The sequence below is a fragment of the Actinomadura litoris genome (assembly GCF_009733595.1).
Taxonomy (GTDB): Bacteria; Actinomycetota; Actinomycetes; order Streptosporangiales; family Streptosporangiaceae; genus Spirillospora; species Spirillospora litoris.
In genome coordinates, this window is the sequence record NZ_WOFH01000017.1 from 84,833 (window position 1) to 140,138 (window position 55,306).

52 protein-coding genes, 3 tRNA genes and 2 pseudogenes (1 of these 57 only partly in view) are annotated in these 55,306 nt (G+C 73.9%); 9 read left to right on the forward strand and 48 right to left on the reverse strand.

What is annotated here, in order from left to right; all coding sequences use genetic code 11:
- Window positions 1–403 precede the first annotated feature (403 nt).
- From lepB to GNZ18_RS36095, 14 genes are all read right to left on the reverse strand, one after another.
- Window positions 404–1,294, reverse strand: a complete 891-nt coding sequence (lepB, locus tag GNZ18_RS36030) for a signal peptidase I (RefSeq protein WP_308166489.1) — start codon at window positions 1,292–1,294, stop codon at window positions 404–406.
- A gap of 168 nt (window positions 1,295–1,462) precedes the next feature.
- Window positions 1,463–1,813, reverse strand: coding sequence for a 50S ribosomal protein L19 (rplS, locus tag GNZ18_RS36035; protein ID WP_067461562.1), 351 nt, complete (start codon window positions 1,811–1,813; stop codon window positions 1,463–1,465).
- Between the two features lie 120 nt (window positions 1,814–1,933).
- On the reverse strand, window positions 1,934–2,716 hold the full coding sequence (trmD, locus tag GNZ18_RS36040) for a tRNA (guanosine(37)-N1)-methyltransferase TrmD (RefSeq protein WP_156221228.1): 783 nt from the start codon (window positions 2,714–2,716) through the stop codon (window positions 1,934–1,936).
- Entirely contained in the window at window positions 2,713–3,225 is a 513-nt protein-coding gene (gene rimM / locus GNZ18_RS36045) for a ribosome maturation factor RimM (RefSeq protein WP_156221230.1), read from the reverse strand. The genes trmD and rimM overlap by 4 nt, the downstream gene beginning before the upstream one ends.
- Before the next feature lie 1,217 nt (window positions 3,226–4,442).
- Window positions 4,443–4,685 (reverse strand): RNA-binding protein, encoded by a 243-nt coding sequence (locus GNZ18_RS36050; protein ID WP_021598307.1) that lies wholly within the window; start codon window positions 4,683–4,685, stop codon window positions 4,443–4,445.
- A 1-nt stretch (window position 4,686) separates the two neighbouring features.
- Entirely contained in the window at window positions 4,687–5,136 is a 450-nt protein-coding gene (rpsP, locus tag GNZ18_RS36055) for a 30S ribosomal protein S16 (protein WP_214620732.1), read from the reverse strand.
- Window positions 5,137–5,363: 227 nt separating this feature from the next.
- Window positions 5,364–6,935 (reverse strand): signal recognition particle protein, encoded by a 1,572-nt coding sequence (gene ffh / locus GNZ18_RS36060; RefSeq protein WP_312874942.1) that lies wholly within the window; start codon window positions 6,933–6,935, stop codon window positions 5,364–5,366.
- 101 nt (window positions 6,936–7,036) lie between these two features.
- A complete protein-coding gene (locus GNZ18_RS36065) occupies window positions 7,037–9,283 on the reverse strand; it encodes a [protein-PII] uridylyltransferase (protein WP_156221234.1) in 2,247 nt (748 codons plus the stop codon).
- A complete protein-coding gene (locus GNZ18_RS36070) occupies window positions 9,283–9,621 on the reverse strand; it encodes a P-II family nitrogen regulator (RefSeq protein ID WP_214620729.1) in 339 nt (112 codons plus the stop codon). The genes GNZ18_RS36065 and GNZ18_RS36070 overlap by 1 nt, the downstream gene beginning before the upstream one ends.
- Window positions 9,618–11,015, reverse strand: coding sequence for an ammonium transporter (locus tag GNZ18_RS36075; protein ID WP_156221236.1), 1,398 nt, complete (start codon window positions 11,013–11,015; stop codon window positions 9,618–9,620). The genes GNZ18_RS36070 and GNZ18_RS36075 overlap by 4 nt, the downstream gene beginning before the upstream one ends.
- A 220-nt stretch (window positions 11,016–11,235) precedes the next feature.
- Window positions 11,236–12,384, reverse strand: a complete 1,149-nt coding sequence (ftsY, locus tag GNZ18_RS36080; RefSeq protein WP_156221238.1) for a signal recognition particle-docking protein FtsY — start codon at window positions 12,382–12,384, stop codon at window positions 11,236–11,238.
- A gap of 187 nt (window positions 12,385–12,571) precedes the next feature.
- On the reverse strand, window positions 12,572–13,282 hold the full coding sequence (locus GNZ18_RS36085) for a DivIVA domain-containing protein (RefSeq protein ID WP_156221240.1): 711 nt from the start codon (window positions 13,280–13,282) through the stop codon (window positions 12,572–12,574).
- 5 nt (window positions 13,283–13,287) lie between these two features.
- Window positions 13,288–14,439, reverse strand: a complete 1,152-nt coding sequence (locus GNZ18_RS36090) for a globin domain-containing protein (protein ID WP_216651557.1) — start codon at window positions 14,437–14,439, stop codon at window positions 13,288–13,290.
- A 6-nt stretch (window positions 14,440–14,445) separates the two neighbouring features.
- The gene (locus GNZ18_RS36095) at window positions 14,446–14,853 is read right to left on the reverse strand and encodes a globin domain-containing protein (RefSeq protein ID WP_156221242.1); all 408 of its coding nucleotides are present in this window, start codon (window positions 14,851–14,853) and stop codon (window positions 14,446–14,448) included.
- A gap of 902 nt (window positions 14,854–15,755) precedes the next feature.
- Here GNZ18_RS36095 and GNZ18_RS36100 point away from each other — a divergent pair.
- On the forward strand, window positions 15,756–16,262 hold the full coding sequence (locus GNZ18_RS36100; protein ID WP_156221244.1) for a hypothetical protein: 507 nt from the start codon (window positions 15,756–15,758) through the stop codon (window positions 16,260–16,262).
- A 105-nt stretch (window positions 16,263–16,367) separates the two neighbouring features.
- Here GNZ18_RS36100 and GNZ18_RS36105 read toward each other — a convergent pair whose 3' ends face one another.
- The 3 genes from GNZ18_RS36105 to GNZ18_RS36115 all read right to left on the reverse strand — a co-directional run bounded on the left by GNZ18_RS36105 (window position 16,368) and on the right by GNZ18_RS36115 (window position 19,406).
- Entirely contained in the window at window positions 16,368–17,279 is a 912-nt protein-coding gene (locus GNZ18_RS36105) for a glycoside hydrolase family 16 protein (RefSeq protein WP_156221246.1), read from the reverse strand.
- A 160-nt stretch (window positions 17,280–17,439) separates the two neighbouring features.
- Window positions 17,440–18,114, reverse strand: a complete 675-nt coding sequence (locus tag GNZ18_RS36110; protein WP_156221248.1) for a response regulator transcription factor — start codon at window positions 18,112–18,114, stop codon at window positions 17,440–17,442.
- Window positions 18,114–19,406, reverse strand: coding sequence for a sensor histidine kinase (locus GNZ18_RS36115; protein ID WP_156221250.1), 1,293 nt, complete (start codon window positions 19,404–19,406; stop codon window positions 18,114–18,116). The genes GNZ18_RS36110 and GNZ18_RS36115 overlap by 1 nt, the downstream gene beginning before the upstream one ends.
- Before the next feature lie 166 nt (window positions 19,407–19,572).
- On the opposite strand from GNZ18_RS36115, the gene GNZ18_RS36120 reads away from it, so the two are divergent.
- Window positions 19,573–20,772, forward strand: coding sequence for a hypothetical protein (locus tag GNZ18_RS36120; RefSeq protein WP_156221252.1), 1,200 nt, complete (start codon window positions 19,573–19,575; stop codon window positions 20,770–20,772).
- 21 nt (window positions 20,773–20,793) lie between these two features.
- Here GNZ18_RS36120 and smc read toward each other — a convergent pair whose 3' ends face one another.
- The 10 genes from smc to rsmD all read right to left on the reverse strand — a co-directional run bounded on the left by smc (window position 20,794) and on the right by rsmD (window position 31,335).
- The gene (smc, locus tag GNZ18_RS36125; protein ID WP_156221254.1) at window positions 20,794–24,462 is read right to left on the reverse strand and encodes a chromosome segregation protein SMC; all 3,669 of its coding nucleotides are present in this window, start codon (window positions 24,460–24,462) and stop codon (window positions 20,794–20,796) included.
- 409 nt (window positions 24,463–24,871) lie between these two features.
- Window positions 24,872–25,069 carry a hypothetical protein gene (locus tag GNZ18_RS36130; RefSeq protein WP_021598747.1) on the reverse strand — a complete coding sequence of 66 codons (198 nt, stop codon included), beginning with the start codon at window positions 25,067–25,069 and terminating at the stop codon, window positions 24,872–24,874.
- Window positions 25,070–25,247: 178 nt separating this feature from the next.
- Window positions 25,248–25,610 (reverse strand): acylphosphatase, encoded by a 363-nt coding sequence (locus GNZ18_RS36135; RefSeq protein WP_156221256.1) that lies wholly within the window; start codon window positions 25,608–25,610, stop codon window positions 25,248–25,250.
- A 39-nt stretch (window positions 25,611–25,649) separates the two neighbouring features.
- A complete protein-coding gene (mutM, locus tag GNZ18_RS36140; protein WP_214620718.1) occupies window positions 25,650–26,561 on the reverse strand; it encodes a bifunctional DNA-formamidopyrimidine glycosylase/DNA-(apurinic or apyrimidinic site) lyase in 912 nt (303 codons plus the stop codon).
- Window positions 26,554–27,417: a ribonuclease III gene (gene rnc / locus GNZ18_RS36145; RefSeq protein ID WP_312874943.1), complete on the reverse strand. Its 864-nt coding sequence runs from the start codon at window positions 27,415–27,417 to the stop codon at window positions 26,554–26,556. Before rnc ends, mutM begins: the two co-directional genes overlap by 8 nt.
- A 358-nt stretch (window positions 27,418–27,775) precedes the next feature.
- Complete coding sequence (gene rpmF, locus GNZ18_RS36150; protein ID WP_214620717.1) at window positions 27,776–27,955, reverse strand: 50S ribosomal protein L32; 180 nt, start codon at window positions 27,953–27,955, stop codon at window positions 27,776–27,778.
- Window position 27,956: 1 nt separating this feature from the next.
- The gene (locus GNZ18_RS36155; protein ID WP_214620716.1) at window positions 27,957–28,550 is read right to left on the reverse strand and encodes a YceD family protein; all 594 of its coding nucleotides are present in this window, start codon (window positions 28,548–28,550) and stop codon (window positions 27,957–27,959) included.
- 160 nt (window positions 28,551–28,710) lie between these two features.
- Entirely contained in the window at window positions 28,711–29,193 is a 483-nt protein-coding gene (coaD, locus tag GNZ18_RS36160; RefSeq protein ID WP_214620715.1) for a pantetheine-phosphate adenylyltransferase, read from the reverse strand.
- A gap of 93 nt (window positions 29,194–29,286) precedes the next feature.
- Window positions 29,287–30,744 (reverse strand): penicillin-binding transpeptidase domain-containing protein, encoded by a 1,458-nt coding sequence (locus tag GNZ18_RS36165; RefSeq protein WP_156221261.1) that lies wholly within the window; start codon window positions 30,742–30,744, stop codon window positions 29,287–29,289.
- 9 nt (window positions 30,745–30,753) lie between these two features.
- The gene (gene rsmD / locus GNZ18_RS36170; RefSeq protein ID WP_156221263.1) at window positions 30,754–31,335 is read right to left on the reverse strand and encodes a 16S rRNA (guanine(966)-N(2))-methyltransferase RsmD; all 582 of its coding nucleotides are present in this window, start codon (window positions 31,333–31,335) and stop codon (window positions 30,754–30,756) included.
- 233 nt (window positions 31,336–31,568) lie between these two features.
- Between rsmD and GNZ18_RS41590 the strand changes: the two genes are divergently transcribed.
- Complete coding sequence (locus tag GNZ18_RS41590) at window positions 31,569–32,486, forward strand: hypothetical protein (RefSeq protein WP_216651558.1); 918 nt, start codon at window positions 31,569–31,571, stop codon at window positions 32,484–32,486.
- A gap of 60 nt (window positions 32,487–32,546) precedes the next feature.
- Here the strand turns inward: GNZ18_RS41590 and GNZ18_RS36180 are convergent, their stop codons facing one another.
- From GNZ18_RS36180 to GNZ18_RS42795, 5 genes and pseudogenes are all read right to left on the reverse strand, one after another.
- Window positions 32,547–34,337 (reverse strand): serine/threonine-protein kinase, encoded by a 1,791-nt coding sequence (locus GNZ18_RS36180; RefSeq protein ID WP_156221265.1) that lies wholly within the window; start codon window positions 34,335–34,337, stop codon window positions 32,547–32,549.
- 302 nt (window positions 34,338–34,639) lie between these two features.
- Window positions 34,640–35,554: a HEAT repeat domain-containing protein gene (locus GNZ18_RS36185; protein WP_156221266.1), complete on the reverse strand. Its 915-nt coding sequence runs from the start codon at window positions 35,552–35,554 to the stop codon at window positions 34,640–34,642.
- A gap of 44 nt (window positions 35,555–35,598) precedes the next feature.
- A complete protein-coding gene (locus GNZ18_RS44175; RefSeq protein WP_376766298.1) occupies window positions 35,599–35,694 on the reverse strand; it encodes a putative leader peptide in 96 nt (31 codons plus the stop codon).
- A 76-nt stretch (window positions 35,695–35,770) separates the two neighbouring features.
- Window positions 35,771–37,045 (reverse strand): annotated as a pseudogene (locus GNZ18_RS42790) (ATP-dependent DNA helicase RecG); the annotation flags it as partial.
- 1,137 nt (window positions 37,046–38,182) lie between these two features.
- Window positions 38,183–38,713 (reverse strand): annotated as a pseudogene (locus tag GNZ18_RS42795) (OB-fold nucleic acid binding domain-containing protein); the annotation flags it as partial.
- 188 nt (window positions 38,714–38,901) lie between these two features.
- Here GNZ18_RS42795 and rpmB point away from each other — a divergent pair.
- Window positions 38,902–39,096: a 50S ribosomal protein L28 gene (gene rpmB / locus GNZ18_RS36195; RefSeq protein WP_067632165.1), complete on the forward strand. Its 195-nt coding sequence runs from the start codon at window positions 38,902–38,904 to the stop codon at window positions 39,094–39,096.
- Between the two features lie 70 nt (window positions 39,097–39,166).
- On the opposite strand, the gene thiD is transcribed toward rpmB, so the two are convergent.
- From thiD to GNZ18_RS36210, 3 genes are all read right to left on the reverse strand, one after another.
- Window positions 39,167–39,979 carry a bifunctional hydroxymethylpyrimidine kinase/phosphomethylpyrimidine kinase gene (gene thiD / locus GNZ18_RS36200; RefSeq protein ID WP_156221272.1) on the reverse strand — a complete coding sequence of 271 codons (813 nt, stop codon included), beginning with the start codon at window positions 39,977–39,979 and terminating at the stop codon, window positions 39,167–39,169.
- A gap of 26 nt (window positions 39,980–40,005) precedes the next feature.
- Window positions 40,006–40,752 (reverse strand): cellulose binding domain-containing protein, encoded by a 747-nt coding sequence (locus tag GNZ18_RS36205; protein ID WP_246251116.1) that lies wholly within the window; start codon window positions 40,750–40,752, stop codon window positions 40,006–40,008.
- A 101-nt stretch (window positions 40,753–40,853) separates the two neighbouring features.
- Window positions 40,854–41,774, reverse strand: a complete 921-nt coding sequence (locus GNZ18_RS36210; RefSeq protein ID WP_156221274.1) for a thiamine-phosphate kinase — start codon at window positions 41,772–41,774, stop codon at window positions 40,854–40,856.
- A gap of 174 nt (window positions 41,775–41,948) precedes the next feature.
- Between GNZ18_RS36210 and GNZ18_RS36215 the strand changes: the two genes are divergently transcribed.
- Together GNZ18_RS36215 and GNZ18_RS36220 are read left to right on the forward strand one after the other, a co-directional pair.
- Window positions 41,949–42,182, forward strand: coding sequence for an Lrp/AsnC family transcriptional regulator (locus GNZ18_RS36215; protein ID WP_156221276.1), 234 nt, complete (start codon window positions 41,949–41,951; stop codon window positions 42,180–42,182).
- Window positions 42,091–42,636 (forward strand): DUF3515 domain-containing protein, encoded by a 546-nt coding sequence (locus tag GNZ18_RS36220; protein WP_156221278.1) that lies wholly within the window; start codon window positions 42,091–42,093, stop codon window positions 42,634–42,636. Before GNZ18_RS36215 ends, GNZ18_RS36220 begins: the two co-directional genes overlap by 92 nt.
- A gap of 19 nt (window positions 42,637–42,655) precedes the next feature.
- Here GNZ18_RS36220 and GNZ18_RS36225 read toward each other — a convergent pair whose 3' ends face one another.
- The 6 genes from GNZ18_RS36225 to GNZ18_RS36250 form a co-directional block, all read right to left on the reverse strand.
- Window positions 42,656–43,549: a hypothetical protein gene (locus tag GNZ18_RS36225; protein ID WP_156221280.1), complete on the reverse strand. Its 894-nt coding sequence runs from the start codon at window positions 43,547–43,549 to the stop codon at window positions 42,656–42,658.
- 3 nt (window positions 43,550–43,552) lie between these two features.
- Window positions 43,553–44,257 (reverse strand): hypothetical protein, encoded by a 705-nt coding sequence (locus tag GNZ18_RS36230; RefSeq protein WP_156221282.1) that lies wholly within the window; start codon window positions 44,255–44,257, stop codon window positions 43,553–43,555.
- Between the two features lie 89 nt (window positions 44,258–44,346).
- Window positions 44,347–44,428 (reverse strand) — tRNA-Tyr (locus GNZ18_RS36235).
- Window positions 44,429–44,457: 29 nt separating this feature from the next.
- Window positions 44,458–44,530 (reverse strand) — tRNA-Leu (locus GNZ18_RS36240).
- A gap of 5 nt (window positions 44,531–44,535) precedes the next feature.
- Window positions 44,536–44,609 (reverse strand) — tRNA-Leu (locus tag GNZ18_RS36245).
- Between the two features lie 230 nt (window positions 44,610–44,839).
- Entirely contained in the window at window positions 44,840–46,279 is a 1,440-nt protein-coding gene (locus GNZ18_RS36250; RefSeq protein WP_173390995.1) for a protein kinase domain-containing protein, read from the reverse strand.
- A 149-nt stretch (window positions 46,280–46,428) separates the two neighbouring features.
- Here GNZ18_RS36250 and GNZ18_RS36255 point away from each other — a divergent pair, with 149 nt between their 5' ends.
- Window positions 46,429–48,402, forward strand: a complete 1,974-nt coding sequence (locus GNZ18_RS36255) for a beta-propeller domain-containing protein (protein ID WP_156221286.1) — start codon at window positions 46,429–46,431, stop codon at window positions 48,400–48,402.
- Window positions 48,403–48,426: 24 nt separating this feature from the next.
- On the opposite strand, the gene GNZ18_RS36260 is transcribed toward GNZ18_RS36255, so the two are convergent.
- From GNZ18_RS36260 to GNZ18_RS36270, 3 genes are all read right to left on the reverse strand, one after another.
- Window positions 48,427–49,551, reverse strand: a complete 1,125-nt coding sequence (locus GNZ18_RS36260) for a D-alanine--D-alanine ligase family protein (protein WP_156221288.1) — start codon at window positions 49,549–49,551, stop codon at window positions 48,427–48,429.
- A gap of 80 nt (window positions 49,552–49,631) precedes the next feature.
- Entirely contained in the window at window positions 49,632–50,621 is a 990-nt protein-coding gene (locus GNZ18_RS36265) for an NAD(P)H-dependent glycerol-3-phosphate dehydrogenase (protein WP_156221369.1), read from the reverse strand.
- A 17-nt stretch (window positions 50,622–50,638) separates the two neighbouring features.
- A complete protein-coding gene (locus GNZ18_RS36270; RefSeq protein ID WP_156221291.1) occupies window positions 50,639–51,514 on the reverse strand; it encodes a lysophospholipid acyltransferase family protein in 876 nt (291 codons plus the stop codon).
- An 85-nt stretch (window positions 51,515–51,599) separates the two neighbouring features.
- On the opposite strand from GNZ18_RS36270, the gene cofC reads away from it, so the two are divergent.
- Both cofC and GNZ18_RS36280 read left to right on the forward strand, forming a co-directional pair.
- Window positions 51,600–52,268 (forward strand): 2-phospho-L-lactate guanylyltransferase, encoded by a 669-nt coding sequence (cofC, locus tag GNZ18_RS36275; RefSeq protein ID WP_156221293.1) that lies wholly within the window; start codon window positions 51,600–51,602, stop codon window positions 52,266–52,268.
- A gap of 46 nt (window positions 52,269–52,314) precedes the next feature.
- A complete protein-coding gene (locus GNZ18_RS36280) occupies window positions 52,315–52,524 on the forward strand; it encodes a hypothetical protein (RefSeq protein ID WP_156221295.1) in 210 nt (69 codons plus the stop codon).
- Between the two features lie 121 nt (window positions 52,525–52,645).
- Here the strand turns inward: GNZ18_RS36280 and GNZ18_RS36285 are convergent, their stop codons facing one another.
- From GNZ18_RS36285 to leuC, 4 genes are all read right to left on the reverse strand, one after another.
- Entirely contained in the window at window positions 52,646–52,924 is a 279-nt protein-coding gene (locus GNZ18_RS36285) for an HU family DNA-binding protein (RefSeq protein WP_156221298.1), read from the reverse strand.
- 157 nt (window positions 52,925–53,081) lie between these two features.
- Window positions 53,082–53,315 carry an SCO5555 family protein gene (locus tag GNZ18_RS36290; RefSeq protein ID WP_156221299.1) on the reverse strand — a complete coding sequence of 78 codons (234 nt, stop codon included), beginning with the start codon at window positions 53,313–53,315 and terminating at the stop codon, window positions 53,082–53,084.
- A gap of 160 nt (window positions 53,316–53,475) precedes the next feature.
- A complete protein-coding gene (leuD, locus tag GNZ18_RS36295) occupies window positions 53,476–54,063 on the reverse strand; it encodes a 3-isopropylmalate dehydratase small subunit (RefSeq protein ID WP_156221302.1) in 588 nt (195 codons plus the stop codon).
- A 9-nt stretch (window positions 54,064–54,072) separates the two neighbouring features.
- Window positions 54,073–55,306 carry the 3' portion of a 3-isopropylmalate dehydratase large subunit gene (leuC, locus tag GNZ18_RS36300; protein ID WP_156221304.1) on the reverse strand. Its footprint extends 164 nt past the window's final position, so only the last 1,234 of its 1,398 coding nucleotides appear in the window; its start codon lies off the right edge, out of view; it ends in the stop codon at window positions 54,073–54,075.

Sequence of the window (55,306 nt, forward strand, 5' to 3'; positions counted from 1 at the left end):
GGCCGCCCGGTGGGGCCGCCCGGTGGGGCCGCCCGGTGGGGCCGCCCGGTGGGGCCGCCCGGTGGGGCCGCCCGGTGGGGCCGCCCGGTGGGGCCGCCCGGTGGGGCCGCCCGGTGGGGCCGCCCGGCTGCCTGCTTGTGGGGGCGCTGGTTGGGGCCGCCTTTGAGGCTGCGGGCGCGATTGGTGGTGGGGAGGGGCGGGCTCTTGGGCGTGAAGGGTGTCCCCTGGATGCGTGGGGGCACAGGGTGGGGGCCTGGTGGGGGTGGCCCTGCTGGCGGGGTTGTTGTCCGGCTACTGGGAGGTGGGCGTGGTTGGGTAGCGGCCGGGCCTGCGCTGTGGGGGCGCCGGGCGGGTCGATTGTGGGCGAGGCTTTCGGCGTTGTGGGTGCGGCCTCAGGGGCGGGTTATCTGAGGCGGCGGCGACGTAGGAGGTAGGTGACGGGGAAGGCGCCTACCATGCCCAGGGCCAGGGGGGCGGCGGGGAGGGCCATTGCGCTGGCCTTGAAGCCGGCCTGTTTGAACGTCTTGGGGATCGGGAGCGTGTCCAGGCGGTTCAGGGGCCAGACGATGACGAACGCGCGGCCGATGACGCGGTCGGTGGGGATGGTGCCGCCGCCGGGGTCGCCGCGATGGGAGCGGGAGTCGTAGGACAGTTCCCGGTGGTCGCCCATGACCCAGAGCTGTCCCTCCTTGACGGTGACGTCGAAGGGGTCGTTGGACGGCTTGTTCTGCTCGTGGGTGATCGGGTCGGTGAAAAGGTAGGACTTCTCGTCAAGCGGGACGTCGTTGACGGTGATCCGTCCCTGGGCGTCGCAGCATTTGACGTGGTCGCCGGGGATGCCGATGACCCGCTTGATGTAGTCCTTCTCGTTGGGGGCTACCCCGAAGGCGCTGCCGACGGCGTGCAGGGCCTTGGAGACGGGGTTGCCGGGCTCTTTGACCTGGGTCTCGGGGTCCCAGGAGTCGAGGCCGTTGAAGACCACCACGTCGCCCCGCGCGATGTCGCGGGTGTGATAGACGATCTTGTTGACGAGGACGCGGTCGCCGACCTGGAGGGTGTTCTGCATCGAGCCCGACGGGATGTAGAAGGCCTGCACGGCGAACGCCTTGATGACCAGTGCGAGGACGACGGCGACCACGATGAGGACCGGGAGTTCCTTCCAGAACGAGCCCGGCTTCTTCTTTTTGGGTTCACCCTCTTCGGAGGACTCGTCCTCGGCCGTCTCCTCGGCCTCCTCGGCGGAGGTCACGGTCTGCTCATCTTCGGGCACCGCGCCCTCGGCTTCGGATCGCACGTCTCTCCGATCGTCCTCGTCAGTCATCAGAGCGAAAGCCTAGCGGCGCCGGGGCCCAGGAGCCCCACCCCTTGGCGTGTCGCCGGGACAGTGCCGTTCATCTTCGTCCGAAACGGGCAACGCCCCGGTGACCGCGCGCGGTTCCCGGGGCGTTGAGAAAGCCATGGCTCAGAAGTCGCGCTTCTCCTTGATGCGGGCGGCCTTCCCGCGGAGGTTGCGCAGGTAGTACAGCTTGGCGCGGCGGACGTCGCCGCGCGTGACGACCTCGATCTTGTCGATCGAGGGGCTGTTGAGCGGGAAGGTCCGCTCGACGCCGACGCTGTAGCTGACCTTGCGGACGGTGAAGGTCTCGCGGGCGCCGCCGCCCTGGCGCCGGATCACCACGCCCTGGAAGACCTGGATACGGCTCCGGTTGCCTTCGGTGACGCGGACGTGCACCTTCAGCGTGTCGCCCGGACGGAAGTCCGGGACGTCGGCGCGCATCGCGGCCTTCTCGATCTCCTGGATCAGCGTGTGCATCGCAGCGGTTCCTCATGGTCGAACGCGGGCGCCGAGAGGCCCCGATGGGTCTTTCGTGGGGGCGTCGCGCCGCGGGAAGCGGTCTTAGGGTGCCCGTGCGGTCTCATGGGCACGGACGCTCTAGTCTGCCACATCATCCGCGTCAACCGGAAAACCGGCCTCGCGCAGGACGTCCCGATCACGCCCGTCCAGGGAGCCGGGGTCCAGGCGGGCAAGGAGTTCGGGCCGGTTCCGGGCCGTGCGTCGCAGTGCCTCGTCACGGCGCCATCGGGCGATCGCGCCGTGATGCCCTGACAGAAGAACGTCCGGGACGGGACGATCGCGCCAGATCGGGGGCTTGGTATAGACGGGACCCTCCAGGAGCGACTCCATGGCGCCGGGGGCGAAGGAGTCGTCGGCGACGGAGTCGGCGTTGCCGAGGACACCGGGCAGGAGCCGCCCGATGGCCTCGACCATGACCAGGACGGCGACCTCCCCTCCCGCCAGGACGAAGTCACCGAGGCTGATCTCGTCCACGGTCATGCGGGCGCGGGTCTCCTCGACGACGCGGGAGTCAATGCCCTCGTACCGTCCGCAGGCGAAGAGCAGCCAGGGCTCGGCGGCGTACTCGACCGCGAGGGCCTGTGTGAAGGGGCGGCCGCTGGGGGTGGGGACGATCATCCGGGGCACCGGGCCGTGTGGCGCGATGGAGTCAATTGCCTCACCCCACGGCTCCGGCTTCATCACCATCCCGGGGCCCCCGCCGTAGGGGGTGTCGTCCACGGTGCGGTGCCGGTCGTGCGTCCAGTCGCGCAGATCGTGGACATGGACGTTCAGGAGCCCGTTGCGCCGGGCCTTGCCGAGGAGCGAGACGTCCAGGGGCGCGAAGTACTCGGGGAAGATCGTGAGGATGTCGAGTTTCATGATTCGTCGAGCAGGCCGGGGGGCGGGTTGATGACGAGCCGCCCGCCCGCCACGTCCACCTCGGGGACGAGCGCGGACACGAACGGGACCAGCTTCTCGCCTCCGGCGCCGCGCACGACCAGGAGGTCCTGGCCGTGGTGGAGGACCTCGGCGACTTGGCCGATTCCGGTCCCGTCGGTGGTGACGACGGCGAGCCCGATCAGCTCCTGGTCGTGGAAGGAGTCCGGGTCGGAGGACGGCGCGATGTCGTCCTGATCGACGACCAGCCACGTGCCGCGCAGTTCCTCCGCGCGGTCGCGGTCATCGACCCGCGCGAAGCGCAGGAGGAGCCGGCCCGAGTGCCAGCGGGCGCGCTCGATGGTGAGGGGCCCGGCGTCGGCAGGGTCGGTGGCGATCTCGGTGCCCGCCGCGAACCGGGTGTCGGGCTCGTCGGTGCGGACGTCGATGGTCACCTCGCCGCGGATTCCGTGCGGGCGTCCGATTCGTCCCACCACGATCTTCTCGCTCATCGGGACCGCTCCATCCATTCCCGGCCCCTGCTTCCCGCCTCGGACGCGCCGCCCGCAGCGCCGACGGCGGCGATGCGGATCGCGCGGACTGCACCGTCCGGGCGGAAGGAGTGGGCGCGCGATGCGATGACCCGGACGGGGTGCGTCCTGGTGTGAGGGGCGGTGGCGTGCTTGTTGGGGCCCGCGTACGCGGCGACGCCGCATGCCATGCCGCGCTGCGGCTCAGTGTGAAGGGTGCAGGCGCTGAGTGGGGTGCATGGCCGGCTGGGCCAGGCGAGAGGGTTCCCTGCGGCGGTCGGCCCAGGGTTCCGCGATGTGGTGCTGGTTGGAACCCGGGGTGCGAGGCTCGGCTGGGAGTGGTGTGCAGTGGTCGGCCCGGGGAGCTGTGACTTGGCGGTGTCGGCCGGGATCCGCCGCGCAGGACTCGGCCGACGCGGGGCTGCGGCCGCCCGCACGGGAGGCTGCGATTCGGCGATGATCGCCGGGAGTCGCTGCGCAAGGCTCGGCTGGGAGTGGTGTGCAATGGTCCGCCCGGGGGGCCGTGACTTGGCGGTGTCAGCCGGGATCCGCCGCGCAAGACTCGGCTGGCAGGGAGCTGCGGCCTTCCGCACGGGAGGCTGCGATTTGGGGGTGGGGGCCGGGGGCCACTGCGCCGGGCTCGGCTGGGAGTGGTGTGCAGTGATCGGCCCGGGGGGCTGTGACTCGGCGGTGGAGGCCGGGGGCCACTGCGCGGGGCTTAGCTGGGAGTGGTGTGCAGTGGTCGGCCCGGGGAGCTGTGACTCGGCGGTGTCGGCCGGGATCCGCCGCACAAGGCTCGGCCGGCGGGGAGCTGCGGCCGTCCGCACGGGATGCTGCGATTCGGCGATGATCGCCGGGAGTCGCTGCGCCGGGCTTAGCTGGGAGTGGCGTGCAATGGTCCGCCCGGGGAGCTGTGACTCGGCGGTGTTAGCCGGGATCCGCCGCACAAGGCTCGGCCGGCGGGGAGCTGCGGCCGTCCGCACGGGGGATGGTGATTTGGCGGTGGGGGCCAGGGGCCGCTGCGCGAGGCTCGGCTGGTGGCGGGTTGCGGCCGTCGGCACGGGGAGCTGGGTTCTGGTGCCTGGGGCCTGGGGCCTGGACGCTGGGTGGGGCGGGGTGGGCGTGCCAAGGCCGAGGGGGTGGGGTGTGGTCCCCCGGGTACCGAGAGGCCCCCGGCATGCGTGATGCCAGGGGCGCACTCAGCGGACCTCGTTGACGTCGAGCAGGTCCACGCGCACGTAGCGGCCTCCGGAGAGGGCGCTGATCACCGTGCGGAGGGCCTTGGCGGTGCGACCGCTTCGGCCGATGACCTTGCCGAGGTCCTCGGGGTGCACGCGCACCTCAAGGACCCGGCCGCCCCTGATCCGGCGGGCGCGGACCCGGACGTCGTCCGGGTTCTCCACGATCCCGCGGACCAGGTGCTCGAGCGCTTCTTCGAGCACGTCAGCCCTCGCTCTTGACTTCGGTTGTCTCGGCGGCCTTGGCCTCGGACTTCTTCGGCTCGGCCTTCTTCTTGGCCCGGGTGGCGGGGCCCGCGGGCTCGTCGTCGCCGAGCGACTCCTTGACCGCGGCCTCGAACACGGCCTTCTTGTCGGCCTTGGGCTCGGCGACCCGCAGGGTGCCCTCGGCACCCGGCTCGCCCTTGAACTTCTGCCAGTCGCCGGTGATCTTCAGCAGGTTCAGGACGGGCTCGGTCGGCTGCGCGCCGACGCCGAGCCAGTACTGCGCGCGCTCAGAGTCGATCTTGATGAGCGACGGCTCCTGCTTGGGCTGGTAGAGCCCGATCTCCTCGATGGCACGGCCGTCGCGCTTGGTGCGCGCGTCGGCCACGACGATCCGGTACTGCGGGTTCCGGATCTTCCCCAGACGCTTGAGCTTGATCTTGACTGCCACGGGTGTGGTGTACTCCAGACTTCATGACGAGGTGAGCGGCCCGTACCAGGTGGGGAACACCGGCTCACGGCCGCTCGATGGACTCCGGGCGCACAGGACGAGAGAGGGCGCCTGGCGATTCCGGGGTTTCCAGCCAGCCATTCTGCCAGACGAACGGCGTGAACGCGCAATCGTGGCGTGACACGCGGCGTTTCCTGTGCGCGCACGGCCGGTCGCCCGCTGTGGCGCTACTTCTTCTTGCGGCCCTGGAGCTTGCCCAGGTCGGGCATCTGGAAGCCGGGGGGCAGCTGACCGCCGAGGCCGGGGGGCAGGCCGCCCTGGCCGCCGCCCAGACCGGGCGGGAGCCCCTGCGGCGCGGCGTCGGCGGCGGGCTGCTCCTCGGGCTGCCGTCCAGCGGCGCGCTTGCGGGGGTCGCCGCTGCGCTGCTTGCCCTTCTTCTTCTTGGGCGCCTTGACCGCCTTGCGGCGTCCGCCGCCCGGCATGCCGGGGATGCCCATGCCCCCGGCCATCTGGCGCATCATCTTCTGCGCGTCGAAGAACCGGGTGACCAGGCTGCTCACCTCGCCGACGCTGACGCCGGAGCCGCGGGCGATGCGGGCCCGGCGGGAGCCGTTGATGATCTTGGGCTGGGAGCGCTCCTGCGGGGTCATCGAGCGGATGATCGCGGCGACCCGGTCGAGGTCCTTGTCGTCGATCTGGCTGATCTGGTCCCGGACCTGGCCCATGCCGGGCATCATCCCGAGCAGGTTGCCGATGGGTCCGAGCTTGCGGATCATCATCATCTGCTCAAGGAAGTCCTCCAGGGTGAAGTCCTCACCCGAGGCGAACTTGCTGGTCATCTTCTCGGCCTGCTCGGCGTCGAACGCCTGCTCGGCCTGCTCGATCAGGGTGAGGATGTCGCCCATGTCGAGGATCCGGCCCGCCATGCGGTCCGGGTGGAAGACGCTGAAGTCCTCCAGCTTCTCGCCCGTCGAGGCGAACATGATCGGGCGGCCGGTGATGTGCCGCACCGAGAGCGCCGCGCCGCCGCGGGCGTCGCCGTCGAGCTTGGTGAGGACGACCCCGTCGAAGCCGACGCCGTCCATGAACGCCTGGGCGGTGTTGACCGCGTCCTGGCCGACCATGGCGTCCACGACGAACAGCACGTCGTCGGGGCTGACCGCGTCGCGGATGTCGATCGCCTGCCGCATCATCTCGGTGTCGATGCCGAGGCGGCCGGCGGTGTCGATGACGACGACGTCGTGCTGGGCGTGTTTTGCCTGCTCAAGGGAGCGGCGCGCGACGTCCACGGGGTCGCCGACGCCGCTGCCGGGCTCGGGCGCGAACACCGGCACCCCGGCGCGCTCGCCGACCACCTGCAGCTGCTGGACGGCGTTCGGGCGCTGGAGGTCGGCGGCCACGAGCATCGGCGCGTGGCCCTCGGCCTTCAGCCACCGGGCCAGCTTGCCCGCCAGCGTCGTCTTGCCGGCGCCCTGGAGGCCCGCCAGCATGATCACGGTGGGCGGGTTCTTGGCGAAGCGGATCCGGCGCGTCTCGCCGCCGAGGATGTTGATCAGCTCGTCATTGACGATCTTGACGACCTGCTGGGCGGGGTTCAGGGCCTGGGAGACCTCCTCCCCCCGCGCCCGCTCCTTGACCCGCGCGATGAAGTCCTTGACCACGGGCAGCGCGACGTCGGCCTCAAGCAGAGCGACGCGGATCTCGCGGGCCGTCGCGTTGATGTCGGCCTCGGAGAGCCGGCCCTTGCTGCGCAGCGACGAGAAGACCGTCGTCAACCGGTCGGAGAGCGTCTCGAACACGTGTCTGGACCGTCCTTGGAAAGCTTCTGGGATCGCCTATCAGCGTATCGGGTCGCCGGCCACCTCCCGCCCCGTCGCGCCTCCCGTCTTCGTCGCCGCGCTCAGCGGAGCGCTTCGAGGACGCGCGCGCGGACCGACGACAGCTCCGCAGGATCGGTGAGAGGGCGGCCCGCGGCGTCCACGACGTAGAAGACGTCGACGGCCTCGGCGCCGAGGGTGTCGACGCGGGCGGCGCGGACGTCCAGGCCGCATGCGCCGAGGGCTCGGCCGATCCGCCACAGCAGCCCGGGACGGTCGTGGGCGCGCACCTCGACGACGGTGGCGGTCGCGGACGCCTCGTCCACCACCCGCACCCGGGGCGGCGGGACGGCCACGCCCGGACGGAGGCGCACCGCGCGCTCCCGCCGTGCGAGCCGCGCCGCCACGTCCAGCCGGTCGGCGAGCATCCGGCGCAGGTCCGCCTCCAGGGTGGCCGGGTCCGGCGGGGTGCCGTACTCGGGGACGGCGGTGAAGTCCAGGACGGCGGTCCCGGCGTCCCCGGAGACCACGCGGGCCGTGCGGACGGCCAGCCGGTGCAGGGCGAGGATCCCGGCGGCGCCCCAGAGCAGTCCGGGACGGTCGGGAGCGGCGATCGTCACGCGGGCCCCGGCGACCCGCACGGCCGCGCCGTCGTGCCGGGCGAGCGCGAGGTGCCCGCGTCCGGGGGCGGGCGGCGTCCCGCCGGACAGCGCGGCCGCGGCCCTGCGGGCCAGGTCGGCGACGAGCCCGGCCTTCCACGTCCCCCAGGCGGCGGGCCCGGTGGCGTGCCCGTCGGCGATCGCGAGGGCGGCCAGGATGTCGAGGACGTCGCGCTCGCGGCCCGGCACGGCCGACACGGCGTCCACCACGGACTGCACGGTGACCGGGTCGTCGATGTCGCGGCGCGTCGCGGTCTCGGGGAGGAGCAGGTGCCGCCGGACGACGGTCTCCAGAACGGCGGCATCGTCCTCGGGGAAGCCCATCCGCGCCGCGACGCCCCGCGCGAGGGCGGCCCCGGTGACCGAATGGTCGCCGCCCTGGCCCTTCCCGATGTCGTGCAGCAGCGCGCCGACGAGCAGCAGGTCGGGGCGGGCGACCTCGCGGGTGCGGGCGGCGGCGCCGGCCGCGGTCTCGACCAGGTGCCGGTCCACGGTGAAGCGGTGGACGGGGTCGCGCTGCGGCCGGTTCCGGACCCGCTCCCACTCTGGCAGCAGCCGGACGATCAGCCCCGCCTGGTCGAGCGCCTCCCACACCGGGATCGCCGGGGGCCCGGCGCCCAGCAGCGACACCAGCGCGTCCCGGACCGGCGGAGGCCAGGGGTCCGGCGGTAGGGCGGCCTGCTCGGCCAGCCGCGCCACGGTGGCGGGCGCGAGCGGCAGCCCCGCCTGCGCGGCCGATGCCGCCACCCGCAGGATCAGCGCGGGGTCCCGGAGGTCGGCGCCGCGCGCGAGCACCACCTCTCCCCCGTGCTCGACCGCCCCGTCCCCGACCGGCCGCCGGACGACGCCCCGGGCCGCGCCGTCGGGCGGGGCGGGGCGGCGGGACACGTGCCGCCAGAGGTGGTCGGCGGCGTAGGCGATGGTGCGGGCCGCCTCGGCGGTGGCCCGCAGGAGCGCGTCGGCGTCCGGCATGCCGAGGGCGCGGGCGACGGCGTCCTGCTCCTGGAAGACGAGACGGTCGGCCGAGCGGCCGGTGACCTCGTGGAGCGCGTGGCGGACGTCCAGCAGCAGCTCGTAGGCGTCGCTCACCCCGGGGCCGGAGGCCGAGGCGGCCCAGGACGCGGCGGCCGCCCGCATCGCGTGGACGTCGCGCAGCCCGCCGCGCGCCTCCTTCAGGTCGGGCTCCAGGAGGAACGCCAGCTCGCCGTGGGCCTTCCACCGCCGGCGGCACAGCGCCGACAGCTCCGGCAGCCGGACCGGAGCATCGGCACGCCAGTCCGCGAGGACGGCCGCGCGCAGCTCGTTCGCCAGGTCGTGATCCCCCGCGACATGGCGCGCGGAGATCAGCCCTAGGGCCGCCTTCAGGTCGGCGCGGGCGACGGAACGGGCCTCGTCCGGCGTGCGGACGGAGTGGTCAAGGCGGAGGCCGGAGTCCCAGACGGGGTACCAGACGCGGTCGGCGACCCCGGCGATGTCCGGCCGTCCGCGGTGCAGGAGGACGAGGTCCAGGTCGCCGCCGGGCGTCAGCTCGCGGCGGGCGTGGCTGCCCACCGCGACCAGCGCGACGCCGGCGGACGGCCCGTCCAGGAGGGGCGCCAGCCACGCGTCCAGGGCGGCGGCGCGGGACACCCGCGCCGCCGCCAGGCCGGCGCGCCCCGGCTTCGCGGGCATCAGAGCGCGTCTGGGCCGGTCTCGCCGGTGCGGACGCGGACGGCGGTGTCCACCGGGACGGCCCAGACCTTGCCGTCGCCGATCTTCCCGGTGCGGGCGGCCTTGACGATCACGTCGATGATGTCGTCGGCGTCCGCGGCGTCCACGAGGACCTCGACGCGCAGCTTGGGGACGAGGTCCACGGTGTACTCGGCGCCCCGGTAGACCTCGGTGTGGCCCTTCTGGCGGCCGTATCCGCTGGCCTCGCTGACGGTCATGCCCTCGACCCCGAAGGACTCCAGGGCCGCCCTGACCTCGTCCAGCTTGAACGGCTTGATGACGGCGGTGATCAGCTTCACGCGTCGGCCTCCACTTTCCGCTCGGCGTCCGCCTCCCGCTCGGCCCCGCCTTTCCGGTCGGCCCCGCCTTTCCGGTCGGCCGCCGCTTTCCGCGCGGGGTCGGCGGCGGTTCCGAGGAGCGGGGCGCGGGTCGCGCCGCCGCCCGCGGGCGCCAGGTCGTAGGCGGTCTCGGCGTGGGCGGTGACATCGATGCCGGTCGCCTCGTCCTCCTCGGCGAGCCGGAAGCCGATGGTCCGGTCGATGGCCTTGCCGATGATCCAGGCCATGCCGAAGGAGTACAGGCCGACGACGGCCGGTCCGAGCGCCTGGAGGCCGAGCTGGTGGACGCCGCCCCCGTAGAGCAGGCCCTTGTGCTGGCCGGGCAGCGCCGGATAGGCGGCGAGGAGGCCGAGCGAAAGCGCGCCGATCGCGCCGCCGACGAGGTGGACGCCGACGACGTCGAGCGAGTCGTCGAACCCGAGCCGGTACTTCAGCCCGACCGCGTAGGCGCAGGCGACCCCGGCGACCGCGCCCAGCACGACGCAGGCCCACGGGTCGACGAACCCGGCGGCCGGGGTGACCGCGACGAGCCCCGCGACCGCGCCGGACGCGACGCCCAGGGTGGTCGCGTGGCCGTCGCGGAAGCGCTCCACGAGCAGCCAGGCGCCCGCGGCGACGGCGGCCGCGACCTGCGTGTTCATGAACGCGAGACCGGTCGTGCCGTCCACGGCCAGCTCGGACCCGGCGTTGAAGCCGAACCAGCCGAACCACAGCAGCCCCACCCCGAGCAGGACGAACGGGAGGTTGTGCGGGCGCATCGGCTCCTTCGGCCAGCCGCGCCGCCGGCCGAGGACGAGCGCGAGCGCCAGCCCGGCGGCGCCCGCGTTGACGTGCACGACCGTGCCGCCCGCGAAGTCCTCGATGCCGAGGTCGTTGAGCCAGCCGGTCCCCCACACCCAGTGCGCGACCGGGAAGTAGACGAGCGTCGCCCAGGCGACGCTGAAGACCGTCCAGGCGCCGAACCTGGCGCGGTCCGCGACGGCGCCGCTGATCAGCGCGACCGTGATGATGGCGAAGGTCAGCTGGAACGCCGAGAACACCATCGTCGGGACGTTGTCGCTCTGGTCGGGCAGGAGCCCCTCGGACACCTGGGTCGCGACGCCCCTGAGCCCGACCGCGCCGAGCCCTCCGGCGAACCCGTCGGCGAAGGAGCCGTCGGTGAACGCGACCGAGTACCCGTAGAGGACCCAGAGGACGGTCACGGTGACGATGCTCCCGAAGGACATCATCATCATGTTGAGGACGCTCTTGGCCCGTGTCATGCCCCCGTAGAAGAAGGCGAGGCCGGGCGTCATGAGCAGCACCATCGCCGTGGCCGTGAGCAGCCAGGCGGTCGCGCCTGTATCGATCTTCATCGCGGGCGGTGCCCTTCTCGGCCGGGAATCCGTGGAATGCTCAGCAGATTCCCGCGCGGCCGTTTCGCCCGGACACCTCCCATGTTTCGTGTTTGTGAAACAGCGCCCGCCGATGTTTCACCGGTGTTTCGAACCGATCACCCCCGGTGATCCACCGCACGCGGGCGCCCCGCGGCCGGCGGGCGGTCGCGGGGCGCGGCGGCGGTCGAAGCCGACGGGATCAGTCGCCGAGGATCGCGTCCACGAACGCCTCGGGCTCGAACGGGGCCAGGTCGTCGGGGCCCTCGCCCAGGCCGACCAGCTTCACCGGGACGCCCAGCTCCCGCTGGACCTGGACGACGATGCCGCCCTTGGCGGTGCCGTCCAGCTTGGTCAGCACGACGCCGGTGATGTTGACGACCTCGGCGAACACGCGGGCCTGCTGCATGCCGTTCTGTCCCGTGGTCGCGTCGAGGACGAGCAGCACCTCGTCGACGTCGGCCTGCTTCTCCACGACGCGCTTGACCTTGCCCAGCTCGTCCATCAGGCCGGTCTTGGTGTGCAGCCGACCGGCGGTGTCGATGATCACCGTGTCGACCTTGCTCTCGATGCCCTGCCGGACGGCGTCGAAGGCGACGCTCGCGGGGTCGGTGCCCTCGTCCTTGCGGACGACCTGCGCGCCCACCCGCGAGCCCCAGGTCTCCAGCTGCTCGGCGGCGGCGGCGCGGAAGGTGTCGGCGGCGCCGAGCAGCACGGTGCGCCCGTCGCCGACCAGGACCCGCGCGAGCTTGCCGCAGGTGGTGGTCTTGCCGGTGCCGTTGACGCCGACGACCAGGAGGACGGCCGGGCGGTTGCCGTGCGGCTCGGTCGCGAGGGAGCGGTCGAGGTCGGCGCCGATCTGCTTGACCAGCTCGTCCTTCAGCAGCTCGCGGACCTGCGCGGGGTCGCGGGTGCCGAGCACCTGCACGCGGGTGCGCAGGTCGTCGGTGACCTGGCGGGCGACGGCGGCGCCCATGTCCGCGGTGATCAGGGTGTCCTCCAGCTCCTCCCAGGCGTCGTCGTCGAGCGTCTCGCGCGACAGGAGGCCGAGGAGGGTCTTGCCGAAGGCGTTCTGGGAGCGGGCGAGGCGGGCCCGCAGCCGGACGAGGCGTCCGGCGCCCGGCGGCGGCTGCTCGATCTCGACGACCGGCGGCGGCGCCTCGACGGGCGGCGCGCGCTCGATGGTCGGCGCGGCGGCCTCCGCCTCGTCGACGGCGGTCGCGCCGCCGCCGCGCGCGGGCCCCGGCTCGACCGGCGGCCGCTGCGCCCGGCGGCCGGGCCGCAGGAACACGGCGCCGCCGACGACCAGGGCGACGGCGACCAGCCCCGCGATGACGATCAAGTACTCCATAGCGCCCCCTGTCTCCTCGCAGCGCCCTCGGCGCCGGGCGGTGAGCGCCCCCCTTCGGCGGGCGCTGCGGCGATCACCGGCGTCGCACGCGATCGCGACACTATCGCGACGTCCCGGGTCCTCGGCTCACGAGGCGGCGGCGACGGCGGGTCCCGAGGACGTCCCCTTCCCCGGGGCCGGCGCGCCGTCAGGGTCGCCGCGGTGCCGGGGGGAGGGACGAGCGCTCCGAGTCCTCCCACTCGTCGACGTTGCGCAGCAGGGCCTCCAGGTAGGAGCGCAGGTGGGTGCGGTAGACGTCGCTGTAGGTGCGCAGGTAGGTGATCTCCTGTTCCATCCGGCGGCGCTCCTCCTCGGGCAGCCGCGAGGGCGCCGGGGCGCCCGCTCCCGCGAGCACGGGCGTGCCGGGCGCGTCGGCCGGGACGGGCGCGGGCGGCCCCGAGCGGACCGCCGCGTCGGCGACCTCGGCGGCGCGGCGGTGCGCGTCCTCCAGGAGGTGCTCGGCGCGCCCCTTGGCGTCGGTCAGGATCGCCTCGCGGTGCAGCCGGGCCTCGTGCGCCAGCTCGCGGGTGTAGCGCTCGGCGTCGGCGACGTAGAGGTCGGCGGTCTGCTGGGCCTGCGACAGGATCCGGACGGCCTGGAAGTGCGCGTCCTCGGGCGCCATCACCCCGGGCCCGCCCTTGGAGAGCTGGGTGCGCAGCCGGTCCACCTCCTCCGCCAGCGAGGACCGCTCGTTGAGGATCTGGACGAGTTCCCGCTCCACGTACTGCAGGAAGCCGCGGACCTCGTCCTCGTCGTAGCCGCGCCGGCCGAGGGCGGCCCGCGCGAACACGACCGCCTGGAGCTCGCCCGGCGTCAGCCGGGAGCCGTCGGGCACGACGGGAAGGTTCGGGGAGTTCATCGCGCTCACCTCTGGGCGTCTGCGTAGGTTTCCAGCCGGACGCGCGCGCGGTCGACGCCGAGCCGCGTGAGCCGCTCGGCGGTCCGCCCGACCATCTCGGGCGAGCCGCACACGTAGGCGTCGTGGTCGTCCCAGGGGCCGCGCCGGGCCACGACGTCGGGAAGGTTCCCGTGCTCGACCTCGCCGCCGCCGGACTGCAGGAGCGCGGAGAAGCCGTGCCCCGCCGACTCGTCCGACACGGCGGGCACGACCGTGAGCCAGGGATGCCGCTGGGCGAGCTTGGTCAGGTCCTCCAGGTCGTAGAGGGCGTCGCGGTCGCGGGCGCCGAAGAACAGGTGCACGCGCGGCGGGGCGGGGCGCCGCACGAGCTGTTCGAGGATCGCCTTGAGCGGCGCCAGCCCGGTGCTCCCCGCGACCAGCAGGACGTCGCGCCGGGACGACTCGTCCAGCGTGAGCGTGCCGATTGGGGCGCCCATCCGGATCCGGTCGCCGGTCTGGGTCGAGCGGACCAGGACGGTGCTGACCGGGCCGCCGTCCACCAGCTTGACGTGGAAGTCCACGGTGTTGTCGGGACGCGGCGCGTTCGCCATCGAGTAGTAGCGCCAGTGCCGCAGCCGCGCCGGGACCTCCACGGCGACCGACTGGCCGGGCAGGTAGGGCAGCGGCCGGTCGGGCTGGACGCGCAGGACCGCGATGTCGAAGCGCCGCCGCTCGACGCCGACGACCTGGCCGTTCCACCAGGCGGGGCTGGTCAGCGCGTCCTCGTCGGCGGCCTCCTGCATGACCTTGGCGACCAGGCCGTAGGCGGCCTGCCAGTCCGCGGCCAGCTCCTCGCTCCAGTCGGCCCCGGAGAAGTGCCGGAGGGTGGCGACGAGGCTGGCGCCGACCTGCGGGTAGTGCTCGGCGACGATCCCGAAGCGGCGGTGGTCGCGGCCGAGCTGCTGGACGAACGGCAGCAGGTTCGGCAGGTCGTCCACCCGGGAGACGATGTGCCCGAGGGCGCGCAGCAGCTTGTCGCGCTGGCCGCTCATGCCGACGGGGAACATGTCCCGCAGGTGCGGGTTGCGGACGAACAGGTCGGCGTAGAAGAACATGGCGACGGCGTCGCCCTGCTCGGCGACGCGGGCGAAGCTCGCCTTCAGGCGCTGGGCGTCCACGACCGGTCAGGCGACGGGCTCGGCGGCGGCCTCGGACATCACCTGGGCGACCAGGCCGTAGGCGGCCTGCCAGTCGCGCTCCAGGTCCTCGTCCCAGTCGGGCCCGCTGAAGAACGCCAGGGTGGCGATCAGGCTCGCGCCGACCTGCGGGTAGTGCTCGCGGTGGACGCCGAAACCGCTGTGCCGCCGCCCGAGCTCCGACAGGAACGGAGCGAGGCCCTGCGGATCGTCGACCATCGACACGATATGCGACAACGCGCTCAGAAGTTTTTCGTGCTGCTTTGTCATCGCGGCGGGGAACAGCGGCCTGAGCTGCGGCTCCCGGCCGAACAGATCGGCGTAGAAGTATTCGGCGACGTCAATTCCGTTGCCGCCGACCTGCTCGAAGTTGCGCTTCAGTCGCTGCGGATCCATGGCACACCTCTCATGTGGTTCTCCATGCCGGGCGGGGTGGCCGGTACGGAAGGAGCCCGAGAACCACGGTGCACATGCGTAGTGGATCGCATGATCACGCACAAGTCCGCCACCGTCGCCGGATAATTACGTTGGGTACATCCGATTCAGTTCGGCCTGCGATGTTGCCGGGGCGCCGGAATCGACATTTCCCGCCCTTGTTTCACCGCTTCGGCGCCGGAACGGTCCCGCCGGGCGGGCACCGGAACGGTCCTGTCCCGGGGGCGCCGGGACCCCGGCTCCGGTGGGCCACCGGGCCCACCCCGGCCGGGGTGGGCCCGTCCCGGCGGGTGTGCGGGGACGCCCCCGCGACGGACCGGTCCGGTGCCCGCCCCCGGCCGGAGGCACCGGGCCGGACCCCGACCGGGCCCCCGGCGGGTGACCGAAAAGCGCGGCCACCCGCCGTCCCCTCGTCCCGGATGACCGGTGTTCTCCCCCATGCGCGAACCCCGCCCCCCATCGGCGCGCCCTCACGGCGGACCGGCCTTCGATCTGCGAAGTCATCCGGGTGTTTCCCCAGGAAGGGCGCGTTCCCCCTTCGCCCTCGCAACCGAACGCTACAGATCCGCAATTCGCGTCCGTAGGGCCCTAGGACCCCATGTCGGCGAATGGGGGACCCCACCCGCCGGAATGCCGTTCGGGCCGGTCACGGCGCCTACTCCGGCCGTTCGGCGCGCCTGCTCCGATCGGCGGCGCGGCGTTCTCCGTCCGGAGGCGGTCCGGGCCTCATTTCGGCCCTGGTCAACCACCCCGAAGGGCGTTAATGTTCGCAAGGCCGCCTGATCATGCCGTGGCGAATCATGTACGCGGCGTTGGTCCGGTCTCGAAGCGCGTGCGGAAACCCCGCCTGAGGAAGGCTCGCCATGGCACATCCATCCCTGGTCCGCCCCGCCTGTGTCTCACTCGCGGTGGCACTGCTCGCGGCCGCGTGCGGCGGTGACGGGTCCGACAAGGCCGAGGTGTACACGCCCCCGCCCTCGCCGAAGGCCACGCCCACGGTGGCGGCGCCCGACCCGGCCGCGCGGGAGGGCATCGAGGGGGCGCGGGCCGCGCTGCAGACGTTCCTGCGCGGGCAGGCGGCGGGCGACGCGGCCGTCTGCCGCTACGTCGCGCCGGACAGCCCGTTCTTCAAGGGCCCGCCGATCGGGGGCGACTGCACGATCGGGGTCAGGAACATCCCGCACCTCCTGCGCCCGCAGGAGCGGCAGGCTCTGCGGACGGTGGTCGTGACCGGCGGCAGGCTCAAGGGCGAGGAGGCCGTCATCCCGTTCTCCGCGCTGCGCTGGACGGCCGGGAGCATGGAGGAGAGCACGCTCCAGCCGAGGTTCACCCTGCGGCGCGACGACGAGAACTGGCAGATCTACCGCTGACCGGACGACGCGCCCGGGAGAGGTGTGGCCGCCCCCTCGGGGAAGGGAGTCCGGGGGGGCGGCATCTCCGGAGTGGTCCTGGCGCCTCGGTAATGGTCCTGGCGCTCACTTCCCGCCGAGCGCGTACATGCGGATCCAGTCGACCTCAAGGGTCGCGGGAGCGGTCCTGCCGACGCCGCGCGCGGTGCGCTTCCGCAGGCTCGGGAACCAGTCGAGCTGAATGGCCTGGCCCATCTTCCCGGGCGGCAGCGCCTTGCGGTTCCGGGTCCTGAACCAGACGCGGCCGTCGATGTACGCGGTCATGGACGCCGCCGTCCACTCGACCGCGAACGCGTGCCATTTCCGCAGGTCCGTCTTCACGTGCGAGTCCAGGCGGTCGGCGTGCTTCTCGGGCCCGTAGTGGAGGAAGAAGTTGGTGCCCTTGCGCAGGCCGTCGTCGCCGTAGGTCTCCATGTAGTCGATCTCGCCGCCGCCCCCCTGCGGGTCGGTGCCGCCGCCGCCCCCGACCGGCCACAGCAGCAGGTTGGCGTTGTAGCAGGCGCAGGCGCGGTTCATCCGGACGCGGGCCTCCCAGCGCCCCAGCTTCCGCGCCCCCCGCAGCCAGGCGACGCCGCCGGTGTCGCCGTTCTTCCTCCCCGTGATCCGCAGCGTCCCGTTCCGCACGGCCACCGCGCTCCGCACGCGCCTGCCGAGCCCGCCGTTGCCCTTGCCCTCGTAGACCTCCCAGTCCCGCGGGTCGAGGCGGCGGAAGTCGTCGGAGGCGACGGGACGGCCCCACCCGTACCGTCGCGCGGCGGTGGCCGGCCCGCGCCGCGCCGAGTCCCAGGCGTCCTCGTGGGACCGGGCGCCCGGCTTCGCGACCGTGACGGCGGGGACCGCGTGCTCCAGCGCCCCGGCCGGCACCGCGGATCGCTCCGGGTCCGCCGCCCCGCCCTGCACGGCGGCCGCCGCGGATACACTCGCCGCCAATATCCCGCCGGTCAGCAGCGCCATTCTGTTCTGGTTCAGGAAATGCATGGGGGGCTCCAGACAAGGGATATACACGGCGGCCCGGAAGAGAATGGGCGGGCCTTGCCTTCCGTTCCTTCGCCGGGAACGCTACGGAGCCGCGACAGGCGGCCGTAGGGCCCTAGGGCCCTACCCGGAGCCGCGCGGGGCCCCAATACGAAGACGCCGATCAGCCCTGCGGCGGCATTCCGAGCCAGGTGACGATGGCCGTCGCCCGGTTCGGCGCGCCGAGCTTCGCGTAAATGCGATTGATATAGTTCTTGACGGTCTTCTCGGTAAGAAATAGTTTGGCCGCGATGTCCTGATTCGCATGACCGCGCACGATGAGATCCATGACCTGGACCTCGCGGGCCGAAAGGCCGAACCGCGCGCGCCGCTCCGCCGGATCGGCGGCGGGCGCGGCGGCCCGGTCCGTCCGCGCGGCGTCGATGAGCGCGGCGCTGGCCGCGTGCGAGAGGGGGTGGGCGCGGTGCCGCACCGTGTTCCGGATCGCCTCGGCGAGCTCGTCCACCGTGAAGGTGTTGTGCACGAGGTAGCCGACCGCGCCGTTGCGGACGGCCGACAGCACCACCTCGGGCTCCTCCACCTGCGTCAGCATGATCACCCGGCTGACGCGGCTCAGCGCGGCGGCGGCGCTGACCCCGTCGGTGCGCGGCATCCGCACGTCCAGCAGGACGACGTCGGGCATCAGCCGCCAGGCCAGCTCCTGCGCCTGGTGCCCGTCCCCCGCCTCGCCCACCACCTCGATGTCGTCGGTCGCCTCCAGCGCGGAGGTGAGCCCGGCCCTGATGAAGGCGTTGTCGTCCACGATCAGGACCCGGTAGCGCCCGGCCACGTCCGCCATCACTGCCTCCCCGCCGCGGCCGGGGCGGTCCCGGACCCCGTGTCCGCCGCCGGCATCCGCACCATGATCACGGTCCCGGCGCCCGGCGTCGAGACCACCTCCAGCCTCCCGCCCGCGCGGCGGGCCCGCTCGTGCATGCCGACGAGGCCGTAGTGGCCGTCGCGGGCGAGCGCGTCCAGCCAGCCGTCGCCGCCGGGCCGGACGGGCAGGCCGCGGCCGTCGTCGCACACGCGCACCTCCAGGCCGCCCTCGGCGCCGTCCCGCACGCCGTCCTCCGCCATGCCGTCGTCCGCGTCCTCCACGGAGGCCACCGTCAGCTCGACGCGGGACGCGTGCGCGTGCCGCCGGACGTTCTCCAGCGCCTCCCGCACGATCGTGACCATCTCGTACCGCGTCCTGAGCGGCAGGTCGGCGCCGGGTTCGGCGTCCACCCGGACGGGGATCCCGGCGACGCTCTCCCACTCGGTCGCGAGCTCGGCCACCGCCTCGCCGAGCGGCCGCTGGACGGCGTCGTCGCGCAGGTCGGCGATGAGCGAGCGCGCCTCGCGGGTCGCGACCTGCGCGGCGGTGGCGATGCGGCGCGCCTCGGTCTCGGCGCGCTCGGGCGACCTGCGCACCCAGGCGGGCAGGCCGGTCGCCGACAGCGCGATCCCGGCGAGCGTCGCGGTCAGCGAGTCGTGCATCTCCCTGGCCAGCCTGGAGCGTTCCTCGGCCGCCATCGCCTGCGCCTCCATCCGCCAGCGGGCCTCCTCGGCGGCGGCGTGCTCGTCGAACAGCCGCCGCAGCACGGTCCCGACCAGCGCGCCGCTCACGTAGAAGGCGGGCAGCGCGACGAGCAGCGGCAGGGCGGCGCCGGTCTCGCCCTGCCCGCTCTGGTAGAGCGCCGTGTAGTACAGGGCGGTCTGCTGGAGGCACAGCAGCGCGGTGACCTGCCACCGGTACAGCAGCCCCGCGAGACCAGCCGCGACCACCGTGAGCAGGAAGTACGGGCCGAAGATCCCGCCGACCCGCAGCACCGCGTACCCGATGAGCACGTCGAAGGCCAGCAGCGCGGGCTGCTCGAACAGCCGCAGCACGACGCGCTCCCAGCCCGCGAGCACCACGCCCGACAGCAGCGCCGCCACCGCCAGCACGCACAGCGCCCACGGGTCGGCGCGCACCTCGTCGTCGGCGAGGACGGTCGCGCCGACGATGAGCACGCGCATCTGCATCAGCAGCACGAACGTGGTGCCGATCCGGGTCTCGACGGAACGCCTCAGGGCCCGCGGGGACGGGTCGCCGGAGCGCGACATCGCGAGTGCCCTCCATCGGACGAGCGCCGTAGGTCTTGGCGCCATGAATCAAGCCAAGAGCAATGAATCAAGTCAAGAGACCGCATAGCGAACATTAGTCACTTCGGCCGAGGAGATCGCTACGATGCCCACGAAATCACGCGTCCCCGTTCGCGGAAGGACACCAGTGTCGGTCAACAGGGTGGTTCCCCAGCCGGACGACGCCGGCGGTCCAGCGGAGTTCCTCATGCTGCTGCGCCGCCTCCAGGAATGGTCCGGCCTGCGCGTTTCCGAGGTCGAGGAACGGGTCTGGGCGGCCGGGGTGCTGGTTCCCGGCGGGATGGCCGGATTGCTCGGGGGCGACGTGCTGCCGTCCCGCGAGGTCGTCGTGGCCTTCGTGACCGCATGCGGTCTCGTCCCCGAGGACCGCGAGCGGTGGGCTCAAGCGCACGCGCGCATCAGTTCCGCATCCGCGCCGGGCGCGAACCCTGACACGATGCCCATTCCGATCGGCGGCCTCCAGGCACAGCCTCCCGCCGCCGAGGGGGACGAACTGCTCGTCGGCAGGCCCGCGTCGAACATGGCGCCGCCTCCCGGCGCCACCCGGCCCACGGGGGCGCGGCACGGCCGGCACTCCGGCCGCGAGGCGCCCGCGAAGCCGGAGCAGGCGGCGGCCCGCCCGCGCCACCGCAAGTCGGGCGGGCGCGGCGGCAGGCCGGGCAAGGGCGCCGGGCCGGGTGGGAGCGGCGGGTCGAAGCGGCCGTTGTCGCTGCTGGTGGCGGCGCCCGCGTTCATCACGATCGCGGTGGTGGGCTCGACGTTGCTCGGCGCGTTCGGCGGCGAGTCGCGGCACGAGCGGTCGGGAGAGGCGTCGGGCGCGGCGGACCGCATCCCGCCGCCGCGTCCCGGCTGGTACTCGATCATGCCGGTGACCGGCGGCGAGCCGGACGGCCAGTGCCTGTCGATCCTGCCCGACGACCATCTGGACCCGCAGCTCGCGCGGGACAGATGCGCGCCCGACGACCGCTACCAGCGCGTCGAGGTCGCCGAGGTCCAGGGCAGCGACCTCCTCCAGCTCCGGGCGTGGACGACGCAGGGCCACCTGCGCTGCGTCACGCTGGACACCGTGGACGAGCGGGCCGCGCTGCACATGCGCAGGTGCGGCGTCGACCGGCTCCAGCGGTTCCGGCTCGACCCGGCGAAGCGGCAGGTCAAGGCCGGGCAGCTCTACCGGCTCGTGCCGGAGGTGACGCGGGCGAACGGCATGTGCGTGGGCATCGACCTCGGCGCCACCGGCGGCGCGTACGCGATCCACAGCGCCTGCGGCCGGACCGACGTCGACGGCTTCCTGTTCACGCCCGCCGCCGCGCCCCCCTCGGCGGACTGACCGCCGGCGCCCCGGCGGCGCTCAGGCGGGCTCGTGCTCGCGGAGGCGCTGGCTGACGACCTGGGTGACGCCGTCGCCGCGCATGCTGACGCCGTAGAGCGCGTCGGCGCCCTCCATCGTCCGCTTCTGGTGGGTGATGACGATGAGCTGCGACGACTCGCGCAGCTCCTCGAACACGGTGATCAGCCGCTGGGTGTTGGTGTCGTCGAGCGCGGCCTCGACCTCGTCCAGTACGTAGAACGGGGACGGCCGCGCCTTGAACACCGCGACGAGGAAGGCGATCGCGACGAGCGAGCGCTCGCCGCCCGACAGCAGCGACAGCCGCTTGACCTTCTTGCCGGGCGGGCGGGCGGCGACCTCCACGCCGGTCGCGAGCATGTCGCCGGGCTCGGTCAGCGACAGGCTGCCCTCGCCGCCGGGGAACAGCCGCGCGAAGATCCGCTCGAACTCGCGGGCGGTGTCGTCGTAGGCGGAGGCGAACACCTGCTGGACCCGGTCGTCCACCTCCTTGACGAGGCCGAGCAGCTCCCGCTGGGTCTTCTTCAGGTCCTCCAGCTGCGAGGTGAGGAAGGCGTGCCGTTCCTCCAGCGCGGCGAACTCCTCCAGCGCCAGCGGGTTGACCTTGCCGAGCTGGTTGAGCTGCCGCTCGGCGGCCTTGGCGCGCTTCTCCTGCACCGCCCGCTCGTAGGGGGCGGGCTTCGCGTCCTCGCCCTTCTCCGGGTCGGGCGGGACGAGCTGGTCGGGCCCGTACTCGTTGACCAGCGAGTCGACCTCCAGCCCGAACTCCTCCAGCGCGCGCTGTTCGAGCTGCTCCAGGCGCAGCCGCTGCTCGGCGCGGGCGACCTCGTTGCCGTGGACGACGTTCACCAGCCGCTCCAGCGTGGCCGACAGCTCGCGGACCTGGCCGCGCACGACCTTCAGCTCGGCCTCGCGCGCGGCGCGGGCCTGCTCGGCGGCCTCCCGGCGCCGGACGGCGGCGGCCAGCGACAGCTCGATGCGCTCCAGGGCGGCCCGCGCGCCCTTCAGGGCGGCCTTGGCGACCCGCGCCTCCCGCTCGCGGCGGGCGCGGCGCTGGGCGGCGCGGGCGCGCTCCTCCCGCTCGCGGTGGGCGCCGCGTTCGAGGGCGTCGGCGCGCCCGGCGATGGCCTGGACGCGCTCCTCCGCCGTGCGGACGGTGAGCCGCGCCTCCATCTCGGCCGACCGCAGCTCCTGGCAGCGCGCGCCCAGCTCGTCGCGCGCCTCGGTGTCCTCACCCGCCTCGTCGGCGACCTCGGCCGCCTCCTCGGACTCGGCGAGCCGCAGCGCCAGCTCCTCGGCGGCCTGCGTGTCGCGCTCCAGGGACTCGTTCGCCGCGTCCAGGGCCTTGGTCAGCCGCTCGGCCTCGCCCCGCGCGGCGCGGACGTCGGCCTCCAGCCGCGCGGCGCGCTTGGCCTCCTGCGCCGCCCGCGCGTCGAACTCGCGCACCCGCGCGCGGACGCGGTCGAGGTCGCCCTGCGCCTGGTTCACCCCGGTCTGGGCCTGGTTGGCGGCGGCCTGCGCCGCATCCAGCGCGGTCTGCGCCGACTGCTCGGACTCCATCGCCGCCGCGAGGCCCTCGGCCGCGGCGACGGCCGCGGTCTCGGCCGCGGCGAGGTCCTCGGTGGCCTCGTCGAGGGTGGCGCGCATCCGCAGCGGGCTCTGCCCGCCGCCCGCGTCGCCGCCCCGCGCCCAGTGCGCGCCGACGAGTTCCCCGTCGCGGGTGACGGCCCGCAGCGACGGCTCGCGCCGGACGAGCGCCACGGCCGCCGGGACGTCCTCGACCACGGCGACGTCGCCCAGCAGATGGCCCAGCGCCGGGCGGACCGCCTCCGGGACGCTCACCGCGTCGACCGCGTAGTCGATCCCCGGGACGCGGCCGGCGTCCCGCGCCGGCCCCCCGCCGACGACCAGCCCGGCGCGGCCGGCCTCGCGGGCCCGCAGCAGCGCCAGCGCCGCCTCGGCGGTGTCCAGGGAGCCGACCGCGATGGCCTCGGCGGCGTCGCCGAGCGCGGCGGCGACCGCCGCCTCGTATCCCGGCCGGACGCTCAGCAGCGAGGCGACCGTGCCGAGCACCCCGCCGAGCGACCCGTCGGCGCCCGCCGCCAGCAGCGCCTCGCCGCCGTCGGCCGCGCTCGCCAGCGTGAGGTTCAGCGCCTCGATCCGCGCCTGGAGCGCGGTGACCCGCTTCTGCGCGCCCTGGTCGGCCGAGCGCGCCGCGCCGACCGCCGACCGCGCCTCCTTCAGCGCGCCGCGCGGGCCGTCCACGGCCGCGCGGGCCTGCTCGGCGGCGTCCTTGGCGAGCGCGAGCGCCTCCTGCGCCCGCTCGTGCTCGGCGGCGAGCGCCGGGTCCTCGACGACCTCGGCCTCGAACGCCTCGAAATCGCTGCGCGCCGCGTCGGCGCGCTGCTCGGCCTCGTCCCGCGCGTCCGCCAGCCGCCCGATCTCCGACCGGCCCGCCTGCGCCTTGCTGCGCAGCGCCTCGACCCGGCCGCGCAGCCGGGCCAGCTCCTCGCGGCGGTCGGCGGCGGCGCGCGCGGCGGCCTGGAGCCGGCGCTCCTCGCCGGCCAGGGCGTCCTCGGCGGAGGAGCGCTCCTCCACGGCCCGCGACAGCCCGTCCTGCGCCTCCTCCAGGGCGGCGCGGAGCATCTCCTCCTGCTCGCGGATCTCGGCGGCCTCGCGCTCCATGTCCTCGGGGTCGCGGCCGCGCCGCTCCTCCTCGCGCGCCTCGGCGGCGTTGCGGTGCCGCTCGGCGGCGAGGTCGGCGACGCCCCGCAGCCGCTCCTTCAGCGCCGAGAGCCGGAACCAGGTGTCCTGGACCAGCGCGAGCTTCGGCGCCTCCTCGGCCTCCTCGGCCTCCAGCACCGCCTCGCGCCGCTGGCCCTCGCCGAGCGCCCGCTCGGTCTCGGTGCGCCGCGCGCGGACCGCCGCCTCGTCGGCGGCCTCCTGCTCCAGCCGGGTCCGCAACGTGACCAGGTCGTCGGCGAGCAGCCGCAGCCGGGCGTCGCGCAGGTCGGCCTGGATGACGGCGGCGCGGCGGGCGATCTCGGCCTGCCTGCCGAGCGGCTTGAGCTGGCGGCGCAGCTCGCCGGTGAGGTCCTGGACGCGGGTCAGGTTGCCCTGCATCGCGTCCAGCTTGCGGAGCGCCTTCTCCTTGCGCTTGCGGTGCTTGAGGACGCCCGCGGCCTCCTCGATCACCGCGCGGCGGCCCTCGGGCCCCGAGTGCAGGACGCGGTCGAGCTGCCCCTGCCCGATGATCACGTGCATCTCGCGGCCGATGCCCGAGTCCGACAGGAGCTCCTGGATGTCCAGCAGCCGGCAGGAGTCGCCGTTGATCGCGTACTCGCTCGACCCGGACCGGAACATCAGCCGGCTGATCGTCACCTCGGTGTAGTCGATGGGCAGCGCGCCGTCGGAGTTGTCGATCGTCAGCACGACCTCGGCGCGGCCGAGCGGCGCCCGGCTGGCGGTGCCGGCGAAGATGACGTCCTCCATCTTCCCGCCGCGCAGCGACTTGGCGCCCTGCTCCCCCATCACCCACGCCAGCGCGTCGACGACGTTGGACTTGCCCGACCCGTTGGGCCCGACCACGGCGGTGATCCCCGGCTCGAACCGCAGCGTGGTGGAGGACGCGAAGGACTTGAACCCGCGGAGCGTCAGGTTCTTCAGGTACAAGCGTGTCCTCCCTCCTCGCGGCGCCCCCGCCGGTCGGCGGACGGTCGCCGGTCGACGGGCAATGTTCCGTTATACCCCGGCCTCCGGCGGGAGCGGGTACAGGACGCGCGGCCGGGGGCAGGATTCGGGGCACGGAGGGTCTGGGGCCCCGGTAGGCCCCAAATACCGACAATTACCACAAGGCTCTCAGAATCGGACAGACTGAAACCGGACCGAGGTTTGACCGAAGCCTGAAGGTTCGCGCCGCCCGGGGGCGGCGACGGGCCGCGAGAAGGTGCGCGGCTCCGGATTCCGGGGTCACGTTATGTGTCCGAGGACGAGAGTCCGCCACCGCGCGAGGGCGGCGACGGCAAACAGAAGGGACGCCTTGTCAGGGCGTCCCTGTCCACTTTCGAGAAGAAGGCGCCGATCAGGTCAGCGCCGGTTCACGGTCCTTCACCGCAAGCGACATCACGTCGTCGTCCGTCGCCGTCGCCAGCGCGTCGTTCTCCGCCTGGAGCCGTACGAGTTCGGCCTCCAGGTCGCGTACGCGCTGCTGAAGGCGCCGCATCTCCGCGACCATCCGGGGGTCGGGACCGCCGACGTGGCCGAGTAGAGCCTTCGCCATGACTAAGGGTCCTCCACGCTGAGTAACCAGCAGGGATCGCGCACAAGAAGCAACTGAAGCCGGTGCGCGTATCGTCTAGAGTCGCACCGGCCGCTGTCCTGGTCAAGACGCACATCACAGGCCGGTAACAACCTGTCTCCTCTAGTTTAGCAGGTACAAACCGGAAATCCCTACCCGATCACCGTTCCTGGAATCCGGCGACGCCGCCGCGCGCCGCGCTCCAGCGCTCGGTCACCCCGCTCACCCGCCCCGGGCGGAGGGGGCGGTCCCGCGACACGACGGGGGCGGGCGGGGTGCCGGCGGCCGCCTCGGCGCTCATGTCCGCGCTGAGCAGGTCCAGGAGCCGCCGGCAGGCCGGCCTCGGGCCCTCGGCGACCACTTCCACCCGTCCGTCCCGCAGGTTCGTCGCGCTGCCCTCCAGGCCCAGCTCCAGCGCCCGCGCCCGCACCCACCAGCGGAACCCCACGCCCTGCACGCGGCCCCGGACCCAGGCCGTCAGCCGCACAACCTCGGTCTCGGTCTCGTCGTGTCGTTCGTCCATCGCTCCCCCGGTCACCGTTCCCCGCCGCGTCCCCTCGCGCTAGTACCTTGCCCGGCGCGGGCGGGGCTGGCACGTCGGGCAGCTGTAGGACGACCGGTTCATGAACACGTCCCGGCGGATCGGGGTGCCGCAGCGGCGGCACGGCTCGTCCCGGCGGCCGTAGGCGTCCAGCGACCGCTCGAAGTAGCCGCTGTCGCCGTTCACGTCGACGTAGTGGCTGTCGAAGGAGGTGCCGCCGACGGCCAGGGCGGCGCCCATGACCTCCCTGGCGCCCTCCAGGACGCGCGCGGCCTCCGCCCGGGTCAGGGTCTCGGTCGGCCGCGCCCAGTGCAGCCTCGCCCGCCACAGCGCCTCGTCGGCGTAGATGTTGCCGACCCCGCTGATCAGTGACTGGTCGAGCAGCGCCCGCTTGATCCCGGTCCTGCGGCGGCGCAGGGCGCGGAAGAACGCCTCCGCGTCGAAGGCGTCCTCCAGCGGGTCGGCGGCGATGTGCGCGACCGGCTCGGGGACCAGGGCCGGGGCGCCCCCCTCGCGCCCGCCGAACGCGTCCGGCACGAGGTCGCAGACCATGAGGTGGCCGAACGTCCGCTGGTCGACGAACCGCAGGTCGCGGCCGCCGTCGGCGAACGCGACGCGGACCCGCAGGTGCTTCTCGCGCTCGCGCCCGGGGTCGCCGATGAGCAGCTGCCCGCTCATGCCGAGGTGCGCCAGCAGCGCCTCACCCGGCGCCGCCTCGGACGAGGCGTCCTGGAGCGGCAGCCACATGTACTTGCCCCGGCGGCGCGGCGCCAGCATCGTGCGCCCGGCGAGGCGCCCGGCGAAGTCGGCCGGGCCCGCCGCGTGCCTGCGGACCGCCCGCGGATGCAGCACCTCGGCGGAGGCGGCGGTCCGCCCGGTCGTCCAGCGCTCCAGCCCGCGCCGGACGACCTCGACCTCGGGAAGCTCAGGCACCGGCGAGCCCGGCGGGCCGCGAGTTCCCGGACGGCGCATCCCCCGCCGGAGTGCCCGGCGGCGCGCTGGACGGGGCACTGGACGGAGCGGCGGGCGGGGCGGCCGGCGCGGCGGCCGCCCCATGCCGCGGCGCCTCCGGGGCGCGCTGGACGACGATCTCGCGGATCGCGTTCCAGGCGGCCTCGGCGGCGTGCTGCTCGGCCTCCTTCTTGCTGCGGCCCTCCCCCGCCCCGTAGGTGGTCCCGCCGACCCGGACGGACGCGCGGAACGTCTTCTGGTGGTCGGGGCCGCTCTCGGCGACGTGGTACTCGGGGACGCCGAGTTCCTCGACGGCCGTCAGCTCCTGCAGCGAGGTCTTCCAGTCCAGCCCGGCGCCGAGCCCCGCCGAACGGTCGATCAGCGCGTCGAACAGCCGGTGCACCAGCGCGGACGCCTCGTCCAGGCCGCGGTCGAGGTAGACCGCGCCGATCAGCGCCTCCAGCGTGTCGGCGAGGATCGAGGCCTTGTCCCGGCCGCCGGTGCCCTCCTCGCCCCGGCCGAGCCGGATGTGCGCGCCGACGCCGAGCGCGCGGGCGACGCCCGCGAGCGCCCGCATGTTCACCACGGCGGCGCGCAGCTTGGCGAGCTGCCCCTCGGGCAGGTCGGGGTGGCCCCGGAACAGGGTGTCGGTGACGACGAGCCCGAGCACCGAGTCGCCGAGGAACTCCAGGCGCTCGTTGGTGGGCAGGCCGCCGTTCTCGTAGGCGTACGAACGGTGCGTCAGCGCGCGTTCGAGCAGCTCGGCGGTGACCTCGACACCGAGCGCGCGGGTCAGTTCCGCGCGGTCGCGCGTGGGGTCGCTCTTCTTTCCGCTCACAGGCCCTCCTCGCAGGCCGTGGCGCCGCGCTCGGGCGCGGTCGCCGTTGTGGCGCGTGCGGCCGGTTCGGCCGCTGCGGCGAGGACGGACGGGCACGGGAACGGGCCGGAGACCGGTGGCCCCCGAGACGGGAGCCGCCGGGCTCGGGCCGCGACGTCCGGGGTCAGCCCCGGGACGCCGGCTCCGCGAAGACGAGGTGCGCGCCGGTCGGTTGATCCCGGCGTGCACCACGGCTCCGGGCGCAGGTCGCCGCGCCGGTCACCACGCCGACGTCACGCGCCGGGGTGGTCGGGTGCCCGCGCACCTCAAGGGGCGGGCCGCGCCGTTCGCGCGGATCCGCCCCCGGGATGCGAAAAGCTCAGGCCGACGGAGCGATGACCTGCCGCCGGTCGTAGGTGCCGCACGACGCGCACGCGGTGTGCGGCAGCTTCTTGTCGCGGCACGTCGGGCAGTCGACCAGGGTCGGCGCGGTGGCCTTCCACTGGGAACGACGGTGCCGCGTGTTGCTGCGCGACTTCTTGCGCTTCGGGACGGCCACGTCAGCCCTCCTGCTTTCCTTCTCGTCGGTCGGTTGAACCGCTGGACCCGGCGTCGCCGCGTCCCCCCTCCGGGGGCGCCGGCGCCACGCCGCCGGCCAGGCCCTGCAACGCCGCCCACCGGGGGTCGGCGGTCTCGTGGTGGTGATCCGGCCCGGCGTCCGCGAGCCGGACGCCGCAGTCGGGGCACAGGCCGGGACAGTCGTCCCGGCACAGTGGCGACAGCGGCAGCGTGAGCAGAACCGCGTCCCGGAGCACCGGTTCGAGGTCGACCAGGTCGTCCTCTAGTTGGAGCTCGTCGTCTCCGGCGTGCCCGCCGGAGCGGGTGTCAGGATAGACGAAGAGCTCCTGGAAGCGCGCCTCGAACGTCGAGGCGATCGGGTCGAGGCAGCGGGCGCACTCCCCCTCCAGGGGGACCGTCGCCGTGCCGGTGACGAGCACCCCCTCCAGCACCGCTTCGAACCGCAGATCCAGCTCGATCGCGGCGCCCTCGGGGACGCCCACCATCTCGACGCCGAAGTCCTCCGGTGCCGGCACGGACAGGCGCTTGTCCTTCGACGACCCGGGTTGCCTGCTGAGAGCTCGGGTGTCGAGCACGAGCGGGGCCTTGGGGTCGAGGCGAGACAGCGGAATCCTGCTTTCGTGAGGCACGGCGGACGGCGGCCGCCGGTGATGGCCGATGTCCCAGGGTACCGAACGCGCGCCGATGGCCCAACTCGCGCCCCACTGACCAGTCCGTTCCGGGGGCCGGGGGCCCTCAGTCCCGTTCGCGCAGGCGCGCCACCAGGCGGTCGTGGACGCTGTCGGGGACCAGCCCGGAGATGTCGCCGCCGAACCTGACGACCTCCTTCATCAGGCTGGAGGACAGGAACGCGTACTCGGGATTGGTCGCCATGAACAGCGTCTCGACCCCGGCGATCCGGTGGTTCATCTGCGCCATCTGCAACTCGTACTCGTAGTCGCTGACGGCCCGCAGCCCCCGGACGATCACGGGGATGTCCTGCTCGCGGCAGTAGTCCACGGTGAGGCCGTAGAAGGTGTCCACCGTGACGTTGCCGTACTCCGCGGTCACCTCGGCGATCATCTCGGCCCGCTCCTCGACGGTGAACAGGCTCTTCTTGCTCTTGTTGATCAGCACGGCGACGACCACCTCGTCATAGAGGCGGGAGGCTCGGCTGATGATGTCGAGGTGCCCATTGGTGACGGGGTCGAACGATCCCGGACAGACGACACGGCGCACGAGGTGAACCCCTTCGGTCCCGGTTTCTGACCTGCGGCGCGAACGTACCAAACCGGGTGGGCGCGCCCCACACCCGGCCCTCCGCCGGGAGGCTCAGTCCCCCAGCGCGTCGATGATCCTGGCGGCGATCGGCCCGGACTCGATGCCGTAGCCGTCCGCCTCGGTCATCACCGCGACGGCGTACCGGGCGTCCGGGCGCGGCCCGAAGCCGATGAACCAGCGGTCGTTGTAGGGGGCGCCCTCCACGTCGGCGGTCCCGGTCTTGCCGCCGAGGACGGACGAGCCGCGCAGCGACTTGCCGGTGCCCTTCTGCACGACGGCCCTCATCATCTCCTGCGCCTGGTCGGCCTGCTCGGAGGTCAGCGCGGTGGCCAGCCGCTTCGGCGCGCCGCGTCCGATCTCCTGCCCGTCGGCCGCCTTCTCCTTGGCGATCAGGTAGGGCCGCATGACCTTCCCGCCGTTGGCGACCCCGGCGGCGACCATGGCCATCTGGAGCGGGGTGGCGACCGTGCTGCCCTGGCCGATGGAGCCGAGCGCGCTGAGCGAGGGCTGGTCGGTCTCGGGGAACGAGCTGGCGGCGCTCCGCATCCCGGGCTCGATCTCGACCCCCCTGCCGAAGCCGAAGGCGGCGGCGCGCTCGTGGACGGCGCCGTTGCCCGGCTCCTGCGCGCCCATGTAGGCGAACGTGGTGTTGCACGACTGGGCGTAGGCGTCGATCAGGGGGATCTCGGGCAGGTCGCACTGGCCCCCGATGTCGCCGGCGTCGTTGTTGATCGCCTGCCCGGCGCCCGGCGGCCGGTAGGAGCGCCCGGCCCGCACCCCCGTCCCGGCGTCCACGCCGTTCGCGAGCGCGGACGCGGCGACCACGGTCTTGAACGTGGACCCCGGCGGGAACAGCTCGCTCGTCGCCTTGTTCAGCAGCGGCTTCAGCCGCTCGCGGTTGAGCCGCTCGAAGACCCTCCCGGCCTGCTTCCCGTCCAGGACGGAGACGTCGTTGGCGTCATAGGACGGGGTGGAGGCCATGACCAGGATCGCGCCGGTCCTGGCGTCCAGCGCGACGGCGGCGCCGCGGCGGGCGCCGGAGCCCTGGAGCGCCGCGTAGGCGGCCTGCTGGGCCCGGACGTCGATCGTGGCCTCGACCGTGCCGCCGGGGACGTGCCTGCCGAGCAGCTTGTCGACGAAGCTGGTGGTGGCCAGGCGCGCGTCGGTGCCGTCCAGGACGTGGTTCGCCGCGTTCTCCAGGCCCGTCTGGGAGAACGGCGAGAAGTACCCGGTGATCGGCGCGAACACCTCGCTCTGCTTGTAGTGCCGCTGGTACTTCCTGTCGTCGCCGCCGACGGGCTCGGACCAGGCGAGCCGCTGGCCGTCGGCGACGATCGGGCCGCGCTCGATCTTGTTGCGGTCCTCGAACTGGCGCGCGTTGAGCGAGTCGTCCCGCAGGTCCTGCGCCTGGAAGCCCTGCACATAGGTGATGTTGGCCAGCAGCGCGATGATCATCAGGATCGAGATGATCCAGGTGCGCCCCACGGCACGGTCGACGCCCGGCCTCATGCGCGACTCCTACCCGTCCGCGGCGCGGTGACCCGTCGCGCGCCCGTACCAGAAGACCGCCTCCCCGTAGCGGCGGTCGCGTTCGGGGGTGTAGCCGTCCGGCCAGCGCAGCGCGGCGCCCCGGGCGGCGCGCTCGACGGCGACGAGCGCGTCCGGCGCCGTCCAGCCGTGGTCGCGCAGGTTCTCCAGCAGCAGGGTGACCTCCGCGTCCGGCAGCGCGTACGGCGGATCGGCGAAGACCAGGTCGTAGGGCAGGTCGGGCGGGCGGCGGACGAGCCGCTCGACCCTGTCGCCGCTCGGCACCGCGCCGGGCAGCCCCAGCGCGCCGACGTTCTGCCGGACGACCTTCAGCGCGCGGGGGTGCGACTCGACCAGCAGGGCGTGCGCGGCGCCGCGCGACAGCGCCTCCAGGCCGACGGCTCCGGACCCGGCGTAGAGGTCGGCGACGCGCAGCCCCTCCAGCGGGCCGAGGAGGGCGAGGACGGTGGAGAACAGGCCCTCCCGCGCGCGGTCGCTGGTCGGCCTCGTGTCCCGCCCCGCCGGGACGGCCAGCCGCCGCCCGCCCGCACTGCCCGCGATGACCCTCGTCATGCCTCAAGTATCCCGGCGGCGCCCGCCCGGCGACACCATGATCGTTCAGCCACGGCTCCATACAAGCAGGCGCTTCGGAGAAACCTCGACAAAACCGATCGGTGTTCGTCGTGAATCTCAGCCCAAATGCGGCGGCCGCTGTTTACCTCGACTACCAGTCGTGTCAACGTGCTCGCAGGTTGTGCACCCACTATCCTCAGGAGCCCCTCGTGCCCCAAGGCAGGAGACTGGCGGTGACCGCCGGCGCGACGGTTCTCGGCGTCGCCGCGATGAGCGGCGTCTCACACGCCGAGGCGTCCCGGCCGGGCGCAGAGCAGTCCGCCGATCGGCCGCTGCCGGCCGTCCGTGCGCTGCTCGCGCCCGAGACCCCCGCCAAGACCGAGCCCGCCAGGACCGAGCCCGCCAGGACGACGTCCGCGCGCATCACCGGCGCGAAGGCGAAGGCGAGGCCGACCGCCGCGCCGAAGAAGGCGGCGAAGAGGGCGGCGCCGGTCAGGCGTGCGACCGCGAAGCCGAAGTCCGCCGCTCCCCTGCTCGACCTCCGCCTCCGCCTGGCGCTGGGCCACGGCGAGCGGACCAGGACCACGGGCCTGGGCCTCGACGCGGGGGCGGGCCTCGACACACCGGGCGGCGGGCTCGGCGCGCGGCTCAACGCGGGCGCGGCCCTCTCCGTCCCGTCCGGCGGCGGGAAGGCGACGACCCTGGCCGCCGGCGAGCCGCTGCTGTCGGCCAACGTCGGGGCGGGCGTCCGCGTCCAGCCCGCGGGCGGTGCGCCGCTGTCGGTGAACCTCGCGGCCGGCGCGTGCGTCGGCTCGGGCTGCGCGCAGGCCCCGACGCCCCCCACTCCCCCGACGCCTCCCACACCGCCGACCCCGCCGACGCCCCCGGGCCCGACCCCGCCGGGGCCGACACCGCCCGGCCCGGCCCCGGTGCCGCCGGGCCTGCCGCCCTCCTCCTCGCCGCCGCTGCCCGAGCTGCCCTCCCCGGCGATGGGCTCGGCACCGGCCGCCGCCGGGACGATCGCGCGGCCCGGTGCCCTGCCGTTCACCGGCACCGGCGCGCTCCCGCTCGCCGCGCTCGGCCTCGCGTCGGTGCTCGCGGGCGGCGCGGCGGTCGCCGCGACCCGCAGGCGGCGCGTCCGCGAGTCCTGACCGGCGCCGCGCGCCCGGCGACAAGGCGTCCCCGGGGCGGGGGCGCCCCGTCGCCTTTCCTCACAGCCGGCGCGAGGCCACGACCTTCCAGCCGGAGCCGTCGCGCCGCAGGGTGAGGCGGCGGAAGCTCACCGCGTCCCCGTCGTCGCAGGCGCCCCGCGCGCACTCGCCGACGGTGACCAGCGCGACGGCCTGGTCGGGGGACGGTCCGGCGCGCAGCCCCTCCTCCACCGGCGTCACCGCCGCGAGCGAGGTGTCGCGCGCCACGGCGTCCAGCGCGCCGCGCGCCGGGCCGTCCGGCCACGCGGTGCCCGCCGTGTCGGCCCGCGCGGAGCCCGCCTTGAGCGTGTAGAGCGAGTCGAGGAGCCAGCCGCCGCCCTGCCGGACCATCGTCGCCCGCATCGGGTTCTGGAGCTCGCCCGGCCGCGCGTCCCGCGCCCGGACGGTCCGCCGCACGTACGACAGGACGGTGACGCGGTCGCCCCCGGCGGACACGACGGCGGAGTCCACGACGGTGGCGGCGACCGAGCCCCGCTTGTCGCGGAGCTGGTCCAGGTAGTCGCGGGTGGCGAGCTGCCGGTCGTAGTCGGCGCCGAACCGGGGCGTGGACAGCCGGTGAGCCGCCGCGACGTCCCGCTCGACCGCGGTGTGGTCGAAGCTGAGCACGGCCGTGATCGCGGTGGCGGCGGGCGCGACGGCGGCGGCGGCCGAGGCGGGCGGCGCCACCGGGGGCACCCGCGGCGGGCGCGGGTCGCCGGACGAGCCGCCCGCCATCAGCCCGAAGGCCGTCCCGGCGGCGGCGACCAGCAGCAGCGGCGCCGCGACCGCGGCGATCCGCCGCGGGAACCGGCGCGGGAACCGGCGCAGCCCCGGCGCGACGGTCGCCTCCCCCGCCGGTGCCCCGCCGCCGCCCGCCCGCCCGGCGGTCGGCGCGGTGCGCGAGGTGCGCGGGTCGGCGGCCGGACCGGTGGGGCCCGCGAACGCGGGATCGGCGAGGTGCGCGCCGGTGCTCAGCGCCCCCTCGTCCTCGGGCGCGAACGGCGCCTGGCGTCCGAGCAGGTCCAGGAGCACCTGCTGCGCCTGCGGACGGCGCGCCGCGTCCTTCTCCAGCGACGCCGCGACGACGCCGCGCAGCGACTCCGGCAGCGCGGACATGTCGGGCTCGTAGTGCAGCACGCGGTGGAAGACCGCGGAGATCGTGTCGTTGCCGAACGGGTGCCGCCCGGTCGCGGCGAACAGCAGCGTCGCGCCCCAGGCGAACAGGTCGACGCCGGTGCCGAGCTCGCCGTCGGCGACCTGCTCGGGCGCCATGTAGGAGGGGGTGCCGACCACGCCGCTGCCCCGCGTCGCGGCCGGGCCGAGCACGCGCGCGATGCCGAAGTCGATGACGCGCGGGCCGTCCGGGCCCATCAGCACGTTGGACGGCTTGAAGTCGCGGTGCAGGATCCCGGCGCGGTGGATCGCGGCCAGCGCGGTGATGGTGCCGATCGCCAGCCGGTCGAGGTCGGTGCCGGTGCGCGGGCCCCGCTCGGCGACCAGGCCGGTGAGGGAGGGCCCGGGGACGTACTCGCTGACGACGTAGGGGAGGTCGCCGGAGAAGTCGGCGTCGATGACCTGCGCGGTGCAGAACCCCGCCACGCGTCCGATGACCTTCATCTCGCGCTCGAACCGGGCCCGCCACTGCGGGCTCCGGCTGAACCGGGCGCGCAGCAGCTTGACCGCCGCCTGCCCGCCGTCGTCGCGGCGCCCCAGGTAGACGATGCTCTGGCCGCCCTCGCCGAGCCGTCCGACCAGCGCGTAGCGGCCGAGCCGCGCCGGGTCGTCCGGCAGCAGGGGGCCAACGGCCGCCATCGGGCACACCTCCGTCGCGCGCGGACCCGCCACGGGCTCCCTACCCGCGCGAGCACCGGGGGCTCCCGCCGCCCGGCACTCGTTAGACGTCCGTGATCGACCGAGTGTTCTCCGTTGCTGAATTACGGTGAGTTTTCCGAGTTCTATCCTGCGTTACCTTTTTGGCCGAAATAGTCCGGACCTGACCGAAATACTCGATCCTGACCGAATCCGCGCCGCGGGCCGCCGGTGCCCCAGCCCAAACCACCGGCGACCCGCACCCAGCGCGGTACCCGAACCAGCGAGGTACCAGAGGAAGGTCGTCAGGCGAGGGCCCAGCGGACCTGGGTGCGCACGCCCGGGTCCGGATCGGTGAGCGCCTCGGTGAGCGCGGTGACCACCTCGGGGTGGTCGCCCGCCCACTGCTCAAGGGCCTGGACGGCGGCGCGCCGCACGTCCACGGTCCGGTCGCGCAGGGCCCGGACGAGCGGCTCGACGGCCACCTCGGGCCCGGCCGCGGCCAGCGCCAGCACGGCGCGCCGGCGCACCTGCCAGCCCGTGTGCGCGGTCGAGGTGATCACCCGCCCCTCCAGCTGCGGCGGGACGCCCAGCTCGGCGGCGGTGTCGAGGGCGGCCATCCGCACGACGGGGTCGTGGTCGGCGAGCAGGACCTCCAGCGCGTCGAGGCTCGCGGGGCGGGGCAGCCGGGCGAGGCCCTCGGCCACCGCGACCCGCACCTCCCGCGACGGGTCGTCGGCGGCGGCGGCGACCTCGGCCACCGCGCGCAGCGCGACGAGCCCGAGCACGGCCTGGATCCTGACGTGCGGCTCGTCCTCCTGGAGGCCCTGGGCGTACAGCTCGGCGGCGCCCCGGACGAGGATCTCCAGCAGGTCGGCGGCCGTCTCGCGGACGAAGGCGTCCCGGCCGCGCGCGGCGGCGAGTTGGAGCGCGGCGACGCCGTCGTCGCCGAGGAACAGCTCCGGCAGCCCGCGCAGCGCGTCGGCGGCGACGCGGCGGACGTCCTCGTGCTCGTCGGCGAGGGCCCAGGCGAGCGTGTCGCCGGTGCCGTGCGGCGCGCCGCCCTTGCGCGCCTCGCCGGTGAGGACCTTCAGCGCGGCGGCGCGGACCTCGGGCTCGGTGTCGCGGAGGTACAGCTCCACGTCGTCCAGTGCGGGACTCTTGATGCGATGGACTTCGAGGACGCGGGCGGTCGGCCCGGGCCCCTGTGTGATCGTCATGTGCGGCCTCCTGTGCGCCGTCGGATCCTGAGAAAGGGTCGGGATCAGCGACGCGAACACAGGGCGCTCGCCTGGCGCCGGAGATCGACGTGGCGGCGGTGGGTCAGGGACTCACTCGGCTTCACGCGGTCAATCCTCACCCTGGCCGCGACATAAGTCAACTTAATCAATCGGAAATATCGGAAGCTTTCGACCGCGCCATCGCCACGCGGCGCGTCAGCCCTTCTCCAGGAATCCGGCGCGGTCCTCGTCGAGCAGCGCGTCCAGGACGGCGGCGAGGCCCGGATGGGCCTCCAGCCCGGGGTCGGCCTCGACCAGCGCGGTCGCCTCCTCGCGGGCGTCGCGGATGACGTCCTCGTCCTTCTGGAGCGTGAGCAGCCGCAGGCTGGACGCCCGCCCCGCCTGCGCCGCGCCGAGCACGTCGCCCTCGCGGCGCTGCTCCAGGTCGAGCCGCGACAGCCGGAACCCGTCGGTCGTGGAGGCCACCGCGTCCAGCCGCTCCCTGGCCTTGCTGCCCGGCTCGGCGTCGGTCACCAGCAGGCACAGGCCGTGCAGCGAGCCGCGCCCGACCCGGCCGCGCAGCTGGTGGAGCTGGGAGACGCCGAACCGGTCCGCGTCCATGATCACCATGACGGTCGCGTTCGGCACGTCCACGCCGACCTCGATGACCGTGGTCGCCAGCAGGACGTCGAGGTCGCCGTCGGTGAAGCGGCGCATGACCGCGTCCTTCTCGTCGGGGTGCAGCTTGCCGTGCAGGACGCCGACGCGCAGCCCCGCCAGCAGCTCCTCCAGCCTCGGCAGCAGCTCCATGATGCCGAGCGGGGAGCGGCGATCCGGCTCCTGCTCGACCGGCTCGCCGTCGCCCTCGTCGCCCTCCTGCCCGCCGATGCGCGGGCAGACGATGTAGACCTGCCGCCCCTCGGCCGCCTCCTCGCGGATGCGCTCCCAGGTGCGCGCGAGGAACGCCGGGCGCTCGGGCGGCACCACATGCGTCCTGATCTCCGACCGGCCCGCCGGGAGCTGGCCCAGCACGGAGGTCTCCAGGTCGCCGAAGACCGTCATCGCGACCGTGCGGGGGATCGGCGTGGCGGTCATGACCAGGACGTGCGGGCGCCCGCCGCCGGTCTTCTCCCGCAGCGCGTCCCGCTGCTCGACGCCGAACCGGTGCTGCTCGTCCACGACGACGAGGCCGAGGTCGGCGAACTGGACGCTCTCCTGGAGCAGCGCGTGCGTCCCGACGACGATCCCGGCGCCGCCGGACGCCGCGTCCAGCAGGGCGGCCTTGCGCGTCTTCGCCCCCTGGGAGCCGGTCAGCAACGCGACCCGCGTCGCGTGCTCGGCGCCGCCGATCTGCCCCGCCTGCGCGAGGTCGCCGAGCATCGCCGTGATCGACCGGTGGTGCTGCTGCGCGAGGACCTCGGTGGGCGCCAGCAGGGCGGCCTGCCCGCCGCCGTCCACGACCTGCAGCATCGCCCGCAGCGCGACGACGGTGTTGTGGGTGGGCGTCCAGCCGTCGGTCACGTAGAGGCGGCCGGGATGGGCGACCGAGATGCACTGGACGTGCTCGCGCCCCACGTACTCGATCGCGTCGACGCTCTTGCGTTTCGGCTCGCGCCCTCTCGGCGTGACCTCGGTCGTCCAATGGCCCGCCTCCGCCGCGGGACGGCAGCGCGCGTGACCGCCGAGCGACCGCGCGAGCCACGCGACGTCCTCCGCCAGCCGTTCGGACGCGGAGACGAAGGCGATTTCGGGCCCGTGCGTCGTGGCGCCCGCGTCCAGCAGCCCTCGCAGCAGCGCGCGGCGCTCCTTGACCGGGGCGACCAGACAGCCCGGAGGCACGCCCTCCCGCCCCGCCCCGGCGAGCCGGACCCCCAGCTCGTAGGGATCGTCGGGGCGGTCCTGCAACGAATCCAGCTCGGGCGCCTCAATGGCGGGCAGGTACCACGTGCGTTCTCCGAGAAGGCCGCCGCGCAGCTCGCGCGTCGTCACCACCCGCCGCCCGCCATCGCTTTCGACCGCCCACAGGTGCTCGTCGTCGCATTCCGCCGCAGTGCCGTCGGAGAAGACGAGGCGATAGACATCGCGCTCCCCCTGGGGAAAGACGCCCGTGACGACCGTGACCTCGCCCCCGGGCGTGATCACCTCGTCTCCCGTGGAGATCTCCCCCATTCTCCGGAATCCGCGCGGCGTCAATACCCGCGCGTCCAGAGGCTGGGCCTTGCCCGCGCCGACATCGCCCTGGAGAAGCCGGTGCATGGGGTGCTCCAACGCGAGGTCGGCCGCGATCTCCTCGCCCACCTCGCGCTGCCCCTTGGTCAGCTCGAACGGCAGCCGCGCGTCGAACTCGGCGAGCACGCCGCCGAACGAGGGCGGGCGCGGCGTCGCGGGAAGCGCCGCCGCCGCCAGCCGCCGCTGGGCCAGCGCGGTCTGGACGACGAACGCCTCGTCCCACTTCAGCCGGGCCCGCGCGCGGCCCAGCTCCTCCCAGGACTTCGGGCGGTGGATGCCCTCGTACGCCTCGCGCAGCCCGATCAGGTGGCGGCGGCGCAGCAGCGCCTCGGGCATCGGGTCGGCGGGCAGGTCGAGCTGGTCCAGCACCATCCCGACCGACGTGCCGATCGTCTCGATCGCCAGCCCCTTGGTGGACGGGTAGATCGGGATGATCTCGTCGGCCCACTCCTGCGCGGCCTGCTCGGCGCTCTTCTCCTCGACGACCTTGTACTGCGGATGCGTGAGCTGCCGCTGCACGTTCCCGCCGCGCGGCACGTAGGTGCTGATCTTCCCGGCGAACAGGCCCCGAGTGCCGGGCGCCAGCTCCTTCTCGGGGCGGTAGGAGCCCTTGCGCCCGAAGAAGCTCAGCTTGAGCTGCCCGGTGCCGTCGGTGACGGTGATCTCCAGGACGTAGCCGGGGTTGCGGGTGAGCGTGCGGCCCTGGACCTTCACGACCTCGGCCATCACCGTGACGTGCTCGCCGTCGGCCAGGCCGCTCAGCGGGGTCAGCTCGCCCCGGTGGGCGTAGCGGCGCGGATAGTGGTGCAGGAGGTCGCCGACCGTCGCCAGATCGAGGCCCTTCTCCAGCACCTTGGCCGTCTTGTCGCCGAGAACCTTGCGCAACGGCTCGTCGAGATTCGCCACGCCCCCTTTTCTAGCCCATGGCACGGACGGGAATCCCGTGGCCGGACGAGCCGGACCGGAGGCACGGACCGATTCGCCTACGTGGTGGACGGTCGGCTACTCTGATTCGTGCGCCTCGTCCTGGGGCGCCATCAGTGAGCGCCCATGACGCCCCGGCCCGCTCGGGCGGCTGCGCTCCGGTTCAGAGCATCGACACCCACTTGGAGTTTCCCGTGGCTTCCGTCTGCGACGTCTGCGGCAAGGGACCCGGTTTCGGCATGCGCGTCTCCCACTCGCACCGCCGCACCCCGCGCCGCTGGAACCCCAACATCCAGCGCGTGCGCGCCGTCGTGAACGGCAGCACCAAGCGGATCAACGCCTGCACGTCCTGCATCAAGGCCGGCAAGATCGTCAAGCCCACCGTCTGAGCGGGGCACCCCGTCGGCTCATCGGATTTTCCCGATGGGCCGACTTTCGCATGCGCGAAAACGGTCGCGGTTACATCCTCCAGCCGTGGTGCACCGGGCCGATGCCCGCGCCGAGGGGGAATCCGGCGGCGATCGCGCCGGTGACGTAGTCCTTGGCCCGGCCGACGGCCGTGGGGACGTCGTCGCCCTGGGCGAGGTGGGAGGCGATCGCGGACGCGAGCGTGCAGCCGGTGCCGTGGGTGTGCCGGTTGTCGTGGCGGGGCGCGGTGAAGCGGTGCTCGTGCTCGCCGTCGAACAGCAGGTCGGCGGCCTCGCCCGGGAGGTGGCCGCCCTTGATCAGGACCCAGTCGGGGCCGAGCGCCTTCACCGCCTCGGCGGCCTCGCGCAGGCCCGACTCGTCCACGACCTTGACGCCGGTGAGCTGCTCGACCTCGTACAGGTTCGGGGTGACGACGGTCGCGGCCGGCAGCAGGGCGGAGCGGACGGCGGCGACCGCGTCCGGGGCGAGCAGGGAGTCGCCGTGCTTGGAGACGCCGACCGGGTCGACCACGGAGGGGGCGTCGCTGCCCTCCAGCGCCTCGGCGACGATCTCCACGAGGGCGGAGGAGGCGAGCATGCCGGTCTTCAGCGCGTGGACGCCGATGTCGGACAGCACGGAGTCGAGCTGCGCGCGGACCGCCTCGGGCGGGAGCTCCCAGTAGCCCTGGACGCCGAGCGAGTTCTGCGCGGTGACGGCGGCGACGACGCTCATCCCGTGCACGCCGAGCGCGAGCATGGTCTTCAGGTCGGCCTGGATCCCGGCGCCGCCACCCGAGTCCGAGCCCGCGATCGTGAGGACGAGCGGCGGGGCCTGCGGGCGCGACGGCGGCGGGTTCTGCTGCATGCCGTCCAGCTTATGGCGGATCGTCCCTAGACGAGCGTGCAGGCCAGCCGGTTGAGCACGCAGTAGGTCGGCTTCCTGGCGGTGCCGGTCGCGGTGAAGACGATCCGGACGGACTCGCCGGGCGCGATCGTGCCGCGGCCGCGCACGAACGGGGACGCCCCGGTCCGCACGACGGTCGCCCCGCTCACCGCGCGGACCGACACGTTCGGGATCTTGAAGGCCAGCGCCCAGCGCGGGACGGCCGCCTGGCCCTTGTTGGTGACCGTGGCGGTGGCCTTGAAGGTGCGCGCCGTCCGGGACTGGACGCGGAACGCGACGACGACGCCGTCGGGCCGGCCCGCGCCCCGGCTGGCGCGCTGCCCCGGGCCGCGCTGGGAGACCGGGCTGTCACGGGGGCCGTGGGCCGACTCCTTGGGGGCGCCGCCGGCGAAGTTGAGGGAGATCTGCTGCGTGCTGAGCGCGTAGGCGACGACGCCGACCGCGACGACGAGCGCGACGATCGGCAGCAGCGGGACGGGCATCACCGCGAGCATCCGGGCCGCGCGTCCCTTGGCCGACGGCTCGGCCTCGGGGAGGACGGGGGCGGCCGGTGCCGGTGCCGGGCTCTCGGCGGCGGGGCGGTCGTAGGAGGTCACGAACACCTGGTCGTCGGCCGGACCGGAGAAGGCGTCGTAGGACGAACCCGGGGGAGCACCGAAGAACGGTCCGGCGGACGCCCGCGCGTCCGGTACGGGCTCGTCGTCCGGTTGGTCGAGCTTGGTGTGTCGTCCCATCCCATTCCTCTTCGATCACAGGATGTATACCAAAGCAGTACCGAACATGCCTACCAGATGCGGGAACGTGCACCGGCCGACACCGGCGGTTTCCCATGGCTTCACACGCGGAAGTGGTCCCAGCCTCCGGGACCCGGATCGCGCCCGTCCACCAGCACCCCCGCCCCCTCGGTGACGACCCCCACCGCACTCCAGGATGACGGCAGGACGGCCTCCGCGGGGAACGTTCCGGCGAACGCGTGGTCCTCCCCTCCGGTGAGGACGTGGCGCGTCCCGTCCGGGCCGAGGATCTCCGGGACCGGCAGCGCCGCCGACCCGATCTCGATCCGCACCCCGCTCGCGGCGGCGATGTGCCCGAGGTCCTGGACGAGCCCGTCGCTGACGTCGAGCAGCGCGGTCGCGCCGAGGCCCCGCGCCTGCGCGCCCGCCTCGTAGGGGGGCGCCGGACGGCGGTGCGCGGCGATCAGCTCGGCCGGGCCGCCGCCTCCGGCGGCGAGCAGCGCCAGCCCGGCGGCGGACCAGCCGAGCCTCCCCCGCACCGCGACGACGTCGCCGGGACGCGCGCCGGACCTGGTGAGCGGCGGCGCCCCGCCCAGGTCGCCGAGCGCGGTGACCGCGAGTGTGATCTCGCTCGCGCCGACGACGTCGCCGCCCGCGACCGAGGCGCCCGCGGCGGCGCACTCGTCGGCGAGCCCGTCGTAGAGGCGCTCGGCCCAGTCCGCGCCGGTGTCGAGCGGGGCCGCGAGCCCGACGAGCAGCGCCGTGGGCCGCGCGCCCATCGCGACGACGTCCGCGAGGTTCTGCGCGGCGGCCTTGCGCCCGATGTCGTAGGGACCGGACCAGTCGCGGCGGAAGTGCCGCCCCTCGACGAGCAGGTCGGTGGTGGCGACGACGCGCGCGTCGGGCGCCGCCACCACCGCCGCGTCGTCACCGGGCCCGAGCAGCACGTCCGGCCCCTGCGGCAGCCGCCGCGTCAGCCGGCCGACCAGCCCGAACTCGCCCAGCTCCCCGATGGTGCCCATCCGCCCCGACTCCCCGTGCCGTCCCACCGCCCGCGCTCCCGGACGTCCGGTTCCGTTCTGTTCGCGGCCCCCGATGGCGCTCCGGAAAGTGTCCGGTACCCCGGGCGCCCGCGGTGGCGGGTAACACGATACGGTGACCGTTCGACGGCTAATTCTCCGCCCGGGGAGGACGTGATGGTGCAGGCCTACATCCTCATCCAGACCGAAGTGGGCAAGGCGGCCGAGGTCGCCGGTGAGATCGCCGGCGTCACCGGTGTCACCCTGGCGGAGGACGTCACGGGCCCTTACGACGTGATCGTCCGAGCGGAGGCGCGGAATGTGGACGAGCTGGGCAAGCTCGTCGTGGCGCAGATCCAGTCGGTCGAGGGGATCACCCGCACCCTCACCTGTCCGATCGTTCATATCTAGGGCCGCGCCCCGGGCTGCGCTGCTGGCCGGGACCGGGCTGCTGGCGGCGGCCTGCGGCGACGGCGCGGTCGAGATCCCCGTCCCCAAGCCGGACGCGGCGACCGCACGCCTGTGCGAGGGGCTCCGGCTCCCGGAGAAGGTCCACGGGCTGTCCCGCCGCGACGCCTCCCCCGACTCCCCGCTCACGGCCGCGTGGGGCTCCCCCGCGATCGCGCTGCGCTGCGGCGTCGGCAGGCCCGCCGCGCTGCACCCGGAGTCGCAGCTCGTCGACATCAACGGCATCTCCTGGTTCGGGCAGCCGACCGGCCGCCCCGTGACGTTCACCGCCGTCGCGCGGCAGGCGTACGTGGAGGTGACGGTCCCGGCGAAGTACAACCCGGCCGGGGACGTGCTGATCGAGCTGAGCGGCGCGATCACCTCGACGATCCCGACCAAGCCCGAGGGCCAGATCTGACCCTCGGGCGGCGATCGCCTCAGGGCGCCAGGTCCACGCGGACGCCGTCGGCGGAGTCCGACAGCAGCACGACCGTCGCCCCGTTGTCGCGCGTCCATCCGGCCGGGAGAAGGAACCAGCGCCCCTTCGTGTGCGCGAGCGTCCGCAGGCCGTTGTAGCGGTACCCGAACGAGGCGTCGGTGCCGCCCAGCCGCACCACGGCGACGCCCGGTCCGGTGATGTGCAACCGGTTCCTGGCGTACACGACCGCCTGCGGACGGGTCGGCAGCGACAACTCGACGGCGCGCGCGGCGTCGAGGCCGTGCTGCTGCGCCGCGTTGGCCGTGGCCCAGAACGCCGCGATCAGCGCGAGCGCGATCAGCAGCAGGCGGCGGACCGCCCGTGTCACCGCGAGCGTCTCCGACCATCCGCCCCGCGCGACGCCGTACCGCGTCGCGGCCTCCGCGACGTACTCCAGCAGGAGCGTCCCGGCGCCGAGCGCGGCGGGCGACAGGTAGGGGCCGCTGACGGCGTTGTCGGCGTGCCGGCGCAGGCTGACGGCGCCGATCGTCAGCAGCGTGAACGCGAGGACCGTCAGCCCCACGCACACCGCCAGGCGCGCCCGCGCCCCCGCGTCCCGCAGCAGGTGGACGAGTAGATGATGGAGGATCAGCGCCCCGATCCCGGCGACCATCACCGTCGCCAGCGGCGAGAACACCGGGCCCGCGCTCAGCACGAGGTAGTCGGTCGTGGTGAACCCGACCGTGCCGAGGTCGATCCCGAAGTAGGCGAACAGGGCCTGCTCGCGCACGTACCCGAAGTAGTACAGGATCGCCGTGAGCACGCCGGTGGACGCCAGCACCCGCCCGGCGATCTCGACCAGCCGGCCGATCGCCCTGTCGTCGCCGGGCTCACCGGCGGCTCCGACCGCCACCGGTCAGGGGCTCGTGTCCGGGCCCGGCCCGTTGTGCTCGGGCTCGCCGCCGTCTCCGGGGTTCTCCTCGTGCGTCGTCCCGCCGGAGGGGCCCGGCCCGCTCGGAGCCTCCTCCGTGTCCGACTCCGTCGGCGCCCCGGACGGCCCCGCGGACTCCGTCGACGAATCATCCCCCGACGGTGTGGGCTTGGTCGGCGAGTGCTCCGTCGGCGTGTTCTTCGGAGAGGCACCGGGAGGGGTGGTCGCGGCGACCTTGTACAGATCTCCCAGCTTCCGGATCCCCACCATCACGCACGGCAACGTCCCGCAACTGCCGGCCGTGACGGCGGCGAGCCCCTGGTTACCGCTCACGCTGCTCGGCATGCCGCTCGTGTTGGCGATCTGCTTCAACGTCACGCAGTTTGATCCCGGGTGGCAATCTCTCCGGTGCTTCATCTGTTCCTGGATGGCGCGGGCGCACGGGTCGGAGCCGGGGTCGGTGATCTCCACCGCCTTGCGGCACGCCGCCGCGATCTTCTTGAGCTGCCGGTCGGAGACGCGCGTCTGGGCCACGTCCGTCGCCTGGGACTGGGCGTCCCCGCCCACGGCCAAGCCGCTCTGCTGCATCGGCAGCGGCGTCGTCTTAGGGCCGCCCCCGCCGCCGCCGCACGCCACCGCGCAGCACAGGACCGCCGCTCCCCCGAGCACGTGCCGTCGTCCGAAGCCCATGGTCGCCCCCCGTCATCACAGGCCGACACAGCGCATGTGGCTACGGAGTGCCCCCAGGTCAGACCCCCAAACCGGAGAAAGCGAACATGTGGGGCGGGTGGGATTCGAACCCGCTCAGCCGAAGCACCTGGGTTACAGCCAGGCCCGACTCTCCCGCGTCGGCGCCGCCCCGCGCACAGGCCCAGCTGGGACCCGCGTCGTACCCCTGGCAGGATTCGAACCCGCATCGCACAGCACCTCATGCTGCCGTCTCTGCCGTTGGACTACAGGGGCATGCGTGCGGCTCCCGGGATTCGAACCCGGAGCGTCCACTTCCTGAGAGTGGTCCCTCTGCCGGTTGGGGTAGAGCCGCAAGGTCGCTCGACAAGGCGTCACTCGCGGCGGCTCGGCCAGGGCCTCTAGGAGAGGGGATACCGGCCGGGGCGGGCGTACGACGCCTCGGGAAGTCGCAGTCGCAGTCGATAGCGGAGACGTTCCATGGCCGGTCCTCCTCTCAGGGTCTCGCGGGCCCGTCCTGGACGGGCCGACGCAGTCCACGGTGCCAGGACGGGGGCGCCCCGGGCAACCCATTTGTTCGTCGGCTCAGGGGGTGGGCTCGTCCGGCAGCGACATGCCGAAGGCGACCAGCGCCCAGAACGCGACCATGACCCAGCCGAGCGCGATCCCGGTGACCGCCATGCCCGCGCCGCGCTCGCCCGTCCGCCGCATCTTCACCCAGGCGATGTGGCCCGCGATGATCGCCGGAATGGACGGCAGCCCGCACGTGATCAGCCCGACCAGCCCGAACGACAGCGAGTAGATCGCCGCGTGGTTGTAGGGCGGCTTGGCGTGCGGGTTCTTGAGGTGCGGGTGCGCCTGCGGGGGTGGCGCCGGGTGCGCGGGCTGGGTCTGGGGCGCGTACCCGCCGTAGCCGGTGCTCTGCGGGTAGGCGCGGGCCGCGACGGCGTTGGCGTACTGGTTCCACGTCTCGGCCTCGGCGGTACGCCCCTGCTGGCTGAGCAGGACGGCCAGGTTCCGCATCGCGGCCGGGTCGCCCGCCTGCGCGGCCTGCCGGTACTGCCGCTCGACGAGCGCCTGCGCCTCCCCCTCGGCCAGCGCGGGCGCCGGCCCCGGAGGCGGCGGCGTGGATGACAAGCCCGGAGGCGGCGTCGGCGAGGAGGCCGGCGCCTGCGTGTGCGGGGGCGCCTGCGTGTGCCGCGGCGGCGGCGTTCTCGGGGTCTGGCGGGACGCGCCGCTGGAGATGAGCCGGTCCAGCAGCTCCTGGGCGGACGGACGGCCCGCCGGGTCCTTGGCGAGCGCGCCGCGCACCGCCTCCAGCAGCGTGCCGCCGAGCCCGCCGAGGTCCGGCTCGCCGCTGATGATGCTGTGGATGACCGCGGGGATCGAGTCGCCGCCGAAGCAGGGGCCGCCGCGCGCGGCGAACGCGACCGTCGCGCCCCAGGCGAACACGTCCGACGCCGGGGTCGCGCCCCGGCCGTTCAGCTGCTCGGGCGCCATGAACGCGGGGGTGCCGATGATGCCGCCGGTCGCTGTCAGGCGCGTGCCGTCCATCGAGCGGGCGATGCCGAAGTCGATCACGCGCGGTCCGAACGTGGACAGCAGCACGTTGGAGGGCTTCAGGTCGCGGTGCACCACGCCCGCGTCGTGGATCGCGGTCAGCGCGGTGGCGATGCCGACGGCGACCGCCTCCAGGTCGGCGCCGCGCAGCGGGCCGTCCTTGGCGACGGCGTCGTCCAGGCTCGGGCCGTTGACGAACTCGGTCACCAGGTACGGCGGCTCCGCGCCCGGGTCGGCGTCCAGGACGGGCGCGGTGCAGAAGGGGCGGACGCGCTGCGCCGCCGCGACCTCGGCCTCGAACCGCGCCCGGTACTGCCGGTCCGCCGCGTACTCGCGCCTGATCACCTTGATCGCGACCTTGCGGCCGTCGTCGTCCAGACCGACGTACACCGTCCCCATGCCGCCTTCCCCGAGCCGGTCCACCACCCGGTAGGGGCCGATCCGGCCCGGCAGTTCGGTCGGCAAGGCAGGTGCTCCTCTGGACGTGGGGTCGGGCACTCCAAGATTGACATATCCGGACCATCGGCCAATACGGAAGACACTCGCGCGACCGTAGAGTCCGGATGTTTTTCGCGAACGGGGAACCGCGGGCATTCCGGGGGCGTCCAACGTCAATGCGTGCCCGCATCTACGCTCCCCTCGCATCGGCCGCGACCCTGCCCCTGCTGCTCGCCGGATGTTCAGGGTCCTCCGCCTCCGACGACGAGGCGGTGGCGGCGCCGCCCATGCGGCTCGTCTCCTACGACGGCTGCGACGCGCTCCTGGACGGCCTGCGCCAAGCGGCCGCCGAACGCGTCGGCCCGTTCGGGCTCGGCGTCCCCGAGCCCTACGGTCCGTTCGCCACGGGGGACGGCGAGACGGCGATCACCAAGGGCGCGGTCCCCGGCCCCTCGCCCGCCGACGCCGGACGGAGCGCGCCCCAGCATTCCGGTACCAACGTCCACGAGGCGGGCGCCGACGAGCCCGACCTCGTCAAGACCGACGGCCGCCGCATCGTCGCGCTCGCCCGGGGCCGCCTCCAGGTCATCGACCCGGCGACGCGCAAGGTCGCGCACACGCTCGGGCTCCCGGGCGGCGACGGGTACCGGGCCGCGAGCACGAACGCGCGGCTGCTGCTGAGCGGCGACCGCGCGCTGGTGCTCACGCCCCGCACCCCGATGGTGATGTACGACGGGCTGCGGCCGAGCGCCGGTGCGGAGGACGCGCCCCGTCCGGGGCCGCCGCGCCCGCAGACGGTCCTGACGCTGGTCGACCTCTCCGGCGCGCCGAAGGTGATCGGCTCGATGACGTCCGACACCGTCTACGTGGACGCGCGCATGACCGGTTCGGTCGCGCGGGTCGTGGTGCGCTCGACGCCGCGGATCGACTTCCCGGCGCCCTCGCGCGACCCCCGCACGCAGCAGGACTCGGGGCGGAAGGCGACCGAGCGGAACCGGGAGATCGTCCGGAAGGCGCCGCTCGACGCCTGGCTGCCCGGCTTCACGGTGGGCGAGGGCTCGGCCGCCAAGACCTACCGGGCGCCGTGCGGGCAGGTCAGCCGCCCGGCCTCCTACACCGGCACGTCGATGCTCAGCGTGCTGACCCTCGACCTGTCGCGCGGGCTCGGCGACCCGTCGCCGGTCGGGATCGCGGCGGACGGCGAGACCGTCTACGGCAACGGGTCGAGCCTGTACGTGACCGGCACTCCCCCGTCCCTGGTGGGCCTCCCGCGCAAGGGGGCCGCGCCGCGGTCGCAGCACACCGACGTCCACATGTTCGACGTGCGCGGCGCGGGACGGCCCCGCTACGTGGCGTCCGGCTCGGTGCCCGGCACGCTGCTGAACCAGTACGCGCTTTCGGAGCACGGCGGGAACCTGCGGGTGGCGACGACGGCCACGGCACCGCCGAAACCCGGCACGCAGCCCCCGGCGACCGAGAGCACGCTCTACGTCCTCGGGCGCAACGGCCCCCGCCTCGACCAGGTCGGACGCGTCGCCGGGCTCGGCAAGGGCGAGCGGATCCACTCCGTCCGCTTCATCGGCGCCACCGCCTACGTCGTGACGTTCCGGCAGGTCGATCCGCTGTACGTGATCGACCTGAACGACCCGCGCCACCCGCGCGTCAAGGGCGAACTCAAGATCAACGGATACTCGGCGTACCTGCATCCGACGGCCGACGGCAAGATCCTCGGCATCGGCCGGGACGCCGACGCCTCCGGCCGCACGACGGGCCTGCTGGCCTCGCTGTTCGACGTCGGCGGCGAGCCGCGCCGGGTCGCCTCCTACCGGCTGCCGGGCGCCGCGTCCGCGAGCGACTTCGAGCCGCACGCGTTCCTGTACTGGCCCTCGACCGGCCTGACCGTCGTCCCGGTGTCGCGCCCCGAGACCGGCGCGGGCGAGGCGCTCGCGCTGAAGGTCACCGGGTCGGGCATCACCAAGGTCGGCGCCGTCCGGCACGAGGAGGGCAACGGCGAGGGCAACGGCGAGGGCTCCGTCCAGCGCTCGCTGATGGTCGGCGGCACGCTGTGGACGTTCTCGGACGCGGGCGCCCGCGCCACCGACGCCGCCACCCTCGCCGACCGCGCCTGGCTGCCCTTCGCCCAGCGCTGAGCCGGGGCCTCGCCGAGCCCGGACCTAGCGCAGGCCGGTCGGGCGGTGCAGGGCGGTCTGGATGAGGCGGTCGACCATGGCCGGGTAGTCCAGGCCGGTGGCCGCCCACATCTTCGGGAACGCCGACGTCGGGGTGCACCCCGGCATCGTGTTGATCTCGTTGAGGATCCAGCGGCCCTCGGGGGTGTAGAAGAAGTCGACCCGGGCGAGGCCCTCGCAGTCGAGCGCCTCGAACGCCTGGACGGCGATCCGCCGCACCTCCTCGATCGCGGCGGGCGGCAGGTCGGGCGGGATCGTCATGCTGGTCGCGCTGTCGAGGTACTTGGTCTCGAAGTCGTAGAAGTCGTGGCCGCCGGCCATGGTGACCTCGGCGGGCAGGCTCGCGTCGGGCGGCCCGTCGTCCAGGCCCTGCAGGACGCCGCACTCGATCTCGCGGCCCTCGACCGCCGCCTCGACGATCACCTTCGGGTCGTGCTCGCGGGCCGCCTCGACCGCGGCCTCCAGCGCGTCCTCGGTGGTGACGCGGGTGATGCCCATGCTCGACCCGGCGCGCGCGGGCTTGACGAACACCGGGCGGCCGTCGGCCAGCCCGAGCTCCTTCACCTCGTCGACCACGCGCTTGCGCTCGCGCCGCCACTCCCGGTCGCCGATCAGCGCGTACGGGCCGACGGGCAGGCCGCGCGCCTGCCAGACGAGCTTCATGTAGCCCTTGTCCATGCCGACGGCGCTGGCCAGCACGCCCGCGCCGACGTAGCGGACGCCGACCAGGTCGAGCATGCCCTGGATCGTCCCGTCCTCGCCGTAGGGGCCGTGCAGCAGCGGCAGGACCACGTCGACGTCGCCGAGCGTGCTCGGCACCCGTCCCGGCTCGACGACCATCAGCCCCCCGGCGGCGGGGTCGAACGGCAGCGCGAGCGCGCTGCCGTCACCGGTCACCTCGGGGAGCCGCCCGTCCTCGATCGCCAGGCGGATGCCGGCGGGCGGGAGCACCCAGCGGCCGTCGCGGGCGATGCCGATCGGCAGCACCTCATAGCGGTCCCGGTCGATGGCGGCCATCACCGCGCCCGCGGTGACGCAGGAGATCGCGTGCTCGGAGCTGCGCCCGCCGAACACCACCGCGACACGGGTCTTGCGAGAAACCTGGGACATGAGGCCAGACCCTACCGGGGATCACCCGGGGCGGTCACGAACGCGGCGCCCGCCGCGTACCGCCCCGGATCGTCCCCTTTTCAGACTCCGTAGCGTTCCGGTTTGGGGGCGCGCGAGATCAGCGAGATCGCCGCCTCCCTGATCGGCATGCCGTGGTAGAGGACGGCCGTCACCGCCTCGGTGATCGGCATCTCCACGTTGTGCTTGCGCGCCAGCTCCAGCACGGCCTCCGAGGACCTGACGCCCTCGGCGGTCTGCTTGGTGACCGCGGTCACCTGGTCCAGCGTCATGCCGCGGCCGAGGTTCTCGCCGAACGTGCGGTTGCGCGCCAGCGGCGACACGCAGGACGCGACGAGGTCGCCCATCCCGGCGAGCCCGGCGAAGGTGTGCTCGTCGGCGCCGAGCGCCGCGCCCAGCCGGGCGATCTCGGCGAGGCCGCGGGTCATCAGCAGCGCCTGGGTGTTGGCGCCGAACCCGAGCCCGACCGACATCCCGACGCACAGCGCGACGATGTTCTTCACCGCGCCGCCGAGCTCGACGCCGATCACGTCGGTGGAGGTGTAGACGCGGAAGTAGGGGGTCATGGTGGCGGCCTGGAGGCCGCGCGCGGCGTCCTCGTCCTCGCACGCGGCGACCGCCGCGCTCGGCTCGCCGCTGACGATCTCGCGCGCCAGGTTCGGGCCGCTGAACACCGCGACCCGCTCCTGCGGGACGTCGGCGACCTCCCGGATCACCTCCGACATCCGCCGGGTGGTGCCGAGCTCGACGCCCTTCATCAGGCTGACCAGGATGGCGCCGGGGGGCAGCAGCGGGACCCAGGGGGCGAGCGTCGCGCGGAGCGTCTGCGCCGGGACGGCCAGCGCCACGAAGTCGACGCCCGCCAGGGCCTCGGCCGGGTCGGTCGTCGCGCGGACGGCCTCGGGCAGCGCGGCCCCGGGCAGGTAGTCGGGGTTCTCGTGCCGCTCGTTGATCGCCTCGACGACCTCGGCGCGGCGGCCCCAGAGGGTCACCTCGCCGCCCGCGTCGTGCAGCATCTTCGCGAACGTGGTGCCCCACGACCCGGAGCCCATCACGGCGGTGCGGAAGGTCACGAGCCGTCCGCCTTCGTGTCGGCGGGCCGGGACGCGGCGTCGGCCGGGCGGGAGGCGGCGTCGGCGGGCCGGGAGGCGGTGTCGGCCGGGCGCGGCCCGGGGACCGCGCCCTCGGCGGCCCGGCGGCGCTCCTCCAGCACCCGGTGGTGGTCGTAGCGTTCCACGGGCGGCTCCTGACCGCGCAGCTCGCCGAGCAGGGCGGTGATCGCGTCCATGATCTCGTCGGTGGCGGCGCGCAGCGTGTCCTTGTCGAGGGGCAGGCCCTCGTAGCGGGAGAGGTCGACGGGCGGCCCGGCGACCACCCGCATCGTCTTGCGGGGGAACGGGTGGAAGCCCTTGCGCAGGCTCCCGGCGAGGCCCCGCCGCTCGCCCTTCTTGTAGGGCAGCAGCTCGTGCGCGCCCCAGTTCGCCACCGGGACGACCTTCGCGCCGGTCTTCAGCGCCATCCGCGCCACACCGGTCTGGCCGGTCATCGGCCACAGCTCGGGGTCGCGGGTGCAGCTCCCCTCCGGGTAGAACATCAGGCACTCGCCGTCCACCAGCGCCTTCTCGGCGTCCCTGAGGGCCGACGCGGCGTCGGCGCTGTCGCGGTAGACGGGGATCTGCCCCGTCCCGCGCAGCACGCTCCGGATGAGCGGCACATCGAACAGCGTGGACTTGGCCAGGTAGACGGGGTAGCGGCCCGCCTCGTAGACGAAGTGGGCGAGGGCGAGCGGGTCGGACTCGGAGATGTGGTTGGCGGCGATGATCAGGCCGCCCGTCCTGGGCACGTTGCCCCGGCCGCGCCAGTCGCGCCTCAGCGCCCCGAACAGCAGCGGGCGCAGGATGACGATCGTGAGCTTCCGCCAGCGCGGCGAATACCCGTGGCCCATGCCCCGTCCCTCCTCGTTCCGTCGCCCGCGTGAACGCGGGGTGTCCACAAGTCTCGCGGCTCCGTGCGCATAGTGTCGAGTTGCCATGTCTACAGCAGCGCGCACCGCGCCCCCTCTCCAGTGGTCGCTCGTCGTACCGGTCAAGGTGCTGGCACGGGCCAAGACCCGCATGTCCGCGGCGGCGGGACCCCACCGCCCAGACCTCGCGCTCGCGGTGGCGGCCGACACGGTCGCCGCCGCGCTGCGCTGCCCCCGCGTCCGCGATGTGATAGTGGTCACCGACGACCCCCTTCCGGCCGCGCGGCTCGCCGCGCTCGGCGCCCGCGTGGTGCCGGACGAGCCGGACGCGGGCCTGAACCCGGCCCTCGTCCACGGTGCGGGCCGGGGGCGGGAGGTGTCCCCGGGCACCGGCACGGGCGCGCTCTCCGCCGACCTTCCCGCCCTGCGCCCGGACGAACTCGCCCGCGTCCTCGACGCCGCCGCGCAGGCGCCCGAGGCGTTCGTCCCCGACGCCGCCGGGATCGGCACGACGCTCTACACGGCCCGTCCGGGCGTCACGTTCTCCCCCGCGTTCGGGCGCGACTCCCGCGCCGCGCACCGGGCGCGCGGGGCCCGCGAGCTTCTCCTCCCCGACATCGACAGTATCCGCCGGGACGTCGACACTCCCTCCGATCTCCAGGTCGCGCTGAGCCTCGGCGTCGGCCCCCGCACGGCGGAGGTCGCCGCGCGCCTCAGGACGGTGGCGCCCGGGTGAGCTTCGGCCGGGGGCCGAAGGCGCGGCCGGGGATAGGGTGCGGGGCATGCAGGGGACGGTGAAGGCGTTCGACGCGGAGACCCGGACGGGGAGCGTGCTCCTCGACGACGGGACGGAGCTGCCCTTCGACGCCGGGGCGTTCGCGGCGGGCGGGCTGCGCCTGCTGCGGTTCGGGCAGCGCGTCAACCTGGCCGTGGACGCCGAGCAGCGGATCACCGTCGTGACCCTCTCGACCTTCCCGCTCCCCGCGACGTAGCCCCCGGGGGTTCCGCGACGGCGCGCCGCGGGGCCGCGCGACCGTCGAAAGGCATACGAACGCCGGCGCCCGGGCCCCTGTACGGATTGTTGGGACGGTCCCGGGCGGCGGCGGGGTGAGGCTACTTCTTCCCGGCCACCAGGTTCTTGAAGTCCTGGCCGGCCTTGAACTTCGGCACGGACGTCGCAGGAACCTGGATGGTCTTGCCCGTTGCGGGGTTGCGGGCCGTGCGGGCAGGCCGGTCGGCCTTCTCGAACGAACCGAACCCGGTGATCGCGACCTTGTCGCCCTTGGCGACGGCGGTCTGGATGGCGTCCAGGATCGCGTCGACGGCCTCGGCTGCGGCCTTCTTGCTGCCCAGCCGGTCAGAGATGGCGTCGACCAGCTCACGCTTGTTCATGGGTTACTCCTCTAGTTCCCCCCTTGCCCGAACGAAACTAAGGGACCTCCAGCATGGACACAATCACCTGCACGCAAGAGTTGCCGTGTCGCTGGCGTTTTGTCGGCCTCGCCCCCGTCTCGCCGGGTGACCGGACCGGATCCGGCCACTGCGCACGCTAACGGACGTCGGGGGCCTCTTGGAAATCGGCGAGGAACGCCTCCAGCCTGCGGTCGGCCAGCTCGGCGTCCCTTTTGGCCAGATCGGTGATCGCCAGCAGGTGGCGGATGAGCCGCTGCCGCGTCTCCTTCGGCAGCGGCGCGACGGCCCGGTGGGCGTCGCGCAACTGCCGCGCGAGTCGGGTCAGATCCGGGTCGTCCCATTCGGGCCCGGTCCATGGGACCGTGCTCAATTTCGTGCCCCCAACGGTTCGCGAACGGGCTTCGTACAAGGGAATTGTCCCTGCCGCGGAGCCGTGCTCCCGCATCCGGGGTCGCCATCAGGGGTTTCGGGGACGCCGAAGCCCCGGCCCGCCGTCCCGGGACGGCGGGCCGGGGCAGGGCCGCGGCGGGTCAGACGGTGACGGGCAGCCAGGGCGCGCGGCGGCCCTCGAACTCGGTGATCGCGTCGCCGTGGCGGAGGGTCAGGCCGATGTCGTCCAGGCCCTCCAGGAGGCGCCAGCGGGTGTAGTCGTCGATCTCGAACCCGGCGGACTCGGCGCCGTAGCGGACCTCGCGCCTCTCCAGGTCCACGGTGATCTCCAGGGCGGGGTCCTGCTCGACCCCCGCCTGGATGTCCTCGACCTGCTCGGCGGTCAGCACGACCGGCAGCAGCCCCATCTTGGTGGAGTTGTTGCGGAAGATGTCGCCGAAGCGCGGGGCGATGACGACGCGGAACCCGTACTGCTGCAACGCCCAGACGGCGTGCTCGCGGGACGAGCCGGTGCCGAAGTCGGGCCCGGCGACCAGGATGCCCGCGCCCTCGTACCGCGGCTGGTTCAGGACGAACTCCGGGTCCTCGCGCCAGGCGGAGAACAGGCCCTTGTCGAACCCGGTGCGGCTGACCTGCTTGAGCCAGACCGCCGGGATGATCTGGTCGGTGTCGACGTTGCTGCGGCGCAGCGGCACCGCGCGTCCGGTGTAGGTGGTGAACGCTTCCATGCTCATTCCTTAGAGGTCGGCGGGAGCGGCCAGGCGGCCGGTGACGGCGGTCGCGGCGGCGACGGCGGGCGACACCAGGTGGGTGCGGCCGCCGGGGCCCTGCCGGCCCTCGAAGTTGCGGTTGGACGTGGAGGCGCTGCGCTCCCCCGGGGTGAGCTTGTCGGGATTCATCGCGAGGCACATCGAGCAGCCCGCCTCGCGCCACTGCGCGCCCGCCGCCGAGATCACCTCGTCCAGCCCCTCGTCCTCGGCCTGCTTCTTGACCTTCATGGACCCGGGGACGACCAGCATGCGGACGCCGTCGGCGACCTTGCGGCCCCGCAGCACGCCCGCGACGGCCCGCAGGTCCTCGATGCGGCCGTTGGTGCAGGAGCCGACGAACACGGTGTCGACCGCGATGTCGCGCAGCGGCGTCCCGGCGGTCAGGCCCATGTACTCAAGGGCCCGCTCGGCGGCCTGGCGCTGCGCGGGGTCGCCGTAGGACGCCGGGTCCGGCACGGAGTCGCCCAGCGGGAGGCCCTGGCCGGGGTTGGTGCCCCAGGTCACGAACGGCGTCAGCGCGGACGCGTCGATCACGACCTCCTTGTCGAAGACCGCGTCGTCGTCGGTGCGCAGCGACCTCCAGTACTCGACGGCCCGCTCCCACTCCTCGCCCTGGGGCGCGTGCGGGCGGCCCTCCAGGTAGGCGAACGTCGTCTCGTCGGGGGCGATCATCCCGGCGCGGGCGCCCGCCTCGATGGACATGTTGCAGACCGTCATGCGGCCCTCCATCGACAGCGAGCGGATCGCCTCGCCCCGGTACTCGATGACGTGGCCCTGGCCGCCGCCGGTGCCGATCCTGGCGATGATCGCCAGGATCAGGTCCTTGGCGGTGACGCCCTCGGGCAGCGCGCCGTCCACGGTCACGGCCATCGTCTTCGGCTTGACCTGCGGGAGCGTCTGGGTGGCGAGGACGTGCTCGACCTCGCTGGTGCCGATCCCGAAGGCGAGGGCGCCGAACGCGCCGTGCGTGGAGGTGTGCGAGTCGCCGCACACGACGGTGGTGCCCGGCTGGGTCAGGCCGAGCTGCGGGCCGATGACGTGCACGATGCCCTGCCCGGCGTCGCCCATCGGGTGCAGCCGGATCCCGAAGTCGGAGCAGTTCTTGCGCAGCGTCTCGACCTGGGTGCGCGACACCGGGTCGGCGATCGGCCGCAGCAGGTCGGTCGTCGGGACGTTGTGGTCCTCGGTGGCGATCGTCAGG

What these genes read in the sequence shown, in the direction of transcription:
- GNZ18_RS36180 (WP_156221265.1), bottom strand. Translation starts at nt 34,337, where the DNA reads ATGGCGGCCGTTGGCCCCCTGCTGCCGGACGACCCGGCGCGGCTCGGC.
- GNZ18_RS36270 (WP_156221291.1), bottom strand. Translation starts at nt 51,514, where the DNA reads ATGGGCCACGGGTATTCGCCGCGCTGGCGGAAGCTCACGATCGTCATC.
- GNZ18_RS36075 (WP_156221236.1), bottom strand. Translation starts at nt 11,015, where the DNA reads ATGAAGATCGATACAGGCGCGACCGCCTGGCTGCTCACGGCCACGGCG.
- GNZ18_RS36215 (WP_156221276.1), top strand. Translation starts at nt 41,949, where the DNA reads ATGGTGCAGGCCTACATCCTCATCCAGACCGAAGTGGGCAAGGCGGCC.
- GNZ18_RS36210 (WP_156221274.1), bottom strand. Translation starts at nt 41,774, where the DNA reads ATGGGCACCATCGGGGAGCTGGGCGAGTTCGGGCTGGTCGGCCGGCTG.
- rplS (WP_067461562.1), bottom strand. Translation starts at nt 1,813, where the DNA reads ATGCACACGCTGATCCAGGAGATCGAGAAGGCCGCGATGCGCGCCGAC.
- GNZ18_RS36065 (WP_156221234.1), bottom strand. Translation starts at nt 9,283, where the DNA reads ATGCCCGCGAAGCCGGGGCGCGCCGGCCTGGCGGCGGCGCGGGTGTCC.
- GNZ18_RS36255 (WP_156221286.1), top strand. Translation starts at nt 46,429, where the DNA reads ATGCGTGCCCGCATCTACGCTCCCCTCGCATCGGCCGCGACCCTGCCC.
- GNZ18_RS36115 (WP_156221250.1), bottom strand. Translation starts at nt 19,406, where the DNA reads ATGTCGCGCTCCGGCGACCCGTCCCCGCGGGCCCTGAGGCGTTCCGTC.
- GNZ18_RS36100 (WP_156221244.1), top strand. Translation starts at nt 15,756, where the DNA reads ATGGCACATCCATCCCTGGTCCGCCCCGCCTGTGTCTCACTCGCGGTG.
- cofC (WP_156221293.1), top strand. Translation starts at nt 51,600, where the DNA reads ATGTCTACAGCAGCGCGCACCGCGCCCCCTCTCCAGTGGTCGCTCGTC.
- GNZ18_RS36285 (WP_156221298.1), bottom strand. Translation starts at nt 52,924, where the DNA reads ATGAACAAGCGTGAGCTGGTCGACGCCATCTCTGACCGGCTGGGCAGC.
- GNZ18_RS36265 (WP_156221369.1), bottom strand. Translation starts at nt 50,621, where the DNA reads ATGGGCTCCGGGTCGTGGGGCACCACGTTCGCGAAGATGCTGCACGAC.
- GNZ18_RS36110 (WP_156221248.1), bottom strand. Translation starts at nt 18,114, where the DNA reads ATGGCGGACGTGGCCGGGCGCTACCGGGTCCTGATCGTGGACGACAAC.
- GNZ18_RS36280 (WP_156221295.1), top strand. Translation starts at nt 52,315, where the DNA reads ATGCAGGGGACGGTGAAGGCGTTCGACGCGGAGACCCGGACGGGGAGC.
- GNZ18_RS36260 (WP_156221288.1), bottom strand. Translation starts at nt 49,551, where the DNA reads ATGTCCCAGGTTTCTCGCAAGACCCGTGTCGCGGTGGTGTTCGGCGGG.
- GNZ18_RS36230 (WP_156221282.1), bottom strand. Translation starts at nt 44,257, where the DNA reads ATGGGCTTCGGACGACGGCACGTGCTCGGGGGAGCGGCGGTCCTGTGC.
- thiD (WP_156221272.1), bottom strand. Translation starts at nt 39,979, where the DNA reads ATGCAGCAGAACCCGCCGCCGTCGCGCCCGCAGGCCCCGCCGCTCGTC.
- GNZ18_RS36205 (WP_246251116.1), bottom strand. Translation starts at nt 40,752, where the DNA reads ATGGGACGACACACCAAGCTCGACCAACCGGACGACGAGCCCGTACCG.
- trmD (WP_156221228.1), bottom strand. Translation starts at nt 2,716, where the DNA reads ATGAAACTCGACATCCTCACGATCTTCCCCGAGTACTTCGCGCCCCTG.
- rsmD (WP_156221263.1), bottom strand. Translation starts at nt 31,335, where the DNA reads ATGACGAGGGTCATCGCGGGCAGTGCGGGCGGGCGGCGGCTGGCCGTC.
- GNZ18_RS36130 (WP_021598747.1), bottom strand. Translation starts at nt 25,069, where the DNA reads ATGGCGAAGGCTCTACTCGGCCACGTCGGCGGTCCCGACCCCCGGATG.
- rimM (WP_156221230.1), bottom strand. Translation starts at nt 3,225, where the DNA reads ATGAGCGAGAAGATCGTGGTGGGACGAATCGGACGCCCGCACGGAATC.
- GNZ18_RS36165 (WP_156221261.1), bottom strand. Translation starts at nt 30,744, where the DNA reads ATGAGGCCGGGCGTCGACCGTGCCGTGGGGCGCACCTGGATCATCTCG.
- GNZ18_RS36085 (WP_156221240.1), bottom strand. Translation starts at nt 13,282, where the DNA reads ATGAACTCCCCGAACCTTCCCGTCGTGCCCGACGGCTCCCGGCTGACG.
- leuD (WP_156221302.1), bottom strand. Translation starts at nt 54,063, where the DNA reads ATGGAAGCGTTCACCACCTACACCGGACGCGCGGTGCCGCTGCGCCGC.
- ftsY (WP_156221238.1), bottom strand. Translation starts at nt 12,384, where the DNA reads ATGGAGTACTTGATCGTCATCGCGGGGCTGGTCGCCGTCGCCCTGGTC.
- GNZ18_RS36105 (WP_156221246.1), bottom strand. Translation starts at nt 17,279, where the DNA reads ATGCATTTCCTGAACCAGAACAGAATGGCGCTGCTGACCGGCGGGATA.
- GNZ18_RS36185 (WP_156221266.1), bottom strand. Translation starts at nt 35,554, where the DNA reads ATGACGATCACACAGGGGCCCGGGCCGACCGCCCGCGTCCTCGAAGTC.
- GNZ18_RS36095 (WP_156221242.1), bottom strand. Translation starts at nt 14,853, where the DNA reads ATGGATCCGCAGCGACTGAAGCGCAACTTCGAGCAGGTCGGCGGCAAC.
- GNZ18_RS36220 (WP_156221278.1), top strand. Translation starts at nt 42,091, where the DNA reads ATGTGGACGAGCTGGGCAAGCTCGTCGTGGCGCAGATCCAGTCGGTCG.
- GNZ18_RS36135 (WP_156221256.1), bottom strand. Translation starts at nt 25,610, where the DNA reads ATGGACGAACGACACGACGAGACCGAGACCGAGGTTGTGCGGCTGACG.